Source organism: Sandaracinaceae bacterium (assembly GCA_016706685.1).
Classification (GTDB): Bacteria; Myxococcota_A; Polyangia; order Polyangiales; family Houyiibacteriaceae; genus JADJJE01.
Genome location: JADJJE010000022.1, coordinates 57,672 through 115,342, shown reverse-complemented (window position 1 = coordinate 115,342; position 57,671 = coordinate 57,672). Strand labels below are relative to the sequence as shown.

Annotated in this window: 43 protein-coding genes, 2 tRNA genes and 3 rRNA genes; 26 read left to right on the top strand and 22 right to left on the bottom strand. The window is 69.7% G+C overall.

The genetic code is table 11. The features are described 5' to 3' along the window. Window positions 1–223: 223 nt before the first annotated feature. The 3 genes from IPI43_24365 to IPI43_24355 all read right to left on the bottom strand — a co-directional run bounded on the left by IPI43_24365 (window position 224) and on the right by IPI43_24355 (window position 5,794). The gene (locus tag IPI43_24365) at window positions 224–712 is read right to left on the bottom strand and encodes an SRPBCC family protein (protein ID MBK7777220.1); all 489 of its coding nucleotides are present in this window, start codon (window positions 710–712) and stop codon (window positions 224–226) included. A gap of 248 nt (window positions 713–960) precedes the next feature. Then, window positions 961–4,131 (bottom strand): cyclic nucleotide-binding domain-containing protein, encoded by a 3,171-nt coding sequence (locus tag IPI43_24360; GenBank protein ID MBK7777219.1) that lies wholly within the window; start codon window positions 4,129–4,131, stop codon window positions 961–963. Window position 4,132: 1 nt separating this feature from the next. After that, the gene (locus IPI43_24355) at window positions 4,133–5,794 is read right to left on the bottom strand and encodes a hypothetical protein (GenBank protein ID MBK7777218.1); all 1,662 of its coding nucleotides are present in this window, start codon (window positions 5,792–5,794) and stop codon (window positions 4,133–4,135) included. 108 nt (window positions 5,795–5,902) lie between these two features. On the opposite strand from IPI43_24355, the gene IPI43_24350 reads away from it, so the two are divergent. Further along, entirely contained in the window at window positions 5,903–6,961 is a 1,059-nt protein-coding gene (locus tag IPI43_24350; GenBank protein MBK7777217.1) for a 3-deoxy-7-phosphoheptulonate synthase, read from the top strand. A gap of 142 nt (window positions 6,962–7,103) precedes the next feature. Here IPI43_24350 and IPI43_24345 read toward each other — a convergent pair whose 3' ends face one another. Further along, complete coding sequence (locus tag IPI43_24345) at window positions 7,104–8,201, bottom strand: hypothetical protein (GenBank protein ID MBK7777216.1); 1,098 nt, start codon at window positions 8,199–8,201, stop codon at window positions 7,104–7,106. 308 nt (window positions 8,202–8,509) lie between these two features. Between IPI43_24345 and IPI43_24340 the strand changes: the two genes are divergently transcribed. The 4 genes from IPI43_24340 to IPI43_24325 all read left to right on the top strand — a co-directional run bounded on the left by IPI43_24340 (window position 8,510) and on the right by IPI43_24325 (window position 13,250). After that, window positions 8,510–9,505 (top strand): hypothetical protein, encoded by a 996-nt coding sequence (locus IPI43_24340; GenBank protein MBK7777215.1) that lies wholly within the window; start codon window positions 8,510–8,512, stop codon window positions 9,503–9,505. A 79-nt stretch (window positions 9,506–9,584) separates the two neighbouring features. Continuing rightward, window positions 9,585–10,589 (top strand): LLM class flavin-dependent oxidoreductase, encoded by a 1,005-nt coding sequence (locus IPI43_24335; protein MBK7777214.1) that lies wholly within the window; start codon window positions 9,585–9,587, stop codon window positions 10,587–10,589. A 16-nt stretch (window positions 10,590–10,605) separates the two neighbouring features. Further along, on the top strand, window positions 10,606–11,580 hold the full coding sequence (locus IPI43_24330) for an alpha/beta hydrolase (protein ID MBK7777213.1): 975 nt from the start codon (window positions 10,606–10,608) through the stop codon (window positions 11,578–11,580). Further along, on the top strand, window positions 11,577–13,250 hold the full coding sequence (locus IPI43_24325) for an alkaline phosphatase family protein (protein MBK7777212.1): 1,674 nt from the start codon (window positions 11,577–11,579) through the stop codon (window positions 13,248–13,250). Before IPI43_24330 ends, IPI43_24325 begins: the two co-directional genes overlap by 4 nt. Before the next feature lie 612 nt (window positions 13,251–13,862). Here the strand turns inward: IPI43_24325 and IPI43_24320 are convergent. Further along, window positions 13,863–15,224, bottom strand: a complete 1,362-nt coding sequence (locus tag IPI43_24320) for a sigma-54-dependent Fis family transcriptional regulator (protein ID MBK7777211.1) — start codon at window positions 15,222–15,224, stop codon at window positions 13,863–13,865. Between the two features lie 28 nt (window positions 15,225–15,252). Between IPI43_24320 and IPI43_24315 the strand changes: the two genes are divergently transcribed. Continuing rightward, window positions 15,253–16,041, top strand: coding sequence for a hypothetical protein (locus IPI43_24315; protein MBK7777210.1), 789 nt, complete (start codon window positions 15,253–15,255; stop codon window positions 16,039–16,041). 299 nt (window positions 16,042–16,340) lie between these two features. On the opposite strand, the gene IPI43_24310 is transcribed toward IPI43_24315, so the two are convergent. Next, window positions 16,341–17,465, bottom strand: a complete 1,125-nt coding sequence (locus tag IPI43_24310; protein MBK7777209.1) for an IS4 family transposase — start codon at window positions 17,463–17,465, stop codon at window positions 16,341–16,343. A 28-nt stretch (window positions 17,466–17,493) separates the two neighbouring features. Continuing rightward, window positions 17,494–17,658 carry a hypothetical protein gene (locus IPI43_24305; protein MBK7777208.1) on the bottom strand — a complete coding sequence of 55 codons (165 nt, stop codon included), beginning with the start codon at window positions 17,656–17,658 and terminating at the stop codon, window positions 17,494–17,496. Window positions 17,659–17,866: 208 nt separating this feature from the next. Here IPI43_24305 and IPI43_24300 point away from each other — a divergent pair, with 208 nt between their 5' ends. Beyond that, window positions 17,867–18,349, top strand: coding sequence for a hypothetical protein (locus IPI43_24300; protein ID MBK7777207.1), 483 nt, complete (start codon window positions 17,867–17,869; stop codon window positions 18,347–18,349). 1 nt (window position 18,350) lies between these two features. Next, window positions 18,351–19,187 (top strand): methyltransferase domain-containing protein, encoded by an 837-nt coding sequence (locus tag IPI43_24295; GenBank protein MBK7777206.1) that lies wholly within the window; start codon window positions 18,351–18,353, stop codon window positions 19,185–19,187. Window positions 19,188–19,189: 2 nt separating this feature from the next. On the opposite strand, the gene IPI43_24290 is transcribed toward IPI43_24295, so the two are convergent. Next, the gene (locus tag IPI43_24290; protein MBK7777205.1) at window positions 19,190–19,948 is read right to left on the bottom strand and encodes a hypothetical protein; all 759 of its coding nucleotides are present in this window, start codon (window positions 19,946–19,948) and stop codon (window positions 19,190–19,192) included. 74 nt (window positions 19,949–20,022) lie between these two features. Between IPI43_24290 and IPI43_24285 the strand changes: the two genes are divergently transcribed. Both IPI43_24285 and trpS read left to right on the top strand, forming a co-directional pair. Next, complete coding sequence (locus tag IPI43_24285) at window positions 20,023–20,571, top strand: hypothetical protein (protein ID MBK7777204.1); 549 nt, start codon at window positions 20,023–20,025, stop codon at window positions 20,569–20,571. A 49-nt stretch (window positions 20,572–20,620) separates the two neighbouring features. Then, entirely contained in the window at window positions 20,621–21,595 is a 975-nt protein-coding gene (trpS, locus tag IPI43_24280; protein ID MBK7777203.1) for a tryptophan--tRNA ligase, read from the top strand. Window positions 21,596–21,903: 308 nt separating this feature from the next. Here trpS and IPI43_24275 read toward each other — a convergent pair whose 3' ends face one another. The 3 genes from IPI43_24275 to IPI43_24265 all read right to left on the bottom strand — a co-directional run bounded on the left by IPI43_24275 (window position 21,904) and on the right by IPI43_24265 (window position 27,050). Next, window positions 21,904–24,729, bottom strand: a complete 2,826-nt coding sequence (locus IPI43_24275; protein ID MBK7777202.1) for a protein kinase — start codon at window positions 24,727–24,729, stop codon at window positions 21,904–21,906. Window positions 24,730–24,804: 75 nt separating this feature from the next. Further along, window positions 24,805–26,331, bottom strand: a complete 1,527-nt coding sequence (locus IPI43_24270; GenBank protein MBK7777201.1) for a hypothetical protein — start codon at window positions 26,329–26,331, stop codon at window positions 24,805–24,807. Beyond that, entirely contained in the window at window positions 26,328–27,050 is a 723-nt protein-coding gene (locus IPI43_24265; GenBank protein ID MBK7777200.1) for a hypothetical protein, read from the bottom strand. The genes IPI43_24270 and IPI43_24265 overlap by 4 nt, the downstream gene beginning before the upstream one ends. 90 nt (window positions 27,051–27,140) lie before the next feature. Here IPI43_24265 and IPI43_24260 point away from each other — a divergent pair, with 90 nt between their 5' ends. From IPI43_24260 to IPI43_24250, 3 genes are all read left to right on the top strand, one after another. Further along, window positions 27,141–28,004, top strand: coding sequence for a purine-nucleoside phosphorylase (locus IPI43_24260; protein ID MBK7777199.1), 864 nt, complete (start codon window positions 27,141–27,143; stop codon window positions 28,002–28,004). Between the two features lie 8 nt (window positions 28,005–28,012). Continuing rightward, window positions 28,013–28,405: a cytidine deaminase gene (gene cdd / locus IPI43_24255; protein ID MBK7777198.1), complete on the top strand. Its 393-nt coding sequence runs from the start codon at window positions 28,013–28,015 to the stop codon at window positions 28,403–28,405. Window positions 28,406–28,515: 110 nt separating this feature from the next. Continuing rightward, the gene (locus tag IPI43_24250) at window positions 28,516–29,736 is read left to right on the top strand and encodes an amidohydrolase family protein (GenBank protein ID MBK7777197.1); all 1,221 of its coding nucleotides are present in this window, start codon (window positions 28,516–28,518) and stop codon (window positions 29,734–29,736) included. Window positions 29,737–29,760: 24 nt separating this feature from the next. Here IPI43_24250 and IPI43_24245 read toward each other — a convergent pair whose 3' ends face one another. Further along, entirely contained in the window at window positions 29,761–33,966 is a 4,206-nt protein-coding gene (locus tag IPI43_24245; protein MBK7777196.1) for a zinc-ribbon domain-containing protein, read from the bottom strand. A gap of 112 nt (window positions 33,967–34,078) precedes the next feature. Between IPI43_24245 and IPI43_24240 the strand changes: the two genes are divergently transcribed. From IPI43_24240 to uvrC, 3 genes are read left to right on the top strand one after another with little or no spacing between them, the layout of a single operon-like run. Beyond that, window positions 34,079–34,462 carry a cell division protein ZapA gene (locus IPI43_24240; protein ID MBK7777195.1) on the top strand — a complete coding sequence of 128 codons (384 nt, stop codon included), beginning with the start codon at window positions 34,079–34,081 and terminating at the stop codon, window positions 34,460–34,462. After that, entirely contained in the window at window positions 34,452–35,108 is a 657-nt protein-coding gene (locus IPI43_24235) for a 5-formyltetrahydrofolate cyclo-ligase (protein ID MBK7777194.1), read from the top strand. The genes IPI43_24240 and IPI43_24235 overlap by 11 nt, the downstream gene beginning before the upstream one ends. A gap of 46 nt (window positions 35,109–35,154) precedes the next feature. Next, a complete protein-coding gene (gene uvrC, locus IPI43_24230; protein ID MBK7777193.1) occupies window positions 35,155–37,113 on the top strand; it encodes an excinuclease ABC subunit UvrC in 1,959 nt (652 codons plus the stop codon). Here uvrC and IPI43_24225 read toward each other — a convergent pair. After that, the gene (locus tag IPI43_24225) at window positions 37,090–37,803 is read right to left on the bottom strand and encodes a single-stranded DNA-binding protein (GenBank protein ID MBK7777192.1); all 714 of its coding nucleotides are present in this window, start codon (window positions 37,801–37,803) and stop codon (window positions 37,090–37,092) included. The genes uvrC and IPI43_24225 overlap by 24 nt on opposite strands. A 52-nt stretch (window positions 37,804–37,855) precedes the next feature. On the opposite strand from IPI43_24225, the gene IPI43_24220 reads away from it, so the two are divergent. Continuing rightward, window positions 37,856–38,479 (top strand): glutathione S-transferase family protein, encoded by a 624-nt coding sequence (locus IPI43_24220; GenBank protein MBK7777191.1) that lies wholly within the window; start codon window positions 37,856–37,858, stop codon window positions 38,477–38,479. Further along, complete coding sequence (locus tag IPI43_24215; protein ID MBK7777190.1) at window positions 38,476–39,150, top strand: TetR/AcrR family transcriptional regulator; 675 nt, start codon at window positions 38,476–38,478, stop codon at window positions 39,148–39,150. The genes IPI43_24220 and IPI43_24215 overlap by 4 nt, the downstream gene beginning before the upstream one ends. An 18-nt stretch (window positions 39,151–39,168) precedes the next feature. Here the strand turns inward: IPI43_24215 and IPI43_24210 are convergent, their stop codons facing one another. Beyond that, complete coding sequence (locus tag IPI43_24210; GenBank protein MBK7777189.1) at window positions 39,169–39,726, bottom strand: hypothetical protein; 558 nt, start codon at window positions 39,724–39,726, stop codon at window positions 39,169–39,171. After that, window positions 39,723–40,343 (bottom strand): hypothetical protein, encoded by a 621-nt coding sequence (locus IPI43_24205; GenBank protein ID MBK7777188.1) that lies wholly within the window; start codon window positions 40,341–40,343, stop codon window positions 39,723–39,725. Before IPI43_24205 ends, IPI43_24210 begins: the two co-directional genes overlap by 4 nt. A 41-nt stretch (window positions 40,344–40,384) precedes the next feature. On the opposite strand from IPI43_24205, the gene IPI43_24200 reads away from it, so the two are divergent. Continuing rightward, window positions 40,385–40,807 carry an HIT family protein gene (locus IPI43_24200; GenBank protein ID MBK7777187.1) on the top strand — a complete coding sequence of 141 codons (423 nt, stop codon included), beginning with the start codon at window positions 40,385–40,387 and terminating at the stop codon, window positions 40,805–40,807. Between the two features lie 28 nt (window positions 40,808–40,835). Here IPI43_24200 and IPI43_24195 read toward each other — a convergent pair whose 3' ends face one another. Together IPI43_24195 and IPI43_24190 are read right to left on the bottom strand one after the other, a co-directional pair. Then, entirely contained in the window at window positions 40,836–41,798 is a 963-nt protein-coding gene (locus IPI43_24195; GenBank protein MBK7777186.1) for an NAD-dependent epimerase/dehydratase family protein, read from the bottom strand. A gap of 1 nt (window position 41,799) precedes the next feature. Continuing rightward, window positions 41,800–42,390 carry a hypothetical protein gene (locus IPI43_24190; GenBank protein MBK7777185.1) on the bottom strand — a complete coding sequence of 197 codons (591 nt, stop codon included), beginning with the start codon at window positions 42,388–42,390 and terminating at the stop codon, window positions 41,800–41,802. A 105-nt stretch (window positions 42,391–42,495) separates the two neighbouring features. Here IPI43_24190 and IPI43_24185 point away from each other — a divergent pair, with 105 nt between their 5' ends. The 7 genes from IPI43_24185 (at window position 42,496) to IPI43_24155 (ending at window position 51,905) form a co-directional block, all read left to right on the top strand. Continuing rightward, the gene (locus tag IPI43_24185; protein MBK7777184.1) at window positions 42,496–43,239 is read left to right on the top strand and encodes an HAD family hydrolase; all 744 of its coding nucleotides are present in this window, start codon (window positions 42,496–42,498) and stop codon (window positions 43,237–43,239) included. 73 nt (window positions 43,240–43,312) lie between these two features. Next, window positions 43,313–43,768, top strand: a complete 456-nt coding sequence (locus IPI43_24180; protein MBK7777183.1) for a response regulator — start codon at window positions 43,313–43,315, stop codon at window positions 43,766–43,768. Window positions 43,769–43,967: 199 nt separating this feature from the next. Further along, entirely contained in the window at window positions 43,968–45,821 is a 1,854-nt protein-coding gene (locus IPI43_24175; protein ID MBK7777182.1) for a hypothetical protein, read from the top strand. Next, entirely contained in the window at window positions 45,818–47,857 is a 2,040-nt protein-coding gene (locus tag IPI43_24170) for a hypothetical protein (GenBank protein MBK7777181.1), read from the top strand. Before IPI43_24175 ends, IPI43_24170 begins: the two co-directional genes overlap by 4 nt. A 223-nt stretch (window positions 47,858–48,080) precedes the next feature. Further along, the gene (locus tag IPI43_24165) at window positions 48,081–48,941 is read left to right on the top strand and encodes a hypothetical protein (GenBank protein ID MBK7777180.1); all 861 of its coding nucleotides are present in this window, start codon (window positions 48,081–48,083) and stop codon (window positions 48,939–48,941) included. Window positions 48,942–49,157: 216 nt separating this feature from the next. Then, the gene (locus IPI43_24160; GenBank protein MBK7777179.1) at window positions 49,158–49,976 is read left to right on the top strand and encodes a hypothetical protein; all 819 of its coding nucleotides are present in this window, start codon (window positions 49,158–49,160) and stop codon (window positions 49,974–49,976) included. A 102-nt stretch (window positions 49,977–50,078) separates the two neighbouring features. Continuing rightward, complete coding sequence (locus tag IPI43_24155) at window positions 50,079–51,905, top strand: serine/threonine protein kinase (GenBank protein ID MBK7777178.1); 1,827 nt, start codon at window positions 50,079–50,081, stop codon at window positions 51,903–51,905. 79 nt (window positions 51,906–51,984) lie between these two features. Here the strand turns inward: IPI43_24155 and rrf are convergent. From rrf to IPI43_24130, 5 genes are all read right to left on the bottom strand, one after another. Further along, window positions 51,985–52,101 (bottom strand): 5S ribosomal RNA (gene rrf / locus IPI43_24150). 127 nt (window positions 52,102–52,228) lie between these two features. Then, a 23S ribosomal RNA gene (locus IPI43_24145) occupies window positions 52,229–55,234 on the bottom strand. Window positions 55,235–55,515: 281 nt separating this feature from the next. Beyond that, window positions 55,516–55,590, bottom strand: a tRNA-Ala gene (locus tag IPI43_24140). Window positions 55,591–55,643: 53 nt separating this feature from the next. Next, a tRNA-Ile gene (locus IPI43_24135) sits at window positions 55,644–55,717 on the bottom strand. 178 nt (window positions 55,718–55,895) lie between these two features. After that, window positions 55,896–57,416, bottom strand: a 16S ribosomal RNA gene (locus tag IPI43_24130). Together the 16S, 23S and 5S rRNA genes with 2 tRNA genes alongside form the textbook arrangement of a ribosomal RNA operon. Window positions 57,417–57,671: the final 255 nt, after the last annotated feature.

Here is a 57,671-nt window from a genome sequence, read left to right as displayed (position 1 = left end):
CCGCGCCGGCGACGACCCACGGCAGTTCCGAGCCTGACTCAACGGCGACTCGAGCGCCGAAAACCAGAATGGGCTGGCCTGAATCCGGGTGCGACGAGAGCCTCGAAGATCGTCGAACCGGCGTGCGTCGCCGTCGCCGTCGCCGTCAAGGCCCACGCTCACGACGACGACAACGCTCACGTCAACGTCAACGTCGACGGACGTCTGGACCGCTTTGGGGCCCTCACCCCGTCTGGCGCTGACGGTCGATGTACCACTTCATGGTGAGCGGCACCTTCAGGATCCACTCCTGCAGCGTGGGCCGCAGCCCCGCGCTCACCACGCCGCTGTCGATGCCCACCATGGCGCCGAAGCTCACCAGCGTGTGGTCGCGCCCGCGGCGCGCCAGGCGGATGAAGCCCCACCCGGTGCGGATGTCGTGCGGCCGCGTCTCGTCGAGGTTGAAGAGCACGGTGTGTGTCCCTGCCTCGAACAAGAAGTTCATGACGTAGCTGACGTCTACCGGCCCGCGCTGGTGGCGTAGGGCCACGGCGCGCGCGGTGCCCACGTTGCCCACCAGCCGCGCGCTGCGCACCTGAGGCAGCATCTCGGCGTACCGGCGCGGGTCCGAAATCGCGCGCCAGACCTGGTTGAGCGGCGCGGCGATCACCTGATAGCTGGTGCCGCCGAACGTGACCTGGCCACCCACGCGCCGGAGCGCGGGGCGCGTCACCAGCTCACCGCGCTGGAGCTGATCGCGTTCCGCTGCAGACAGATCGTGCTGGGCGACCGCTGTCACTGGAACGCCGAAGCCCACCGCCATTGCCACGATCAGCGCAGCCACCGACAAGGGCGTGCGGGGCAGGGAAAGTGGGTTCGTGAGAGGGGACACAGACATCCAGCCCTCGAAGTGTGCCGACTCTCACCTGATGCGCAAGTAGCCGGCAGTCCTCGTTTTAGGACAGATGTCGCCGCAGGGGGTCAGCCCTGCACGCGCCGGCCGGTCTCACGCAGGCGCTTCACCAGCACGCGAACGATCTCCCGCGTGGCCGCTGGGCGGTGCGTCATGAGCTCGTCCAGGTCGGCGCCGCGCAGGCGAATCACCCGGGTGGTGGCCAGGCAGCGCGCGTCGGCGCTGCGCGGCTGGGAGTCCAGCAGGGCCAGCTCGCCGAAGAACTCGCGCTCGCCCATGCGCGCCAGCTCGAGCTCCCCCTGCAGCATGGCCACGCAGCCCTCGAGCACCACGTAGAGCGCGTCGCCCGGGTCGCCGTTCTCGAACACCACGTGGCCGGGCGGGAATTCCAGCGTGTCCACCATCTCGGCCAGGCGCCGCAGGTCCTCGCCCGCGAGCTCTTGGAAGAGCGGGACGCTGCGCAGGAAGCGCATCTTCTCGAACAGGGGCACCATGCTGTCGTCGACCGCGTCGCCGAAGCGCGTGAGGAAGCGCTCTCCATAACAGAGCCGCGCGACGCCGGAGAGCAGATCATCCCCCAGGGCGACGATGGCGTAAAGCGGGTCATCGAGGGCAGCCTGGTCCAGCACCTCGAGCTGGCGCGCCGCGGCCACGCGCTCGCGCAGCGAGAGGCGCTCGAAGAGGGGCACCACCCACGGCGCCAGCAACGGGTCGAGGTCCATGTCCAGCAGCTCGGCCACCTGGGCGTCACGCGCGGCCGACGGACGACGCCGCGCCACCTGCACGGCCGACACCAGGCGGCGCTTGCCGCGCAACAGGAGCAGCGCCAGCACATCCTGGCGCGCCCGCTCGATGCCCAGCTCCAGCTCGTGCACCAGCGGCATGAAGGCCTCGTCCACCTCCCAGTCCACCTTGCCGTCGTCGCGCGCGAGCCCCGCCAAGATGCTGAAGCGTTGGAACGCGGGCGTGGCGTCACGCTGCACCAGCGGCAGCACGCCGCTCACGTCCAGCGGCGGGTGGCGCCCGTCGCGCACGCTCTGACCCAGCGCCTGCGTGGCGCTCCGCCGGATGTCCACGTCCGAGTGCTGGAGCAAGCGCAGCACCAGCGCCTCGGCGGGCGGGGCCACGCTCTCGCGGGCCATGCGGCTGGCGATGCGGCTCAGGCTGGCGGCCAGCGTGTCGGGCCCCGAGGCGCTCGCGGGCGTGCCGTCGGCCAGGGTGAGGTCCACCAGGGCGCGGGCCACCGGGGGCGCAGTGCGGGGGTCTTTCAGCAGGCGCACCACGTCGGGCAGCAGGCTCAGCGCGCCCGCGCGAATCACGGCGAAGGCCGCGGTGATGCGCGCCTCGGGGTCGCCGCGCTCCAAGATGAAGGAGAGCGTGCTCTGCATACCGCGCGCCTCGATGGAGTCCGCGTCCAGCACGAACAGGGCCTCGCGCAGCCGGGCAGGCGACTCGCTCGGGCTCAAGAAGGGCAGCAGCGCGTTGCCCAGCTCCTCCCCCTCGAGCGTCCAGACCAGCACGCCCACCTGCGCGGCGGCGGCCACCTCGGGGTCCGGGTCGCTCGAGAGCTGCTCGAGCGTGGTGAGCGCCGAACGCTCGGGGTTGGCGCAAGCCCGCAGCGCGCGGACACACGCCAGGCGCACCACCGGCTCGGGCTCGTGACAGGCGTGCTCGGCCAGCGCCTCGCCCACGAACTGGGTGTTGCGCGAGAGCCCGCGGGCCACGGTCAGGCGCACGTCCGGGCTCGAGTGCCGCAGGCCCGCGCTCAGCACCTCGGCGCTCTTCTGCCCGTCGGTGGCGGCCAGGATCTCGGCGGCCAGCGACGCACGCTCGGGGTCGTCACCCAGCAGCTCCACGCGGAAGGCGCTGTAGGTCTCGGCGTCCAGCGTGTCGGTCTTGCGCCCGCGCGGGCTGCCAATCTCCCAGCGCCGCTCGTCCACCGCTTGGTGCAGCGCATGGGTGTACGTGCGGCGCGCGTAGACCGCGATGAGCCAGGCCATGAGCCCGGCCGTGACCAGCGCCAGCGTGGCGGCGATGCGCGGGTCGGCTGTGTCGGGCAGCGCCGTCAGCATGAGCGCGGTGAGCGCGTAGCCCCCGGGCGCCAGCACACCGCGGATGGCGCTGCGCGCTTGGCCGCGCCGCACGCCGGAGAGAGGCGTGTGCAGCTGCTCGGTGGAGTTGGACCAGATGCTCTGCTTGAGCACACGCGCGCAGCCGCGCAGCAGCACCGCGGTGGTGAGCCCCGGCACCACGATGGCCATGAGCGCCAGGCCCACGATCAAGCACGGGAACAGCAGCAGCGAGCGCGTGGCGCCCAGCGACGCCAGCATGCGGCCTGCGGGGCCCGCGAGAAGCACCAGGCTGATCAAGCTGGTGATGGCGAAGTAGTTTCCGAAGAACGACGAGATGGCGTCGGCGTCGCGGTAGGTCACGCGCGCCAGGCTCATCAGGTGGAAGTCCATGAACTGCTCGATGATGAGCGAGAGCAGCGCCAGCGCCGTGAGCAGGCGCATGAGCGGCTGGGACCCCACGAAGTGGAACCCGTCGCGGAAGCTGTCCAGCAGCGACCCCTGGTGGCGCGCCCGGGGCCGAGCCTCCGAGAGGTCGTGCTGCCGCATGGCGCGGATCAGCGCCAAGCACAGCCACAGCAAGAGCGGCGCGAGCAACAGCAGGGCCTCGCTGCCCAGCCAGTGGCTGAGCGGGGTGACCAAGAACCCGAACACCGACCACGCCAGCCCCGCGCCGATGCCCGCGATGGGCATGAGCTTGCGCGCGCTGCGGGCGTCCGTGGCGGCCGAGGCCACCGACCACACCTGGATGACCAGCACGCCGCTGGCCGCCTCGATCACCACGTAGAGAACGAAGCGCACCGCGGCCACGTCGGTCCACAACAGCGCATACAGCGCCAGCAACGCGGCGGCGCTGCCGCTCACGGTGAGCCGCGCCAGGCGGTCGGTGGTCATGCGCGGCGTCCACACCAGCAAGAGGCAGCTGGTGAGCGCCAGCATCACGGCGCTGGCCGCGAACGCCCACGGGATGGCCGAGCGCGGATAGGCAGCCAGGAAGATGCCCGACTGCGCCGCCTTCATGAGCACCAGCGCGCCGCTCATGGAGAAGATGAGCGTGAGCATGCGCAGCGCGCGCGCGCCGCTGCCCTCGGGGATGGCGAGCGCGCTGGCGAAGAGCCCGGCGACGCGGTCGAGGGCCGGTGCCCGAGCTGCTGCCGCGCCGGCCGTCATGTCAGCGACCTGAAGGCGGTGCCGCGGGAGACGGTGTGGCTGGGGCGGGCGCGGCTGGCGCGGGCTCGCGCGGGCGCTCCCACTCGGGCGGCGGCTGGGTGGACCAGGCCGGGCGCGGCTCCGTGGGTGCACGCAGCTCGCACCCGTGGTTCACGGGGATGGGCCCGTCGGGCACCAGGAAGCCGTCGTCGATGCCGGGCATGCCGGTCACCTCGGTGGGGCCGGGGCAGCCTTGCTCTATCCACGCGCGCAGCAGCGCCAGCTCCGCGTCCGGGATGCTGGGCAAGCCCATGGGCATGCCCAGGTGCTCGCTGCCGTGGTCGGGCGGCAGCGCGTAGTCGGCGAACGCCTCCACACGGTCACGCCGCTCCTCCACGCGCCGCAGCAGCATGACCTCCAGCAACAGCGGGATGCTGCCGCCGGGCTCACGCGGCAGGAACACGGACACGCGCTCGCTGTCGGCGGCCGCCCCGCGCACGCGCTGCCCGCTCACCAGCGTCTCGTAGGTGCGCATGCGCAGCCCCACGCCCGGCCAGCCGTAGCCGCCCTGGTTGCCCGGGCCGTTGTCGCGCTCGTGATCGTTCATGTGGCAGTGCACACAGATACGCCCGAGCGTGCTCTCTTTCACCTCCGCCCAGCTCACGGGGCGCGTGACCGCCGGCGGCAGCACCAGCTCCGGCACGGGCGGCGTGGGCCCCAGGCGCGGGTCCACCGCGAACAAGAAGTCGCGCACCTGCTCGGCCTCGGCTGGCGTCAGGTTGGTGACGGGCATGGTGGTGTCCGGGTGGAAGCGCTGCGGATCCAGGATCCACGCGGCCGCCAGCTCTGGGCGCATGCGCTCGCGGGTGAAGCGCAGGTTGGGCGCCAGCCGCGCGATGGTGCCCATGCGCAAGAGGTCTTCGCGGGTCTTGCCCGTGTCCACGTTGCCCACGGTGTGACACAGGTTGCAGCCGCGCCGCATGAACAGCCCGCGCCCCGCCTCGATGCGCTCGGCGCTTGGCTGCACGGTGGCCACCGCCGGGGCCCGCGCGGTGTGCTGGCCGGCGGGGTCGTGCGTCTCGGCCACGGCCGCGAAGTAGCGTGCGATCAGGCGCGCGTCCCCGGCGCTCACCTGGCTGCGCACCATGGTCTCTTCCGTGAGCGGGCGCAGGTCGTGCGGGTTCTGGATGTACGTCTCGATCCACGCCGGCTCGAGGCGCGCCGCGATGCGCGTGAGGTTGGGCGCGTCCAGGTAGTGCACGATGTTGCGCTGGTAGCGCTCCATCACGTGGGCGCCGTAGCGGCCCGCCAGCTTGGTGTACGTAGCGTCGGTGGGCTCGAGCCCGTTCAGCCACTGGTGGCAGCTCACGCAGTGCGTGGGGCGCGACGACGCCTCGATGTCGTCGATGGTGTGGCAGCGGTTGCACTGCAGCCGCTCGATGGCCGCGCGCCCGTCGCGCATGACCTGGGTGCGTGCCTCGGCTGGCCAGGCGGCGTGGTTCTGGGCGAGCGCCTGGTCCACGAACGAGGCGCGCGCCGCGGTGAGCTCTTCGGCCGAGGGCGGCGGGGTGGGCTCGGGCTCCGGATCACGCCCCGAGCAGGCCAGCGCCGCGAGCAGCACGCCGCTGAGGGAGGCCATCAGGGCAACGCGGAGCGCGCGAGAGCGGAGAGAGGCGGAGGACATCCGCGGAGAGCATACAAGACCGGCGAAGCGCTGTGCCATCGCAGCAAGTCGCGGTGCAGACACCGCCAAAACGTGACGTTCGGCGTCTTCCGCCTTATATGTCCGCGCATGTTCTCCAGGACCGACGACGTGCGCATCGAAAACCTGCGGCCGCTGATCCCCCCGGCCATCCTCATGGAGGAGCTGGCGGTCAGCGAGACCGGCCAAGAGCGCGTGGCCCAGGCGCGCCGCGCGGCCTCGGACATCCTCCACCGGCGTGACGACCGGCTCATCGTGGTGGTGGGGCCCTGCTCCATCCACGACCCCGCCGCGGGCCTCGAGTACGCCGGCCGGCTCAAGCCGCTGGCCGATCGCCTGGCGGGCGACCTGCTGGTCATCATGCGCACCTACTTCGAGAAGCCGCGCACCACGGTGGGCTGGAAGGGCCTCATCAACGACCCGGATCTCGACGGCAGCTTCAACATCAACCGCGGCCTGCGCGTGGCGCGCGGCTTCCTGCGTGACGTGGTGGAGCTGGGCGTGCCCACCGGCACCGAGTTCCTGGACCCCATCTCGCCGCAGTACGTGGCCGACCTGGTGAGCTGGGGCGCCATCGGCGCGCGCACCACCGAGAGCCAGGTGCACCGCGAGCTGGCCTCCGGCCTGAGCATGCCCGTGGGCTTCAAGAACGGCACGCGCGGCACCGTGCAGATCGCTGTGGACGCCGTGGGCTCCGCCGTGCACCCGCACCATTTTCTGTCCGTCACCAAGCAGGGCATCAGCGCCATCGTGGCCACCAAGGGCAACCACGACTGCCACATCATCCTGCGCGGCGGCTCACAGGGCCCCAACTACGACGCGGCGTCGGTGGCGGCGGCGCAGGCGCTGCTCGACAAGGCCGGCATCAAGACGCGCATCATGGTGGACGTCAGCCACGCCAACAGCGACAAGAAGCACGAGAACCAGCCCGCCGTCACCGCCAACATCGCCGAGCAGCTGGCCGCCGGCAGCGACAGCATCGGCGGCGTCATGCTGGAGAGCTTCCTGGTGGCCGGCCGCCAAGACCAGGTGGCCGGCAAGCCGCTCACCTACGGGCAGAGCATCACGGATGCCTGCATGGGCTGGGACGCGAGCGAGGCCGCGCTCGAGACGCTGGCCGAGGCCGTGCGGGCCCGACGCGCGCGCTGAGCGCGGTCACGCGGTCAGCGATGCTCACGTGTGGAAACATCACAGTTCTGTCGTAGACCACGACGACCAAGGGCGCCAACGTCGGTAACTCGCGACGGTCGGCGAAGGACAACACCCGCTATCCCGCTAGGCCATCGCCACGTCAGGGCACGAACCCGGCGCAGGGGTTCGTCCCGCTCGCGCACGCGTTCGGAAGCGGTGGGTTGGTCCCGCTGCGTACCAGGGTGTCGCCATCCCGTGCGAGGGTCGCCAAGCTGCCCCGGAAGGGAATTCCGAGACTCATCGCGTCGCACTCGAGGTCTTCGTTGGGGGGCGTGGCGGGGTTGGACATCACGTCGAGGATTCCCTGGAACTGAGCCTCCACGCCAGCACGGGCCCCCGCGCACACGCCAATCGACTCACCCGCGTCGAGCAGCGCGAAGAGAGAAAAGCGCCCTGAGAGAGAGGCCTTCTCGATGGTGTTGAAGGCGTCGTTCAGCTCGGCGAGCACGAGCCCGTCCGTGAACACGATGTCGAGGCTGCCGATGCCCGCGTTGAGTGGGATGGCCTGACCAGTGGGGATCTCGTACACGATGGTGCCGTTGGAGATGTAGGCGGACGCGTCGCGCAGACGCGGAATCGGGGTGCCCCCGCCCGTGAAGCTGTCGGGTCGGATGAAGAAATTGTCGGTGACCGCGCCGCTCGGCGAGGGGGCTTCCGTGAGGCCATCGCTCGCCTGGACCAGGCGATGGTTGACGTCATCCCACTCCACGTCTTCCTGATCGGCGGAGGTCGCGTCCGCGGACACCAACATGGCCACGTCCAGCGAGGCGTCGTTCGAGGTTCCGTTCCACCCCCTCACCCACAACATGAGCGTGCCCTCGCCGGCGGCGTGGGACCTGTCCAACGCAGGCTCCAAGCAAGGGATGACGAAGTCGACGACCACCATGAGGAGCTGTTCGCCCATCGCGTTGTCGAGCCCGCCCGGCCCGTCGACGGGAGGGAGATTTCCGGCTGGCGCGGTGCACTGGCGGATGGGGTTCTCGGCCGTCGTGAGCAGCCCGTCCATGTTGCGGCCCGTGTTGAGCCAATCCACTTCGCTGTTCAGCTCCACGTCGCTGATGCGGAACACCAGCTCCATGTCGAGCTCGGGAAAGTCGTCCGTGGCCGGACGCGGAGGGCGACCATCGGGCAAGAGCGCGGTCTCGTCGGGGAGGAGCGACGGGTCGTAGACATCGCAGCCGCTTGCTACGAGGGCCACTGCTACGAAGGTGATGGCACCAAGGAGTCGAAGGGGAGTGTGTTCCATAAAGAGACTGATAAGAGTGTCACTCAGTATAGGCGCCGAGTGCAAGACTTGGTACGCTGCGGCGGCCTGGCATCCGCCAACGACCATGACCCTTGGATACCATCATGACTGAACTCCCCGCCGCTTCTACGCTTCATTACAAGGCCCATCGCGCATTTGCGCGCGTCGTACTATTCGTCGGCCTCGTCGCGGCAGCCGCGGGGTGCGGAGAGAGCAACGGATCGCCGGATCTCGGCCCTGCGGACATGGGCCCCATACCCATGCCAACCGGCACGGAGTGCGAGGACGCCACGGCCTGTGGTGCTGGCGCTTGCTTGGTGGGCTTCGAGCGGCTCGGTGAAGAGGAGTTCGATGGCTCGCTCTTCCCGGACGGCTACTGCTCGGTCACGGACTGCACGGCCGATGCAGAGTGCGGTGAAGGTGGCGGCTGCTTGGCGCGCCCCGATGACCTGGGCGGCGTGTGCCTCGAGACCTGCAGCGCACCCACAGACTGCCGCGATGGCTACACCTGCGCGGTGGCCCCGGGCAGCACGGACACGCGCACGTTCTGCGTGTACGACGAGCCCGAGCTCTGCACTCACAACGCCGCGTGGGAAGTCGCGGGCACGTGCGTCCTGCGCTACGCCATCGCAGCTGACGGCGCTCAGTTCCAGATCACGGGCACCAACTTGATGCTCGGCGACGCCACCTTCGATGTGGGCCCGGGCGAGATCGTCATTCGCACCACGGCGGACACCGGTGCGGCGGCGGACGGGGCGGCAGGCGTGCTGTGCTACGACCTGAAGCAGAATTTCCGCAACATGCAGGGCGTCATCACGTACACGCGTGGCTCGTCGGTCTCTTCCACGAGCGCGGTGCTCGCTTCGGGCACGCTGACGACAGGCGTCCTCACGTGGGACACCTGCACCTACTCGGACACCTACGGTGACTCCATCAACAGCTGGACACCGGCTGACACCGCCACGGGCCCCGGCTGTTTGGCCGGCTACCGCAGTCAGGGCGACGTGAACTGCGCCGCGCCGGAGTTCGTGTGTGGCGTGGGCAACCTCCAAGTGGGCCACAACATCCAGAACGGCATGTGGATCCAGCCGCTCAACAGCTTCGAGTTCGGCACCGAGCTGGGGACGCTGACGATGGGCGGGCTCAACCAGCCGGCCGAGGCCACCGTGGACGACAAGGTGGAGATCCCGAACAGCGCGCCGAGCCGCACCTACCTGGGCTTCACCGCGACGCTGGTGAGCACCACCTGCTACTGAACGGCGATTCATTCTGGGGGTGCTACTGAACCGCGATTCATTGTAGGCTGCGCGTTCACTCCCACCCCGAGACGGACTCATGACCGAACGCACCGGCGTCCTCGCCTTCTGGAAGAACTACGACCGCAAGCTGTACCTGAAGGCCGCCATCCTGGCCGACGAGCTGGGGTACGACTCGTTCTGGATCCCCGAGGCGTGGGGCTACGAGATCTTCTCGTTGCTCACCGAGATGGCCATCCACACCAAGCGCATCAAGCTGGGCACGGGCATCGTGAACGTGTTCAGCCGCTCGCCCAGCCTCATCGCCATGAACGCGGCCACGGTGGACGAGATCAGCGAGGGGCGCTTGATCCTGGGCATCGGCACCAGCGGCAAGCGCGTCATCGAGGGCTTCCACGGGCGCGCGTTCGACAAGCCGCTGTCGCAGTGGAAGGACGTGGTGAAGGTCACGCGCACCTTGCTCAGCGGCCGCAAGCTCACCGAGGCCGACGCCAAGCTGGTGGAGTACCGGCCGTTCGCGCTGGAGATGAAGCCCGTGCGTGCCGACGTGCCCATCTACGTGGCGGCGCTCAAGGAGAAGAGCATCGAGGCCATCGGCGAGGTGGCCGACGGCTGGATGCCCACGTTCTGGCCGTACCAGGAGCTCAAGAGCGGGCACGAGTGGATCGCGCGCGGCGCAGCCAAGGCGGGGCGCGATCCGTCCGACATCATCACGGCGCCCTTCACCACGGTGCTGCCCATGCCGGGTGACTTCGGCAAGCAGAAGGCCAAGGAGATCGTCGCGTTCTACATCGGCGGCATGGGCGACTACTACAAGGAGCTGCTCACCGACCTCGGCTTCGGCGAAGACGCCGAGCGCATCGACATCGCCTACAAGCAGAAGGAGACGCGCAAGGAGTCCTGGAAGACCGTGCCGGACGACCTGATGAACTCCCTCATGATCGCGGGCGACCCGCAGTACTGCATCGAGGAGCTGCGGCGCCGGCGCGAGTACGGCATCGGGCTGCCGATCTTGAACCTGCCCAACGACGTGCCCTGGGCGGTCATGGAGCAGTTCCTGCGCGCCATGGCGCCCACCCCGTAGCCCCCGGAGACGCGCCATGAGCACCATCCGCAAGCGCGCCGAGGGGCTGGCCATGAGCAGCCTGCTGCGTGGTCTCTCCGCGGCGGGCAAGGTGCTACCGCACGCCAACATGGAGGCGCAGGGCATCGAGGTGCTGCGCGACGTGCCCTACCTGGCGGGCGGAGGCGCTTCGCGCACGCTCGACGTCTATCGGCCGCAGGGGCGCGGGCCGTTCCCCACGGTGCTCTACATCCACGGGGGCGGCTTCCGCATCTTGTCGAAGGACACCCACTGGATCATGGGGGCCATGCTGGCGCGCGCCGGCTACCTGGTGTTCAACATCAACTATCGCCTGGCCCCGGTGCACCGCTTCCCGGCTGCGCTCGAAGACGTGTGCGACGCCTATGCCTTCATCGCGGCGCGCGGGGCCTCGTTCGGGGCCGACCTCGACCGCCTGGCCATCGCGGGGGAGTCGGCCGGGGCGAACCTGGCCACCTCGCTCACCGTGGCGCTGGTGCAGGAGCGCGAAGAAGCCTACGCGCGAAAGGCGTTCAGCACGGGGCTCATGCCGCGCGCGGTCATTCCGTATTGCGGGGTGCACCAGGTCACGGACCCGGGGCGCTTCCGGCGCCGCAAGCCGGCCATCTCGGAGCTGGTGCAGAGCCGCATCGACATCATCTCGCACGGCTATGCCCCGCACGCGCACGACCAGGAGACCCCGCGCGCGCTGCTGGACCCGGTGGTGGTGCTGGAGCAGCAACCCACGTTGGCGCGCCCGCTGCCGCCATTCTTGATCCCCATCGGCACCAAGGATCCGCTCATCGACGACAGCCGCCGGCTGCACGCCGCGCTCGAGGCGCTGGGAGGAGACTCGCGCTTGCGCTACTACGCAGGAGAGATCCACGCGTTCCATGCGTTCGTGTGGCGTGAGAAGGCCCGAGCATGCTGGGACGACAGCTACGACTTCCTGGAAGAGACCCTGAGCCCCGCCGGCGCCAGCGGCCGCGCGTGAACGGGCGCGGGTGGCTGTGTGCGTGGGCCGGGCTCGCGGGGCTGGGCCTGCTGGCAGGCGGATGCGGCGAGTCGAGCGACGGTTCGGGAACCGACCTGGTGCGGAGTGCCCCTGCGAGTGAGCCCGCGAGTGAGGGGGAGGCCGAGGCCCGCACCTGGGCGCGCAGCGAGTCCCCGCAGCTGGTCCTGTCGGTGGTCATCGAGGCGCTCGACAGCGAGACCCTCGAGCGCCTGCTGCCCGCGCTGCCCGAGCAGGGCTTCATTCGCCGGGCCATGCGCGAGGGCGCGTTCTATCCACGCGCCACCCTGCCCTTTGCCGTGACCCACAGCGCGCCGGCCTACGCCACGCTCTACACGGGGGCCACGCCGCGCCTCACCCGCGTGGTGGCCGACACGCTGCGTGACCCCGAGCCCCCCGGGCCGCCGGGCGTGCGCACCGTGGCCGACGCGCTGCGCGAGGCCACCGCCAGCACCGCCAAGGTGAGCGCCATCTCGCTCGATCCGCGCACCGCGTGGGCCGCGATGGGGCACCAGGGCCGCGGTGGCTGGGCGCATCACGTGGAGCGCGGGCGCTACGTGCCGCTCGGGCCCGCGTGGGACAGCCCGGACGCCAACCCCGGCGTGCGGGGCGCCAACGACACGCACCTCGACACCACGCGCTACCTCGGGCCCTGGTTGCCACACGACGAGGCGCACCTCTCGCAGTTCGCAGGCTCCGACCACGTGGAGGGCGAGCTCGACTGGCAGGGCCTCGGCACCGTCTTCCCGCGCGACACCACACGCGCCCCGCTGCCCGCGCTGGCGCTGCACGCCACCCCGCGCAGCACCGAGTCGCTGCTGGCGCTCGCCGCCCGCCGCATCCAGGAAGACGGGCTCGGGCAGGACGACATCCCGGACCTCCTCACGGTGGCCATCGGCGGCACGGGCGTGGCCGCCCGGCTCTACGGCGTGCACTCGTGGGAGTACCTGGACAACCTGATCGCGGCGGACCTGCTGCTGGCCGAGCTGGTGGACATGCTGCTCGAGCGCGGGCCCATCGCGGTGGTGCTCACCAGCGACTGCGGCGTGGTGGACCTGCCCGAGCGGCACCGCGACCACCACCGCGTGGACCTCGACGCGCTGCGCGAAGCCCTGGACGACGGCCTGGATGAGGCGCTCCAGAAGGACGACATCGCGTGGGTGGACACCATCATCCCACCGTATGTGTACCTCACGCGCGGCGCGCCGTTCCGCGTGGACGAGGCCGTGACGGCGGCCATCCGCTTCTTGGAGGGGCGCCCCGAGATCCTGCGCGCCTATGCCAACGGCGTGGACGCCATCCCCGCCGCGCGCGAGGGCGCCGACGACGTCGACAGCCTGGTGCGCGAGAGCCTGGTGCCCGGCCTGGGCGGTGAGATCTACATCATCCCACGCGAGGGATTCGTGCTGGACACGGTGCCGCCGCGCGGAGCCGGCACCTCATCGGGTGGCATCTCGGCGCGCGAGCGCGAGGTCCCCATCTTGCTGGTGGGCGCCGGCATCGTGGCCGGTGTCACCGAGGAGCGCGTGGACGTGCGCCGGCACGCGCCCACGCTGTCCGCGCTGCTGGGCTCGCCAAGGCCGCCGGCGTCGCGGCTGCCTGCGCTGCGGGCGGTACGGCCGAGCCCGCCGAGTGTGCTGCCGGGGCGTTGATGGGACATGGGCACCCACGGCTGAAGCCTGATGATCCTACACATCTCGCACGCGGGCCGATTTGCCTCGCTGCAAGGTCCAATGGGCACCCCCGGCTGGAAGCCGGCTGGCGCCAGGCCTGATGGGCGAAAGTCCCCTGGCGGGGACTAGGTGACTGACAGCAGGGTTTGCCCTACCAAGGGTACTCAGACACAGCGTCCCGCCACCCTCGGTCGAACACACCCCATTGTCGTTCACCCAGTCCGCCCGAAGGCGGACTAGCCGAGAACCTGGTAGACGGCCTCAACTTCCTCGCTCAGTCCGCCCGAGGGACTTTCAGATCGCCAGGCCTGGTTGCTGCCCCGGCGAGCCGTGGGTGCCAATGGAACCTTGCAGCAAGGTGAATCGGCAAGCTGACCAGATGTGTAGGATCATCAGGCTTCAGCCGTGGGTGCCCACTCACCCTGCATGGCCTGCGCTCGAATTCGCTGGAGTGTCAGCGGGTGATAGTTCTCGCGAGGCTCTGCGAACGCTGCCTGCAGGGCGGTCTTGACTCGCTCGAAAGCCTCGCCTTCCTTCGCTGCCCTGTCTTTCATGTAAGCACTGTGGGAACAATGTGGCGGCCCACAACCCTCACCGCTTGATGTCCAGCGCCTTCATCTTCTTGTAGAGGTGGCTGCGCTCCAACCCCAACCCCGCCGCCGTGTTGGTGATGTGCCCGTCGTGGTGCTCGAGCGCGCGGATCACGAGGTCGCGCTCGGCCTCCTCGATCATGTCGCGCAGCGTGGCGTCGGGGCGGAAGTAGCTGCCGGCCACGCGGCCGCCCTCGGCGATGGGCAAGAGCGCGCGCGCGTCGGACTCGCGGATGTCGTCGCTGGGCGTGAGGATCACCAGGCGCTCCACCAGGTTGCGAAGCTCGCGCACGTTGCCGGGGTAGTCGTACTGCTCGAGCAAGGCGAGCGCGCCCGCCGAGATGGACTTGCCCGGGCGGTCGTTGGCCAGCGCGCTCTGGTGCAGGAAGTGCGTGACCAGCGTGGGGATGTCCTGACGCCGCTCGCGCAGCGGGGGCACGCGCAGCGGCACCACGTTCAGGCGGTCGAAGAGGTCGGCCCGGAAGCGCCCCTCTTCGATCTCGGCGCTGAGCGTCTTGTTGGTGGCGGCCACCACGCGCACGTCGATCTTGAGCAGCTCGCTGCCGCCCACGCGCTCGAGCTCGCCCTCTTGCAGCACGCGCAGCAGCTTGGCCTGCATGGCCTCGGGCATGTCGCCCACTTCGTCCAGGAACAGCGTGCCGCGGTGCGCGCGCTCGAACTTGCCGCGGCGCTGCTTGGTGGCGCCCGTGAACGAGCCCGCCTCGTGGCCGAACAGCTCGCTCTCGATGAGCTCCTTGGGCACCGCCGCGCAGTTGAGCTTCTCGAGCGGCAGCGACGAGCGCTTGCTGCCCAGATGGATGGCGCGCGCCACCAGCTCCTTGCCCGTGCCGCGCTCCCCCGTGACCAGCACCGGGGCGTTGGCGCTGGCCGCGAGGGCGATGCGCTCACGCAGCGCGTGCATGGCCGGGCTGTCCCCCAAGAGGCCTGCGCCCGCGTCCACCTTGGCCAGCAGCGCCTTGTTCTCGGTGGCCAGGCGCTGGTAGTCGAGGCAGCGCGAGAGCGAGAGCAGCAGGCGGTCCGTGCTGATGGGCTTCTCGAGGTAGTCGTGCGCGCCCGCGCGCGTGGCCGCTACGGCGGTGTCGATGCTGCCGTGCCCGCTCATGACGATCACGGGCACGTTGTTCCCGTCGGCGCGCAGCTTGTCCAGCATGGCGATGCCGTCCATGCCGGGCATGTTCACGTCCACCAGCAGCACGTCATAGGCCTTGGTGGCCACCTTCTCGATGGCGATGGTGGCGTTGCCCGCCACGTCCACGTCGAAGTCCTCGATGCGGAGCGCCCGCGAGAGCGTCGACAGGATGTTCTTCTCGTCGTCCACGACGAGCACGCAGGCGTTAGGCATGGCGCACTGTACCAGCGTAGACTGCGGTATGGCTCTCCCGCGCCTCCAGCTCTTCGAGTTCAACGACCACGCCCGCACCCCCGAGTCGCTGCGTGACACCGTCATCGAGACGCTCAGCCAAGTGCTGGACGAGGCCGGCGTGGTGCGCGCCACCATCCCGGTGGTGGAGAGCTTCCTCGAGACGGCGGGCTACGACGCCATCCTGGACCTGTGCGCCGGCGCGGGCGGCCCCGCCGAGATCCTGTGCCGCGAGATGCAGGCCGAGGGCAAGCGCCCGCCCCACATCTTGGAGACGGACCTCTTCCCGCGCATCGAGGCGTGGAGCGCGGCGCGCGAGCGGCGGCCCGGGTCCATCGACTTCGTGGCCACACCGGTGGACGCCACCAACATCCCGCCCGAGATCTCGGCCAAGCGCGCGCGCGTCATCTGGAACGCCTTCCATCACTTCCCGCCGGCGCTGGGCACCGCCATCCTGCGCGCCGCCGTGACGGACCGCGCGCCCATCCTGATCCTCGAGGGCTTCGAGCGTGACCCGCGCGGCTTCCTGCCGTTTGCGGCATCCGGGGTGCGCGTGCTGTACCAGAACCCGCTGCGCTCGCCGAAGCAGCGCGGCCAGAAGATGTTCTGGACGTGGCTCACCCCCATCGCGCTGGCCGTGAGCACGTGGGACGGGTTGGTCAGCACGCTGCGCGTCTACAACGAGCGCGAGCTGTTCGCCATGGTGGAGCCCTTCGGAGCGGGCTACGCGTGGGACTACGGCACTTACGAGTTCCCGCACGGGGGGCGCGGCATGTACTTCCAGGGCATCCCGCGCTGAGGTGCTGAAGATTCCACCCATCTCGCGAGTGGACGGTTTCGCCTTGCTGCAAGGTTCTTTGGGCACCCCGGCTTGAAAGCCGGGGCAGCATCCCCCGCCCTGACCGGCGCGGAAGTCCAGCCCCTGGCGGGCCCGGACTGGGCAGTTCCAAGCAGGACTGCGGCTGAGCGCAAAGGCGCGGATGACGCAGAACTCGAGACCCATCCGACCTTGAACAACGCAGTCCGCGCCCGGCAGGGGGCGGACTTCCGCAATTGATCCAGGCCCGGGATGCTGCCCCGGGTTTCAACCCTGTCCACTCATCGCTTCTTCAAGAACTCTGCGGCGAGTTCGGGGTTTTCGGCGAGTGCAGTGAACATCTTGGTGTAGCGGGACAGCTCATCGAGCCCGCGCGAGATGCTTGTCGAGCCGGGTTCGTACTTGGCGTACTGCCCTGACCAGCCACCGATGTCCGCGATCCATCGCACGGCTGTTCGCATCGTGGGGATGCCATCGGGCACCTCCTCGACGGTGTTCTTGATGAGTCGCTTGGCGAAGATGAGAGCTCGGATCTCGATTTCGGTTAGCTCACAGGTCGCGGGCTCCGCGGGTTGGGTGCGAGCCAGTCGCTTGATGTGCTCAGTTCGTGCAGCCACGGCTGCGAGCAGGATGGACCATTTTCGAATCCCGTTCGCGCTCCGAAGATGAATGTTCTGAGCGTCACACCCGCCCGACTTCCAGGTCCGATGAAACTCCTCGATGCGCCAGCGGGCTCGATAGCTGTCGATGACGCGGTCGGCTTCTGCGAGCGTCGTCACAGGGCGATTCGTGAGCAGCACCCAGTGAATGGGATTGGAAACGGTTCCCACCTCACGGACTTCGACGACACCAACATCGAGCGCGATCCGTTCGTCCCGAGCTGCGTACGTTGGAAGCATCAGCCTCAGCGACGTGGCTCGAATGGTGACCTTGGCAGCTCGAGCAGCGCGTTGCGGCGTTCGCGGGATGTGCAGAACGCGTCGGCCCATGAGCTTCGCGGCGCTTGCAGCCGAGAACAGCTTCGTCGGCTTCTTACGCCATCGGGCCACGCGGTCTTGCGCGGCCCGAATCGTGAACCACGTCCCCGCCTTGCTCAGTTGCCTCAGCAAGGCGGATTCATCGGCCTCGCGGTCCATCACGAACCACGGCCGGACCTTCGGCGCGTGGGCCTTGAGCACCTTGCTAACGCTCTTCACGGCTGCGCTCCAGTGCCGCATCTCCGTGTCCCGGCTTCGCCGACGAAGGTAGCGACTCTGCTTTGACTTGCTTGCCCCACGCGCCCAGAACTTCACGTCCAGCACGCCCTCGAACTTGTCGTTCGGAGCCACTGCCACGGCATTGACGACTTTAGTCCGGCGTTGGGTCAATCGAGCCGAGCCCAGCACCAGGCCCGCGCCGCCCCGCATCGACGGGCTGTCGACGACGCGGTAGCGGCTAGCAGCGCCTCGGGGCGCACCTTCTTGGCCTCAGTCGTCGCCGCGTCCCGCCGGGCGCCTGAGCGACCCGTGCTGCCACGCGAACCAAACGTCGGGTCCGCCTAACGTCACCGAGGTCCGCTCCACCAAACTCTTCGTCTGCCCACGTCGTCGCGTCGTCCATCTCCTCTGAACACGCGACTCACCGCCGCCCCGGGCTTTCAGACGGACTGGACAGGTTTCAACCCGGGTGGCCATAGTGCCTTGCAGCAAGCCGATTCGGCCCCCTAGCAAGATGTGTAGGATCATCAGGCTTCCAGCCGGGGGTGCCCCATGACCCCGCCCCTGAGACAGCTCTCGCGTGTTCGTCGCGTGGCTGCTATGAGTCCGGGGTGACCGACGCGTCGCGCAAGCGCAGGACCTCCGCCACGACCGTGAGCCGGGCCGCCCCTGTCCGTGTCGAGGCGCCGTCGCCCGCCGCCCCCGCCAAGACCGACGACGTGGTGCTGGTGCACGGCCAGAGCGAAGACGGCGCCTTCCGCGTGCTGCGCAAGCGCGGCGAGGAGCTGCACGTGGGCGAGATGCGTCCGCTCGAAGAGGGCAAGGCGCTGACCCCCGGCGGTGAGGTGGTGGCGCTCCGGCCGCGCGCCGACAGCCCGCAGCTGTTCGATGCGCAGACGCTCTACCGCGTGCCGGGTGAGGCCCCCGCGCGCACCGAGGCGGCCGAGCCTGCGGCCCCTGCGCTGCCCTCGGGAGAGCCCAGCACGGTGGGCGGCGGCCCGGCGCAGGTGTCCACGCCGGCCTACCGCGAGGGCTGGGGGGCCATCTTCGGCGGCACGCGCCGGCGCCGCTCGGGCCAGCACACGCTCAACTGAGATGCTGAGTCCGGGTGCCACGGCTTATCGCGGGGTCACGCTGCGCTATGGGATGGACCCCGAGCGCCTGGGCCCGGCGCTTTCGTCGCGTGCGCAGTGGCTGGACGCAGACCCGGCGACGCGCGCGTGGATCGACCACGCCCTCGAGCACCCGCACGGCGGCTGGGCCATGGCGGCGCGGGGGGCCCTCAGCAAGCTGATGAGCGACTACGACGCCAACGGGCTGCTGGGCACGCACGACATGCGCGTGCTCGGCAGCGCGCAGTGGCGCACGCTGCTGGGGGACCGGCTGCACGGGCGCTTGCTGGACGTGGGCGCCGGGGATGGTCACGTCACGGCCGAGCTGACGGGCGCGATGGTGGACATGAGCAGCGTGGTCACCACCGAGCTCTCGCCCAAGATGGCCGCGCGCCTGCGCGAGCGGGGCTTCCGCTGCCACGAGCTGGACCTGGCCACGCAGGCGCTGCCCGAGCCGGGGCCGTTCGACGTCATCGCCATGCTCAACGTGCTGGACCGCAGCGCGCGGCCGCTCACCCTGCTGGAGCGCCTGCGTGAGCTGCTGGCGCCGCGTGGCCGGCTCTTGCTCGCCGTGCCGCTGCCGCTCTCCCCGCACGTGCACGTGGGCCCGCTCACGCTGGAACCCGACGAGCGCTTGCCGCTCGACGACCGCTCGTTCGAGCACGCCGCGCGCACCCTCGCCGAGCTGTGCTTCGAGCCGCTGGGCCTCGAGGTGTGCTCGCTCTCACGGGCTCCCTACTTGTGTCGTGGCTCGTCGAAGCGCCCGGTGGTGGTGCTGGACGACTCGGTGTTCGTGCTGGCGCGCCGCGGCGAGCGCTGAGCTCAACGCACTCGGACGGGCGCGCTCGGGGGCGACACGCGGCCGAAGTGGTCGATGACGTAGGCCTCCACCTGCGCGCGCACGGCCACCCGGCCACGACCCTCGACGAAGCCGGGTTCGCAGCGGCCACCGAGCGTGCCGCTGTCTTCCAGCGTGGTGCCGAAGCGCGCATCGAAGAACTGGAGGCCGACGGTGGACCCCACCGTGCGCACCACCAGGAACTCCGCCAGGTCGGGCAACGCCTGCCCCAGCTCCACGCGGGTCTGCCATTGGGTCCACCGGCCGGCGCCACGCGGGCCCTCGTAGGCCTGGTGGCGCTCTTGGTGCGTGACGCTCGTGAGCACGGGCGCAGCGGGTGGAGGTGGCAGCACGCCTCCAATGGTGACCGAAGGTGGGGTCTCACCGGGCCCAGCGAAGCCCTCGAGGGCGTACACCCCGGGAGGCGGCGGGGTCGCCCAGGCGAGCCGGATCAGGCCGCCCGGAATGGGGTGCTGCGTCACGGGCACCCGGCGCGTCCGTTGCACCAGCGCGAGCGGCGGCAGGGTGAACTCCCCCGCGCTGCCGTAGCTGGCCGGCAGCCCGCCAGCATCGAACCCGTATTGGATGCCCGCCAGCAGCGATCCGTCGGCCGCGACGGGCACATCCAGCGGCGTCACCAGGATGGCCGTGGTGCGCGTGGCCACGCACAGCGCGTCCGCGTCCCGGGCGAAGAGGGCGAGCAGCGCGGCGACCAATAGAAGGAAGTGGGGTGTGCGACGCATGGCGGTACCTGGGAGTGTACCCCTTGGGCTGCCGAAATCTTGCTTCCCTGGCGCGCGTTCCCTAGCGTCCGGGCATGCGCCGCCTCCTTCGCCCCCTCCCGCTCCTCGCGTTCGTGCTCGCCTCGGGCTGCATCTTCCAGAACGTGGGCTCCGAGGAGAAGCTGCGCGACGCCGTGGTGGGATACAACGACGAGACGCGCTGGAACCGCATGGATCTGGCGCAGCTGCGCGTCACACCCGCCCGCCGCGGCGACTTCCGGCTGCGCCACCATCGCTGGGGACGCGACATCCAGATCGCCGACATGGACATCCTGGACGTGCAGGTGAGCGGTGAGGAGCAGGAGAACGCGACCTCCGTGGTGCACATCAGCTGGTACGACCAGAGCACCATGATGATCGCCGACACCATCGTGGCGCAGGAGTGGGAGCGCGTGACGGGCGGCTACATCCTGGTCGAAGAGACCGTGCGCGAGGGCAACGGGACGCTGCTGGAGATCCCGCCGCACCTGCTGCCCACCGAGAGCACCGACGAGGCCGCTCCGAGCGACGGCGAAGCCGTGACCGACGCGCCAGAGGCGGAGGCTTCGCGCGAGACCGCTGGCGCCACGGGCCTCGGCGCCTGACCCACGCTCGCGCGCTTGTCTGCGTGCCGAGCCGGGATAGACTCCGCCGGTGAAAACCTCGCTCACCGGCATCAAGCCGACCAACACGCCGCACCTCGGGAACTACCTGGGCGCCATTCGCCCTGCCCTCGAGCTCGCGCGCGGCTACCGCTCGCTCTACTTCATCGCGGACTACCACGCGGTCACCACGGTGAGCGACCCGAAGGCGCTCCACACGTACGTGTACGACGTGGCCGCCACGTGGCTGGCGTCGGGGCTGGACCCGAACGAGACCATCCTCTTCCGGCAGTCGGCCATCCCCGAGGTGTTCGAGCTGGCGTGGATCCTCAGCTGCCAGCTGGGCACCGGGCAGCTGGAGCGCGGTCACGCCTACAAGGACGCCCTCGAGAAGGGCGGCGAGAAGCCCAACGCGGGCGTGTTCTACTACCCGGTGCTCATGGCCGCGGACATCTTGCTGTACGACACGCACGTGGTGCCCGTGGGCAAGGACCAGAAGCAGCACCTCGAGCTGTGCCGCGACGTGGCGCTGCGCATCAACCATGTCTACGGCGAGGGCACGCTGGTGGTGCCCGAAGCGGTGATCGCGGAGGGGCCGCTGGTGCCCGGCACGGACGGCGAGAAGATGAGCAAGAGCCGCGGCAACACGCTGCCGCTCTTCGCGGACGAGAAGGCGCTGCGCAAGATGGTCATGAAGATCAAGACCACCTCGGAGTCCCTCGAGGAGCCCAAGACCGCTGTGGGTTCCACGGTGTACGAGCTGCTGCTGCAGCTGTCGCCCAAGGACGCAGCGGTGCTGGCCGAGCGCTTGGCGGCCGGTGGCTTCGGCTGGGGCGACGCGAAGCAGATGCTGTTCGAGGCCATCGACGCGGAGCTCGGGCCCAAGCGTGAGCACTACAACGCGCTGCGCGCCGACGAGGCCAAGCTGGACGAGCTGCTGGCGGCCGGCGCCGAGCGCGCGCGCGTGCACGCCCGCGAGACCATGCGCCGCGTGCGAGACGCCGTGGGCATCGGGCACGCGCGCTGAGGGGGGGGGGGGGGGGGGGGCGGGGGCGGGGGCGGGGGGGGGGGGCGGGGCCGGGGCCGGGGCCGGGGCCGGGGCCGGGGCCGGGGCCGGGGCCGGGGGGGGGCCCCCCCCCCCCCCCCCGCGGGGGCGGCCGGGGGGGCGGGCGGCGGGGCGGCGGGGCGGGGCGGGGCGGGGGCGGGGGGGGGGGCGGGGGGGGGCCGCCCCGCCGCGTCCGGGCCCCCCCTCTGCCCGGCGCGGTGTGGGCGCAACGAGCTGAGGCTTGCCACTCGGACACGCGCTCGGTCTCCGATGACTCGCCTCTGGCTCGCCTACTGGCCGAGGCCGCGCAGCGCGGTCGCGTTGGTGGGATCGAAGCGCAGCGCTTGCTGGAAGGCCGAGCGCGCGCCCCCTGCGTCACCCGAGTTGCGGCGCGCCGTGCCGAGGGTGGCCCAGTAGTTGGCGTTGCGCGGAGACAGCTGCGTGGCTCGCTCGAGGGCCGCTGCGGCGCCGCGCCCGTTGCGCTGACGCATGCGCGACTGACCAAGGGCGAACCAAGCGCCCGCGTTCGAAGGCGACGAGCGCGTGAGCTGCTCGTAGAGCTGCGTGGCCTCGGCGTGGTTGCCGGCGGCCGTGGCTGCGCGCGCTCGCTCTTGAATGCCCGACGACGCGCTGGCGTTTGCGGCGGCCGGGCGGGCGGCGCTCATCATGCTGCTGGCCGCGGCGGCGCGACGCAGGGCCAGCCAGCGCGCGCGCTCGGCACGGCCACGCGGACGCGGGCCGTTCATGAATGCCACGTCGTCCATGGGACCCGCGTCGGGCGGGCCGAGATCCGGCGGGCCCAGGTCGGGCGGGCCGAGATCCGGCGGGCCCAAGTCGGGCGGACCGAGGTCCGGCGGACCCAGGTCGGGGGGACCCAAGTCGGGTGGCAACAACGCCACGGTCCCTGCGTCGAGCAGGGGCGCCGGCGTCGGCGCGGTGAGGGTGCCAGTGCCCGCGATGGTGGCCGGCGGTGACCCCGCGGTGTCGTCGTCGGTCGGAAGCGCGAGCCAGATGCCCACGATGCAGGCGCCCGTGACGCCCAGCAGGACAGCCGCGATGAGGGCCATCTTGAGCCCCGAGCGCTTGGGCTGCGCGGCGCTGACCGGTTGGGCCGCGATGGGCGCCACGTCGGCTGCCGAAGCGGCGCTGGGCGGCGCGTCCGAGGCCACGGCCGGTGCAGCCGCTGGGAAGTTGGCGGGGGGAGCGAAGACGGCGGGTGGTGGGGCAAGCGGCGCAGGGGCCACAGCCGCGGCCAGCGGAGGCGGCGCGCTGACCCGCCCCGCCAGGGGTGGCGGCGCGCTGATGCGCGCGGGAGGCGCGGTGGGCATGGCGCCCAGCGGCGCGGTCACGGGCGCGGCTGCCTGCGGGGGGGGATCGAACGCGATGATGGGCGCCGCGAGTCCCGCGGGCGCCGCGTCCTCCACCGTGTGCCCGAGGTCCGACGAGCTGAACATCGCGGTGGGCTCGTCCTCGGCTTCCTCGTCGTCCGCCACGTCGGCGTCATCCACCGGGGGCAGCGTCATCTCGGTGGTGGGCGGCTCGTGGCCGTCGAACATGCGGGTGGGCTCGTCGTCCTCGAAGCCCGTGGGCCCAGTGACCGGCGGCGTCTCGACGGGCGGCGTGACCAGGATGGACGGCGACGCCTCGAAGAGCGGCGCCGGTGCGGCGACGGGTGGCGCGCCCGCGAGGTGACCATCGAACATGGACGTCGGCTCTTCTTCGAAGCCGGTCAACTCGGGTGCGGGTGCGGGAAAGTCCGTGGCGGTGCGCTCGAACAGCGGCGGCGCGGCCGGCGGAGTGGGCGGCGGGAGGCGGCTCGGACGCACCTCCACGATCTGCTCGAAGCCAATCTGCTGCGTGGTGTCGATGCGGCTCTTGGTGGCCGTGGAGGTGCCGAGCGGAGCCGTGGGCGCGGTGCCCGGCGCCTGCCCACGCAGCTCGCGGGCCTCGACGATCTGCTCGAGCTGGATCTGCTGGGTGGCGTCATCGCGGAAGCCGGAGGTGCTCTCCACGCTGGGCGCGGGCATCCCCACCATGGTGCGCTTCGGTAGTCGGCCCGAGCTGGGACCGCTGGGCACCGGCGGCGGGATGCTGGGCTGGCGCGCGGTGGTGGGCTCGGCCGGCGCCGTGGCGGCCGGCGCGGGGGCAGCCGCAGGGGGCATGATGGCCGGCACGCCGAGCAATGTGGCCTTGGGCGAGCGCGGTGGCGGCCCAGCGGCCGGTCGCGGAGCAGCCACGGGTGCCGCCACGGCGGGCGCCGTCACCGGAGGCCGCGCTGCGCTGGGTGCACCGGCGGGACCTTCCGCCACACGCAGGGCGGGCGGCACGTAGGACACCAGCGTCTTGGCCACCTTTTGCGCGGAGAACGGCCGGCGGCGCGGCTCCTTGTCCAGCAGCTGGTCCAGCAGGCCGCGCACCTCCGCGTTGAGGTCCATGCCCAACGGCGGAGGGGGATCGCTCAGGTGCGCCTTGAAGACCGCGGCCGTGGGGCCATCGAAGGGCGGCTCGCCCGAGAGCGATGCATAGAGGATGGCGCCCAGCGCATAGAGGTCGCTGCGGAAGCTGGTGGGCTTGCCCTCCACCTCCTCGGGCGACACGAACGGCGCGGTCCCGAAGATGCGCTCGTGGTCATCGTCCACCGGCGCGGCCACCGTGGCGTCCACGATCACCGCGCGACCGTCTGGCTGCAGCAGGATGCGCTCCGGGCAGAGGTCACGGTGCAAGAGCCCCGCGCGGTGCAGGGCATGCAGCGCATCGGCCACCTGGCCGCCCACGCTGAGCGCCTGATCCATGGCCATGGGCCCCTGCGCCAGCCGCTCGGCCAGGCTGACGCCCTCGACGAACGGGCGGAAGAACCAGAGCTGACCGCCGTCCTCGCCGTGCTCGCTGGGCACGGCCAAGCCCGGGTGCGCCACGGTCATGAGCTTGTCGAGCCCGCGCGCGAGGCGCATGCGGTCGGTGGCCGAGCGAGAGAGCGAGGTGTCGAGCAAGCGCAGCACCCCCTCGGCGCCCGCCGCGGAACGCGCCCGATAGGCTGCGCCCATCCGGCCTCGGTGCAGCAGCGACTGCGCCGTGAAGCGGGTGGCAATTCCGGGGGGCAGGGAGAGATCGGTCACGCGTGGTCCTGACTCGGCCGTGAAAGCGGTGGCCGCAAAATCAGCGGCAAATTTACGGGAAAGCGCGCGCGTGCGTCAACGTTCGCGCAATTCGGGTCCCCGGGTCGCGGAGCGCGCGAGCACCCGCTCGGCGATCCACACGCCCAGCACGAGGAGGTGCATGGCGCCGAGGGCGCCCGAATCCACCTGCCACGTTCGCGTGACGGCCCAGGCGTCGAGGGGCACGTAGGCCACGTAGACCGCTGCTGCGAAGGCCAGCCCCGCCACGCGCCCGGTGACGAGCTCGAGCGGCACCAGCAGCGCCAGGTACCAGGGGTGCAGCTGCGGGGTGAGCAGCAGGGCCGCGAGAACGATGCGCCGGAGCGCGAGCGCGGGCGGGACCGGACGCACCACTACGCTCAGCACGACCAGCAGCAGCAGCAGCACGACGCACGCGCGCGCCAGGGGCCGGGCCAGCACAGAGGGCTCCACCAGCGTGGGCGGCGGGGGCTCTTTCTTGGGCCCGAGGAGCCCCGCGCGCGGGTCCACGCCGAGGCGCGCGAGCTGTCTCAGCCAGGTGGGCTCGGGCTCGAGGTCCAGCTTTCCCCAGCGCAGCCCGTAGTGCCGCACCAGCGCCCGCTCGATGCCCCGCTCGAGCACGCCGTAGGCCCCGTCGTTCCCGCGCCAGCGCGTGGCGTACTGCCCGAGGCCACTCGGCACGTCGCGCTCGGCGTGCCCCGCGAAGGGCAGCGGCGCGAGCAACGCCACGCCCACCAGCAACAGCGCGGGTGCCACCCAGCGGAGGCGACGGTCGCGCGCCCCGGCCAGGAGCGGCACCAGCAAGAAGCCCACCAGCTTGAGCCCGATGGCCAGCGCGCCGAACAGGCCGACCCGGAACCTCGCCGCGCGGTCGGCGCGGGCGCGATGGGGGCGTGGGGTCGTCACGACGGGGCCCACGGTGGAAGTGCCACCGGGCAGCCGCGACCACGCCAGCAACGCCAGCAGCACGCACGCCGCCGCCAGCACGTCGATGTGCCCGTTCAGCGGCCCCTCGGCCAAGAGCAGCGGATTGAGCGCCACGGCGAAGCTGGCCTGCGCGCTGCGGGCCGGCGGCGTCAGCCGTGCCACGGCCAACACCAGCAGCGCGTGCCCCAGCAGCCCCAGCAGCTTGGGCCCCAGCAGCCCCAGCCCGGAGAGCGCCGCGAACGCCGCGATGGCCAACGGCGGGTAGATGGTGGGCAGCTCGGGGTGGTTCACCCGCAGCGCGTGGGCGTCGCGCAGCCCCGCCAGCGCGGGCGCGTCGGGCGCGTGCGCATAGGGGTCGTGTCCCGCCGCCAGCACGCGGCCATCCCACACGTAGCGGTACAGGTCGTCGCTGAGCACCGGCGGAACGGCCAGCAGCACCAGCCCGAGACCCAGCGTGAGCCACAGCGCCCGGCGGCACGCCCGAGCCGAACGCGCGTCGCCGACGTGGGCCACCACCAGCGCGGCGTATGGAAAGAACGACGCCGCCACCGCGAGCGCGACCGTGCTGGGTGGGCCCGCGCCGAACCCCGCGGCGACGACCACCAGCCAGCAACCGGCGTACGCGAGCGCGGCCGCCCACCACGCCGCGCGCTTCACGGAGCGCTGATCCGGAACCGAATCCCCTCGAAGCGCTCTTGCGGCCCGAGCTCCACCTGGAAGGTGCCGAGGCGCACGCCGGCCACGCTGATGGAGAGGATCACGCTGACGGCGTCCTGGGTCTCGGTGGCGCGGTCGAGGCAGTCGCCCCAGCGGTGCAGGAGCAGCTGGTACTCGCCCTCGGGGGCCTCCTCCCGCAGCCACGACACGTTCTCGATGCGCGGGTACTCGATGGCCGAGTCGCACTGACCGCGTCCCGCATAGTCGAAGAGGCCGCCACGGGCCGACGTGGAGCGCTGGTGGCTCAGCACGTCGCCGTCGGGCTCGCGCACGAAGAGGTCGATGTCCGAGCCGTTGTTCCAGGTCATGGTGATCTGCACGTCGCCAGAGCGATAGGGGCAGCCGCCCTCGTCGATGCGGCCGTCACAGTCCTCGTCGATGGCGTTGCAGAGCTCGTTGCTGCCCGCCACGCACAGCGCCTCCACGTCGGTCAGCGTGCGGACGCGGTGCAACAGCTCGGGGTCCAGCGCGAGCGCGCCCACCAGCTCGCGCGGCGCGAGGGCCACGGCCACGGCCTCGGCGCCGGCGGTCTCTTGCTCCTCGCCACCTCCGCGCCGCCGGGAGCAGCTGGGCACCAGCAGGAGGCTCAGCAGCGCGAGCATCAGCACGAAGGAGCCTCGAAGGGCCAAGAGGGGGCTGGGGCGCGCGGGGGTCTGCACGCGCCCACTCTACGACGCCCGCGCCCTTCATTCACGCGCACAGCGACGTGATGGTTGACCACGGCCCCCCGCTCTGGGTTTCCTTGACGCGTGACCCACCCATCGCAGAGCACGCCGGCCGCCGGCGGAACCGACCTCGACCGCTGCGTCGCCCATGTGCGCGAGCGGGCCCCACGCGCCACCCCCGAGGTCGCGCTGGTGCTGGGCTCGGGCCTGGGCACGCTGGCCGACGCCTTCGAAGACGCGGTCGCCATCGACTACACGGACCTGCCCGGGTTGCCCGCGTCCACCGTGGTGGGGCACCGCGGCCGTCTGGTGCTCGGCCGCCTCGAGGGTCGCTCGTGCGTGGCCATGCAGGGCCGCGTGCACCTCTACGAAGGCCATGAACCGGCCACGGTGGCGCACGGCGTGCGGCTGATGCGGCGCCTGGGCGCGCACACGCTGATGGTCACCAACGCGGCCGGCGGCGTGCGGCCCGATCTGCGCCCCGGCGACCTCATGCTGATCACGGACCAGCTCAACCTGACGGCGCGCACGCCGCTGCTGGGGCCCAACGACGACGCGCTCGGGCCACGCTTCCCGGACATGGGACAGGCCTACGACCCCGCCCTGCGCGAGGTGGCCCGCGCGGCGGCCGCCCGGCTCGCGCTGCCACTCCCCGAGGGCGTCTACGCGGGCGTGCTCGGGCCGCAATACGAGACGCCCGCCGAGGTCCGCATGCTGCGCGCGCTGGGCGGCGACGCGGTGGGCATGAGCACGGTGCTGGAGGTCATCGCGGCACGACACGCCGGCCTACGCGTGCTGGGGCTGTCGTGCATCACCAACGCGGCCGCCGGGCTGAGCGACGAGGTGCTGAACCACGCCGACGTGGAGCGCGTGGCCCGCCGCGCGCACAGCAGCTTCGAGGCCCTGGTGCGCGCCATCCTGGCCGACCTGCCAGAGGGGGCGGCGTGAGCGACGTCATCGACTGGGCCGAGCTGCGCCACGCCGCCGCGCTGGCCCGCGAGCACGCCTACGCGCCCTACTCGCACTACAAGGTGGGAGCCGCGCTGTTGGACACCAGCGGTCGCATCCACGCGGGCGCCAACGTGGAGAACGCCAGCTATGGGCTCTGCCTGTGCGCCGAGCGCAGCGCCTTCGGGCGCGCCATCTCAGATGGCGTCACCGCGTTCCGCGCGATCTTCGTGCTCACCCAGGGAGAAGCCCCCGGCACCCCCTGCGGCATGTGCCGGCAGGTCTTGGCCGAGCTCGCGCCCAGCATCCCGGTGCGCTGCGAGACGGTGGGTGGCGCGCGCCTCGACACCAGCGTGGCGGCGCTCCTGCCCTTCGCGTTCGACGCGGAGAAGCTGAAGTGAGCGAGCTCGACGTCGTCATCCGCGGCGGCACGCTGCTCACGCTGTGCTCCGTGCACGGCACCGAGGAGGTGCGCACCGATCTCCGCGTGCGCGGCTCGCGCATCCTCGCCATGGGCCGCGCGGCTCACCGTGGTCCGCCCTCGCGTGTGCTCCCGGCAGAGGGCTGCGTGGTCATCCCGGGCTTCGTGCAGGCCCACGTGCACCTGTGCCAGACGCTGTTCCGTGGCACGGCCGATGGCCTGCCGCTGCTGCCCTGGCTGCGCGAGCGCATCTGGCCCTATGAAGCTGCTCACGACGCACGCAGCCTGCGCGCCAGCGCGCGCCTCGGGGTGGCCGAGCTGCTGCGAGGGGGCACCACCACCATCCTCGACATGGGCACGGTGCGGCACCACGACCAGGTGTTCGAGGTGCTGGCGGAGTCGGGCATGCGCGCCTTCTCGGGCAAGGCCATGATGGACCGCGGGGCCGGGATGCCGCGTGGCCTGCGCGAGACCCGCCGCGAGAGCGTGGCCGAGAGTGACCGCCTGCGCGCCACCTGGCACGGCGCCGCCGAGGACCGGCTGCGCTACGCGTACGCGCCGCGCTTCGTGCTGTCCTGCTCGGACGCGCTGCTGCGGGACGTGAGCGCGCGCGTGGCGGGCAGCGACACGCTGATGCACACGCACGCCGCCGAGCACGCCGAGGAGCGCCGCGCGGTGCGTGAGCAGCTCGGCAAGGAAGACATCGCGGCGCTCGCGGAGTGCGGCATCACCGGCCCGCGCGCCGTGTTGGCCCACGGGGTGCAACTGCGCGTGGCCGAGATCAAGCGGCTGGCCCGGGCGGGCACGCGCGTGGTGCACTGTCCCAGCGCCAACATGAAGCTGGGCAGCGGCATCGCTCCGCTGCGCGCGTTCCGCGAGCACGGGCTGGTGGTAGGCCTCGGCGCCGACGGATCGGCCTGCAACAACCGCCTCGATGCGTTCACGGAGATGCGCCAGGCCGCGCTGCTGTCCTGTGCGCGGGAGCAGGATGCGCTCGCCACGTCAGCCGCTGAAGCTCTGCGCCTCGCCACGCTGGACGGCGCGCGCGTGCTCGGCCTCGACGATCAGATCGGCACGCTCGAGATCGGCAAGCGCGCGGACATCACCGTGGTGAACATCTCGCGGCTGCACCACGCCCCGGGCGGCGACGCGCTCTCACGCCTGGTCTACTGCGCACAGTCTAGCGACGTGCGCCACGTGTTGGTCCACGGGCGAGTCCTCGTCGAGGGCGGCGAGCTGCGCACCCTCGACGAAGCCGAGGTCATCGGCGACGCCACGCTCGAGCTGAAGCGCCTCCTGGCTCGTACCTGAGCGCGGCGGAGAGGCGCCGCTCCGCTAGTTCGCGGCGCCGAGGTCCAGCAGCGCCCGTTCGATCTCGCCGCGGTCCGGCGCGCCGTTGGGCATCAAGTCCAGGTAGCGGCGGTAGCTCTGGATGGCGGGCCCACGCTCGCCCAGCGCACGGTGCGCCTCGGCGCGCGTGCGGTGCGCCGCGGGCAGCCACGGCGGCAAGGGCACGGTCTCGTCGCCGATGACGGTGGCTCGCGCGAGCGAGGTGGCCCCGCCGCGGCGGTCACCGCTGTCGATCTGCAGGCGACCCAGGCGGTACCACCACTCCCCCTGTCGCGGGCGGCCGTTGACGGCGCGCTGGTACGCGATGATGGCCTGCCGCGCGTCGCCGAGCTCGTCGTACGCACGCCCCATGGACGCCCATGCCTCGAGCATCTCGGGTTGCGCCGTGACGGCGGCGATCAAGTCCACGAGCCCTTCGCGGGCCTGCCCCGTCCGAACGCGCAGCTCGCCACGCAGCCAGAGCCCGCGCGGCAACGTGGGCTCGCGCGTGAGCGCGGCTTCGGCCGACTGGTTGGCGATGGGCAGGTCGTTCTGCAGCAACGCCGCCCAGCCGCGGTAGGCATGGAAGGTGGCCACCGAGGGGTCGTTGTTGACGGCCTGGCCGAAGAGCTGCGCGGCCTCTTGAATGCGACCGCGGTCGAACTCGACGCGCCCGAGGAAGTGCAGTGTCTCCGCCGAGAGTGGCCGCTCCGCCAGCACCTCGCGCAAGATGGTCTCCGCCGCGTCCAGCTGTCCGGCGGCCGCGCGCGCGGCTCCGAGCCGCAGCTTGAGATCCAGGTCATCGGGCGCTTCTTCGAGCGCGCGTGCGTAGCTGGCCACCGCACGGTCCGGCATGTTGCGGTCCTCGAAGACGCGCCCGCGCTCGAGCGCCAAGCCCGAGTAGCTGGGATCCCGCGTGGCCACACCTTCGAACGCGGCGTCCGCGGCGGCCAGGCGACCGAGGCGACGGAGCGTGACGCCCAGCTGGAACCGGGAGTCCACGTCGTGCTCGTCGAGCGCGATGGCCGCCTCGAACTCGGTGATGGCCACCTCGAGGTTCCCGAGGCGCACCTGAGAACTACCGCGCAGGCGTCGCACCTCGGCGGTCATGGGCACGTGGTCGGCCGCCGTGGCCAGCACCGCCGCCGCGTCATCGGCCCGGTCTGCATCGAAGTAGAGCTGCGCCAGCGCCATGTAGCCGTCGTATCGCTCCGGAGCCAGACGGACCACCTCACGGAAGCGCTCGATGGCTTCGTCACGACCGGACGTGGCGAGCGCGACACGGCCCAGCCACAGGAGCACCTCGGGGTCCTCGGGGTGACTGGCGAAGAGCGTCATCAGGTGCGTGCGTGCGTCCTGCGGCCGCTCCACCGCGAGCAGCGCCTGCGCCGCGCCCAAGCGAGCTTGGTCCATGTAGGTGCGCTCGCCTTCGACGGGCGTGGGCATCTCCTCTTCGGGGATGGACGCCTCGAGCAGCGTGGTGAAGCGCGTGAGCGCGTCGCGCGCGCGGCCCTCGTGAAGCAGCGCGTTGCCGGCGCCGACCAGCGCCTCCACGTCATCGGGCGACGCCTCGATGGCACGCTCGAACATCTCGCGGGCACGTGAGCGCTGCCCACGCGCCAGGTGCAGCCGGCCGAGCAGGGTGAGCGCCTTCGCCCGGATGCGCGGCGGCGCGACGAGCCGCGTCCCGTCGATGGCCACGAGGCCTCCGGCTTCGCGCGCGAGCTGCACGGCACCTTCCCAGTCGCCCGCGCTGGCCAGGTGGCTGGCGCGCGCGATGCGGGCCTCCACGTGGCGGGGGCTCTGCGCGAGCGTCGCCACCACGGCGTCCACCGCGCCTGCGTCGTTCGCGGCCAAGAGGGCACGGGCCAGGCCCCACTGCGCCCGGGCCCCGCCGCCCTTCTCGACCGCACGGTTGAACGACGCCACGGCATCCGTCGCGGCGTCGTCGAGCAGCGCGGCTTCGCCGGCGATGATCTCGGCGTAGGGATCGGTGGGCGCCACGGCGATGGCGCGGGCCGCACCCTCGCGGGCAGCGCTGGCCACGCCGTTCCGCAGCATGTTCGCCGCCAGCGCCAGCTCGATGCCGGGGGCGTCGTTGCCGCGCTGCTCGAGGCGCGTGGCGATGGAGCTCGCGCGCGTGCTGGCGTCCGCCAGGTTGCCGTAGCGAGCCACGAAGAGGGACTCGTGCAGCAGGCTGCGCGTCATGAGCTCGCGGCTGAGGCCCGCGGTGCGGCGGTAAGCGGCCAGCGTGCGCAGCGACGCGCGCGCACCGGTGTAGGTGTCGTCGGCCGCGAGCTGCTCGGCCTCCTGGATGGTGTCGCGCACCCGCGCCGGATCGCCCGCCTCGGGCAGATAGGGCTCGATGGCGTACATGCCGAACAGGCCGTACTTGGTCTGGGAGAGCGCGGCACCGCCTCCAGCGAGCAGCAGCAGCACCACGGCCAGCGCGCCCAGCACCTTGTAGCCACGCTTCGAGGGAGGCTTCGAGGGGGCGGCGGGCTCAGCCTGCTGCGCGCGCTTTCGATCCCGGGCCGCAGCAACCATCGCGTCACGCGCCGGACCTGCTGGCTCGCCTTCGAACGTCTCATCGTCGACCGCGAGTCCGTCGAACTCGAGGCCAGCGCCGTCGTCGCCACCCAGATCCACATCGCCATAGCCCAGCCCGCCGGCCGAAGCCCCGGGCGCCGAGGCGCGACTGCGCGGCGAGGGCAAGGCCAGCTCGTCGAGGTCGTCGAGGTCGCCCATGCCCCCCGCGTCCAGACCCTGATCGAGTGCTGCGGGTCCGCCACGACGCGGGCTCTCCTCGGCCACGCCGAAGTTGGGCGCGGCGGGTGCGCGCGGCGCGGGGGCCGGCCCGAGGTCCAGGCTGCCGAGGCCATAGCCAGCGCCTGCCGCCGCTCCTGCAGCGGGCGGCGGGATGCTGTCGAAGCCAGCCGAAGCGCTGCCCAGATCCAGCTCACCGAAGTCGCCGAGAGGGTCTGCGGCGCCCGGCTTCGGACGGGCCAACTCACGCCCAGCGGGTGCGGGATCGGAATCGAACGCGTCGAACGGAGTAGAGGGCCGGGCAGCGGCCTTGGGCGCGGGAAGGTTCGAGCCGGCTGGCGCGGGCAGGTCCGCCAGCGGTGAGCGCGGCGCCGGCAGATCCGCCAGCGGTGAGCGCGGCGCCGGCAGGTCCGCCAGCGGTGAGCGCGGCGCCGGCAGGTCCGCCAGCGGTGAGCGCGGTGCCGGCAGGTCCGCCAGCGGTGAGCGCGGCGCGGGAAGGTCCAGGTCCAGCCCGCCTCCGCCCGTCTTCGCCCGTGGTGCAGGAAGGTCCAGGTCCAGCCCGCCTCCGCCCGTCTTCGCCCGTGGTGCAGGAAGGTCGAGGTCGAGTCCACCTCCGCCGCTCTTCGCCCGGGGTGCCGGCAGGTCCAGGTCCAGCCCGCCTCCGCCCGTCTTCGCCCGTGGTGCCGGCAGATCCAGGCCCAGGTCTTCACCCCCCGCTGCCCTCTTCGGCGCAGGCAGGTCCAGCCCCAGGTCCACGCCCCCCGCGGCCCTCTTCGGCGCAGGCAGATCCAGCCCCAGGTCCATGCTCCCCGCGGCCTTCTTCGGCGCAGGCAGATCCAGCCCCAGGTCGTTCGGCGCCTTCGGCGGCGCCGCCTTCTTCGCGGCCGGCAAGTCCACCCCAAGGTCCAACCCAGGCGGCGCGGCCCTCTTCGGAGCTGGCAAATCAAGCCCCAGGTCATCCGGCGCCTTCGGCGGCGCAGCCCTCTTCGGCGCTGGCAGATCCAGCCCCAGGTCATCCGGCGCCTTCGGCGGCGCAGCCCGCTTCGGCGCTGGCAGATCCAGCCCGAGATCATCCGGCGCCTTCGGCGGCGCAGCCCGCTTCGGCGCGGGCAGGTCCAGCCCGAGATCAAGTGGGCTCCCCGGCTTGGCCTTCGGCGCAGGGAGGTCCAGCCCCAGGTCATCCGCGTCGGCAGCGGGCCCGCCCGCACGCTTCGGCGCCGGCAGATCCACGCCATCGAACGACGGCGCAATCCGCGGGCGCGCGGGCGCAGGCGGCGGTGGCGCAGGCGGCTTCGGCGCTGCGGGGGCGGATGGACCCACGCCATCCTTGGTCACCCGAAAGGACTCGCCGCACTTCGGGCAGCGCATGTTCATTCCGCTTGCAGGCAAGCGGCGCTCGTCGAGCTCGTACGGAGCCGAGCAAGATGGACACTCAACGTTGATCATGGCGAGTGCGCGAGCCTATCACGTTGCGCCGGTCCGGGATATTTTGGGCACCACGCGAAGCCGCGGATCCCTCTTGTTGACCGGATCTCGGGACACCAGTAGCTTCTGCCGCGTGAAGCGTACGGTCACACTGGATATCGCGGGTGCTCGCTATCGGCTGAGCACCGACGCGGACGAGAGCCACCTCAAGGGGCTCGCCAGCATCGTCAACGACCGCATCGCTCAGCTGGGCCCCAAGGCGCAGCGCTCTGCCGCGCCCGCCCAGCTGCTGGCCGTAGTGGCGCTCGGGCTGGTGGAAGACCTGCAAGAGGCGCAGCGCCAGCGGGGCGAGCTCGAGGGCCTCGCGCGCGACACCATCGCCCGCGCCATCGAGCGCATCGACCTGCGCCTCAGCGAGGACGCGGAGCTGGCGCGGCGCGCCACCAAGGTCGCCGAGCAGCGCAACCCGGCTCCGTCCACCCCACCCCCGGGCGACGACGAGCCCGATGACCTCTGACGCGCCGCCGGACCCGGACACCGCCGCGCTGGTCGCGAACGACCCCGACTTCGACGTCTACGTCCGCCAGCAGGCCAAGCGCGCGCTGCGCGACAAGATGCGCGCGCTGCGTGCGTCCGTGCCCGCCGAGATGCGCAGCAAGCGCTCGCTGGCCATCGCCGAGCAGCTGCTCGCGCTGCCGGAGCTCGCGCGCGCCAGCACCGTGCTGACCTTCTTGCCCATCAAGGGCGAGCCCACGCTCGAGGTGCTGCACAGCGGGTTGCGGGAACGTGGCGTCACCCTGGCGCTGACCCGCGTGGACCCCGAGACCGACACGCTGGAGGTGGCGCGCTTCGATGGCGAGGACGGGCTCGTCTACGGCTCCTACGGCCTGCGCGAGCCGCCCCCCGGCGCCGCTGCCGTGGCGCTCGACGCCATCGACGTGGTGCTGGTCCCCGGGCTGGTCATGGATCTGCGTGGGCACCGCATCGGCTACGGCAAGGGGCACTTCGACCGGCTGCTGGTGCGACTCCCGACAGCCTTTCGCTGTGGTGTCTGCTACGACTTCCAGCTGGTGGGCGAGGCCCCGTGCCTTCCCCATGACGTGCCCTTGCACGCCGTGGTGACCGACCAGCAAGTCGTCCGCCCCGACCCCGTCGCCCCCTGACCTCCACCCGTCCCGCGTCCACTGCCTCACGCAGGGCAGAGCGACCATGAGCCTCAACGACCTCGTTCAGCGCAAGCTCGAGACGCTGCCCCCGCAGCCGGGCGTCTACGTCTTCTACGGCAAGCAGCGCGTGGTGCTCTACGTGGGCAAGGCGCGCTCGCTGCGAAGCCGCGTGCGGAGCTACTTCCAACCGGGCACGAGCGACGCCCGCGCGTTCGTGGCGCGCCTCGACCAAGAGCTCATCGACTTGGAGACCTTCGTCACGGGCAGCGAGAAGGAAGCCGCGCTGCTCGAGAACCAGCTCATCAAGGCGCACCAGCCGCGCTACAACGTGAAGCTGAAGGACGACAAGGACTTCTTGTCGCTGCGCATCAACCCGGCGGCGCCCTGGCCGCGCATCGACGTGGTGCGCCGTCCGCGCAAGGACGGCGCCTCGTACTACGGGCCCTACCACTCGGCCACGGCGGCGCGCCAGACGCTGCGCTTGGTGAACCGCCACTTTCAGCTGCGAACGTGCACGGACGCCGAGCTGGCGCGGCGCGTGCGCCCTTGCTTGCAGTATCAGATCAAGCGCTGCCCGGCCCCCTGCGTGCTCCCCGTGCCACGCGAGGCGTACCTCGAGCAGGTGCGCGACGTGGGCCTGTTCCTGTCGGGCCGCCACGACGAGCTGGTGAAGCACCTCGAGCGACGCATGGGCGAGGCGTCCCGCGCGCTCGACTTCGAGCAAGCCGCGGTGTTCCGCGACCAGCTGCGCGCCGTGTCGCGCGTGCAGGAAGAGCAGCGTGTCACCAGCGTGAGCGGCGTGGACCAGGACATCGTGGGGCTGCATCGCGTGGCCGACCAAGCGGAGGTGGCGCTGCTGCGCATCCGCGAGGGCAAGCTGGTGAACGTGCGCACCTTCGGGCTGCGCGACGTGTCCCTGCCGGACGACGAGCTCCTGGCCTCGTTCGTGAGCGAATTCTACTCCATGGACAGCGCGGAGTACCCCGATGAGCTGCTGCTGCCCGCGGCGGTCGAGGCCATGGACGGCCTCGCCGAGGTGCTCAGCGAGCGGCGCGGTTCGCGGGTGAAGGTGCTGCTCCCACAGCGCGGCCCGCGCGTGCGCCTGCTCGAGATGGCGCGCGAGAACGCCCAGCACGCGTTCACCGAGAAGCAGCGCGCCGACCAAGACGTGGAGCTGCGCCTCCTGGCCGTGCAGCAGAAGCTGCGGCTGCCCACGCTCCCGCGCCGCATCGAGTGCATCGACATCTCGCACAGCGGTGGCGAGGACACCGTGGCGGCCGTGGTGGCCTTGTTGGACGGGCAGCCCGACCGCGCCCGCTACCGCAGCTTTCACCTCCAGACCGTGAGCGGCGGCGACGACTACGGCGCCATCTACGAGGTGCTCTCGCGCCGCTTCAAGCGCGCGCTCACGGGCGACGAGGCCTGGGAGCTGCCCGACCTGTTGGTGGTGGACGGCGGCCGCGGGCAGCTGCGCATGGCGCTCGAGGCGCTGCGCGATCTCGGCATGGACGGGCTCCCGCTGGTGGGCCTCGCCAAGGAGAAGGAGAACGTGCGCGGCGACAAGCTGGTGGACCGCATCTATCTCCCCGAGCAGAAGAACCCCATCGCCATCCACAGCACGCCGGCGCTGCAGATGCTGGCGCTGGCGCGGGACGAGGCGCACCGCTCGAGTAACCGCATCCGCGAGCAGAAGGGCACGCAGCGCCGGCTGCAGAGCGAGCTCGACAGCATCCCGGGCGTGGGCGCCGGCACGCGCACCAAGCTGCTGCGCACGCTCGGCAGCGTGGACGCCGTGCTGCGCGCGAGCGAAGCCGAGCTGCTGGCGGCCGGCGCAAACCGTCGTCAGGTGGCATCCATCCAGGCGCATGCCGCAGCGGTGGAACGCGTGGCCCCGACCTCCGAGCTCGCGGAGCCCACGTCACCCAAGAGCGACCACGCCGGCGCGGCAGAGCCCACGCGTGTCTCGGAGCCCGGTCTCCTAGAGGATTCCCAGCTCCCGTAGCTGCGCCTCCGCCTGCGGCGCCCAGCCCCGGTTGGCCGCCGGGCTGGCCGGCGACGGATGAAGCAGCTGGCCCACGCGCACGTCGGTCCCGGCGAGCGCCCGCTCCGCCGACATGCGCGCCCACTGGCCCACACCCACCACCCACTCGGGCCGCAGCAGCGCCACCATCTGGGCGAGCGCGTCGTCGCACAGCGCTTCGAGCGGCGCCCGCTCCGCAGCCGGCAGCTTGTCGGGCGTCCGGTTGCGGCCGCTCTCCTCCATGAACAGGAGCGGGCAGTAGTTCACCACGAAGAACTCCTCGAAGAAGCGCTCCGCCGTGCCGAAGCGCTCGGCTGCCCAGCCCCAGAGGCGCGTGCCGCTGACCTCACTGCGCGTACACCCGAACCCGTCCACCATGCGCTTTGGGTGCGGGTTCGGGGGGCTGCCCACCTCGGCCGCCACGCCCAGCCAGTCGCGCGCGAAGCCCACGTCGCCAAAGGGCACGCCCGTCTGCCCCATGCCGAACGGGCCGGGATTCATGCCCACCAGCACCACCCGCTTCGGCCCACGCCCGTAAAGCCCCAGGTAGCGCTCGTGCGGTGCCCACGCATAGACCAGCGGGTTGTACACGTGCGCCACGGGCGCCCCGAACGTGAGCGTGTCCAGCTGCCCGGCGAGCTTCTTCGTGATCGACTTGAGCGTGGTCGGCATCCGTGGTCCTCTGTCGCGTTGTTACCACAGCCGAGGCCACGAGACAGACCGCATGCCCACCCTCTACTCGCACCCCATGAGCACCTACGCCCAGCGCGTCCACATCGCCCTCCTCGAGAAGGGCGTGACGTGGGACGTGAAGATCGTGGACATGGGCAAGAAGGAGCACCGCAGCCCGGAGTACCTGGCCATCAACCCCTATGGCCGTGTGCCCGCCCTGGTCGACGGCGCCCTCACGCTGGTGGAGTCGAGCGCCATCCTGGACTTCCTCGAGGCCAAGCACCCTTCCCCGCCCCTCCAACCGGCCAGCCCCGAGGGCCGCGCCGAGCTGCACATGCACATCAAGCTGTGTGACCTCCAGCTGGCGGGACACGTGGGCACCATCATCTTCCCGAAGCGCTTCATCCCCGAGGCGCGCTGGCAGCGCGAGCTCATGGCCAACGCCAGCAAGCAGGTGGCCAGGCACTTCGCCATCCTGGACACGCACCTCACGCACCGCACCTGGCTGGTGGACGAGCACTTCTCCATGGCGGACATCGCGTACGCACCGTTCCTGCAGTTCATCGGCATGCTGGACGTGGACGTCCCGGCGCACGTGGCCGCCTACGCCGAGCGGCTGAACGCACGTCCCTCGGTGCAGGCCACCCGCCCGGCCGACGCGCCCGCTTCGCCATGAGCACACCCCGCCACATCAAGGACGTCCTCCCGGACAGCGAGCGCAGCCAGCGCCTGTGGGCGAAAGACCGCCGGCAACAGCTCATCGACGTCACGGCCGCCATCATCGCTCGCGAGGGCGTGGACCGGGTGCGCATCCCGGAGGTGGCCACCGCGGCCGGCGTGACGCGGCCGGTGGTCTACAAGTTCTTCCCCAACCGGCAGGCGCTGCTCTCGGCGGTGCTGGAAGACTTCACGGACGCCCTGCGCGATGGGCTGCGCGAGCGCTTGGTAGCCACGCCGCCTGCGGGCCCCGACCGCAACGCCGACGACTTCCGCGCCACGGTGCGCACCTTCGTCGAGGTGGTGTTCGACCTCATCGACGAGAAGGGGGCCGGTGGCTGGTACCTCTTCGGCACCGTCGCGCCCTTCCCCGAGCTCGAGCAGACCATCGCCGAGGTGCGCGAGCGCATGGTCCGCCCTTGGCACCGCACCATCGCCGAGGTCACGGGCTGCCCGCCGGCCACCGCGGCGGTGCTCGCGCAGATGCTGGTGGCCATCTCGCGCGCCACGGTGCAGCACTGGATCGACGGCGCCATCGACCGCGCCGGCGCGCTGGACGCCCTCATGCGCGGCACCACGGCCATCATCGCCGAGTTCACGGTGCACGGCCCCGGCACCCGGAAGCCCTGACGACCTCTCAACGCAGGGTCAGGGCGAGAACCCCTCGGTCTGCCACATGCTGGCCACGCTGCCTGCGAAACGCGCCACTGCGGGCGTGATCTCCGTGTGGCGCACCGACAGGCGCTGCGCTTCGGCGCTCGGGAGCGCGCCCGTCCCCGCGAACACCACGAGGTCGAGGCGCTGTAGCGCGGGTTGGCAGTCCAGCATCACCAGCGCGTCGAGGCCTGCGGCGGACCGCCCGCTGAGCGCACCCGAGAAGCGCTCCCGTGGCCATCCCACGAAGCCGTCGAGCGAGCTCGCCCCGAGGCGCGTGAGCAGCACGTCGCGCGGGATCGACATCAGGTGGACTTCGCCGCCGAAGGCGCGGTTCAGCGCGCCCCGCACGGCGCCAGCACAGGCCGTGGCCGCCGCGTCGCTCCCGTCGTCGAGGCGCACGAAGAGCACCTCGAGGTCGCGCGCGCCTGCTCGCGCGGGCATGGGCACGAGCAGCGCCGTGGGCAGGACCAGCGCCCCGAGCAGCGCGACCAGCGCCGACAACCGGAGCACCAGGATGCGCGCGCGTGATGCGAGGTGACCGCAGCTCATGGCTGGCTCCCCTCGCCCAAGAGTGCAGCCAGCGCCGCGTGCGCGTCCGCAGGCAGGTCGCCCTGCGCCCACAGGCGCTCGCGCGCCGGCTCGCCGGCGATCACGCCGAAGGCCGTGACCCCCTGAGCGCGGCGGTCCACCGGCGCCGAGATCCGCAGGACCAACAACGCGCGCGCACTCCCACGTGCGGGTCCCAGCGCGAGCTGTGCGCGCCGTGCCGGGTCGGTCTCCGTCAGCCAGCCCTCGAGCATCGCAGCGCGGTCTCCCACGGGCGTGCGCTCGAGCGTGATGGACGCCCGTCGGAGCGCGCTGAGCAGCTGCTCCACGTACCGCTCCTCCGAGCGCAGCAGCTCGTGCGTGTGCAGCAGCACCAGCTGGGCCGGGCCAGTGGCTGGCACGACCTGCTCGGGAAGCGGAGCGGGGACGGGCGTCGGCATCGGTGTCGGGTCCTCGAACGGGAGCGTGACCGCGGTCGTCGGCTCCTCACCGCCATAGGGGTCTTCGACGGGTTCACCGCTGTTGGGCGCCTCCTCGCTCCCGTCCCCGCCGCACGCCAGCGTGCCCACCAGCAGCGACAGCACGGCCACGGAGACACAGCGAGGGGCTCGATGGTTCATCGCCGCCCAGTATACCCATGGGCCGGTGGTATGGTGCGCCCATGTCCGACACCATCTTCAGCAAGATCCTGCGGGGCGAGATCCCCTGCCACCGAGTCTACGAGGACGACCTCGTGCTCGCGTTCCTGGACATCGGCCCGCTCTCGAAGGGGCACACACTCGTCATCCCGAAGGAGCCGGCCGTGACCCTCGACGCGCTCTCGGACGAGTCTTCGGCCGCCATCGGTCGGGTGCTGCCGCGCCTGTGCCGTGCGCTCATCGCGGTCACGGGGGTGCGCGAGTACAACGTGCTGCAGAACAATGGCGCCGGCGCGCACCAGGCGGTGTTCCACGTGCACTTCCACATCATCCCGAAGCCGGATGGTGCGCAGGGGCTCGGCGTGAAGTGGCCCGCCGGCAGCTTGGGAGGCCCGGAGGGTGCTGCCCTCGCTTCGCTGGTGCGCACCGCGCTCGCGTCCGCATAGCCGCGGGGTGGGCCGCCCCGTCGCGCCGCTAGCGGATCCAGCCGTCGCGTCGGTACGCCTCGGCCGTCAGGCGTGCGCCCTCCTCGAAGCGCACGCGTGGCGTCCAGCCCAGCTCGGCTCGTGCGCGCGACGCATCGCACGTCTGGTGCGGCACGCGGATGTCCGCCACCTTGTCGCGGCTCAGCACCACGCTCTCGCGGCGCAGCCGCCCCCATGCCTCGTTCAGCGCGCCTGCGGCCACGACCGCAGCCGTGGGGATGGGGACCACGCGCACGCGGCGCCCCACCGCCGCGCCAATCAGCGAGGCGAACTCGCGGCGCCCATACGGCTCGCCGTCGGCCACGTAGTAGACACTCCCGCTCGGCACCGTGGCGGTCAGCGCGCGCACCAGCGCGTCGGCGCAGTCCGCGCCGTAGACCAGTGACAGGCTGCCGCTGGGCAGCACCATGGGCACCACGCCACGCGTGGCTGCAGCGAAGAGCGCCACCATGCGGGTGTCGCCCGGCCCATACACCGCTGGCGGCCGCACGATGACCGCGTGCAGGTGCTCCTGCTCGGCCAGCACGCGTCGCTCCGCTTCGAGCTTGCTGCGCCCGTAGTGCGACGCGGGTCGCGGCGGGTCGCTCTCCACGCGCGGGCGCTCACCGCCACCGCCCGCAGCCAGCGAAGAGACCAACACGAAGCGCGCGACGCCTGCGCGCTTCGCCGCCGCCACCAGCACGGCGGTGGTCTCCGTGTTGTCGCGGTAGACATCGGCGATGTGCAGCACTTTGCCGCCACCCGCAGCGTGCAGGACGGCATCGCACCCGCGCATGGCATCTGTGAGCGCTGCTTCGTCCAGCAGCGAGCCACGCCGCACCTCCACGTCGCCCAGCGCCCCCACGTCCGAAGACGCCCGCGCCCAGACCCGCACGTCGTGCCCCGCGCTGCGCAGGGCCGGCAGCAGGTGAGCGCCGAGGAACCCCGTGGCGCCTGTCAGGAAGACGCGCAGCTTACTGCTGGATGCCGCTCACCAGGCCGCCCACGAAGTAGACCTGGAAGCGGCTGTGGGAGTTGCGCCAGTACGACCACTGGTCGGCCTCGAGCGAAGGCGTCTGGTGCTCGGGCGGGTAGCCGATGGCCAGGATGACGCCTTGCTTGCTCATGCCCTGGAACACCTGGCCCTGCTGGATGCCCACGCGGTCTGCCTCGCTGAGCGCCGTCAGGTCCGGGCAGTTCGGCCCGAAGTAGCGGCTCATGTGCATGTCGATGGCGTCGCGCAGGTGGCGCGTGAACATGTAGCGGTACTGGCGTCCGGTCCCAGACACCGTGAAGCGCAGCTCCTGCTGGTTCACGCTGTCGATGTTGACCTGCGTGCAGACGGGGATCAGGCCGTCCTGTTGATAGTTCAGCGAGTACGCGAGACCGCGCCGCTCGTCGGGGTGCAGATTGGTCAGCGTGTAGACCATGGTGTCGCCCTCGATGACGTACGCCGTGGGGCTGCTGCAGCCGGAGAGCGCCCCGCCCAGCGCGCCGAGCGAGAGCAGCGCGAGCAGCGCGGACCAGGAGGAGAACACCGACCGAAGGGACGTGCGTGACGACATGGCCAGCGAGAATACCAGCCCGGCTCGCACGGCGCCACGGCGGGACTTCGTGGAGAATTGCCGTTCCGTTGCGTCCTTTACGGCTCCTTTGATACCCTCGCCGCCGTGCTGCCACCTCCCCTGCCCCATCAAATTCAACTGCTCCAACAGGTCCTCGACCGGGTGAACGTGCGGGCAGCCGACGGCGGCCTGCCTCCCATCGTGGTCTTCGGGCTGGACGGAACCCTGTTCGAGACGCGCCCGCGCACGCTGCAGATCCTGTTCGAGTTCGCCGACAGCGTAGAGAACGAAGCACCTGCCGTGGCGGCCTCCCTACGTCGCCTCGAACACGGCATGATCCGCCGGCTGCTGCGCGACACGCTGCGCGAAGTGGGTGTGGTGCAGCCCCTCACCGTCCGGGACATCACCAACTTCTGGTACACACGCTTCCACGACTCGGCCTACTTGGTGCACGACACCCCCGAGCCAGGCGCCGCCGAGTTCGCCTCGCAGGTGCACCGCGCCGGTGGTGGCGTGGTCTACCTGAGCGCACGCGACATCCCCAGCATGCTGATCGGCAGCGTGGTGGCGCTGCGCGACCATGGCTTCCCCATCGCCGAGCCCGGTGTGCAGCTTGCCTTCAAGCCGGACGCCACCCTGTCGGACGAGGCGCACAAGCGCGAGATGCTGCCCGAGCTGGCACGTGGCGGCGAGGTCGTGGCGGTGTTCGACTCGGACCCCGCCGTGTGCGCGATGGCTTACGGATACTTCCCGGATGCGCTGGTCGGGCTGATGGACACGTGGGAGCTCGAGCCCCCTCCCCCGGAGTCCGGCCTGTCGCACGTGCGCGACTTTCGCCTCGGCAGCTGAAGTCTCTGGAATCCATGGGGAATGGGGCCGTCGTTGCATCCCTCTGAGGGGCACCCTATGATGGTCGACGCTCATGCTGAAGCCCGCGCCACAGGAACGCATCACGCTCGTCGAGGCGGCTCGGCGAGTGGCGCAGACCCGGCGTGCCTGCGGCATCCTGGTGGTGGAGAGCGACCCGGACCAACAGGCCCGTGCGGCGCGCATGCTGACCCTCGAGGGGCACCGCGTGGTGGGCAGCGGCTCCGGCGAAGGCGCGCTCGCGCTGCTCTCGCAGTGGCAGGTGGACCTGGTGCTGGTGAGCGAGCGCTTGCCCGGCATGGACGGCATCGAGCTGGCGCAGGAGATCGCGGAGCTCATGCCCGAGGTGCCCGTCGTGCTGGTGGTGGAAGCGGGCGCCAAGGAGCACCCTGCCGCTTCGCTGGTGGGCGCCGTCGCGTGTCTCACCAAGCCGTTTCGCTTGGAGGCCGTGCGCGAGCTCTTGCGCAGCCTGGACCTGCAGCCCAGCGTGGCGGTCGCGCCAGCCGAGTGAGCCCCACCCCGGTCCAACCCAAACCGAGCGATCAGGTGGAAGTTCACACCCTCGCTGCGCGTTGCTGGACAACCGTGCCCGCGCCCAACGCGTCCGTCACCACCCTGGAGCCCACGAGATGACGCCGAGACCCACTGGTCGGCCGAGCACACCGCGCCCGCGCGCCCACGCGACCCACGGGGAAGCCCGCCGGCGTCCCGTGTTCCTCGCCGCGCTGGCCACGGCCCTGGCCGCCGTCGCCGCCACCGTCGGCGTGGCACAGTCGGGTCCGCGCACCATCGGCGTGGACGAAATCCGCCCCGGCATGCGTGGCTACGGCCTCAGCGTGCTGACCGGCACCGAGCCCGAGCGCTTCGACGTGGAGGTCATCGACGTCCTGCACAACTTCCGGCCCGACCAGGACCTGATCCTGGTGCGCACCCCGCACCCCTTGCTCAACCGCGCGCGCGCCGTGGGTGGCATGAGCGGCAGCCCGGTGTACCTCGACGGTCGCCTGGCGGGTGCCTACGCCTACGGGTGGCCGCACGGCACCGACCCGGTCATCGGCGTCACGCCCATCGCCAACATGCTCGCCGAGCTGCACCGCCCCATTCGGCCCAGCAGCTTCCCTGGCGCAGAGCTGTTCCCCACCTCGCCAGGCGCGCCTCGCGGAGCCAGCCGGCCGGCGGCTGCAGCACAGCGCCGCACCGCCGCGCTGCCGCCCACGGACGTGGACGCGTTCGCGGGCGTGCGGGCCGACGTGGCCCGCCTCGCGCAGGCGCGCTCCACGGGCCCGGTCGGCCTAGTGCCGGCGCAGACCCCGCTCATGCTGGGCGGCTTCACCGACGACGTGGCGCAGATGCTCTCGCGTGAGCTCTCGGGCCTGGGCCTCGACCCGGTGCAGACCGGCGGCGCAGGGCGCCCTGCCCCCGACGCCAACGCGCGCTACGTGGACGGAGGCTCCATCGGCGTGCAGCTGGTGCGCGGCGACATGGCCACCACGGGCATCGGGACCGTCACCCACGTGGGCGGCGAGCGCGTCATCGCCTTCGGCCACCCCATGATGAACGGCGGCGAGACCGGGCTGCCCACCACCACGGCGCGCGTGCTGCACGTGCTCATCAGCGACCAGCGCTCGTTCAAGATCGCCGAGGCGCTCGCGCCGCTGGGCGCGCTCATCCACGACCGCCAGAGCGCCATCGTCATCGACACGCGCATCCGCGCCGCCACCATCCCCATGCGCGTGCGCCTGCACGGCGTGGAGGGCGCCCCGCGCACCGAGTGGAACCTCGAGGTGGCCCACCACCGCGCGATGTCCCCCATGCTGGCGTACGCGAGCCTGATCAACGCGCTCCACGCTTCGGCGGCCGACGCGACCGACGTGGTGTTCCGCGCCCGCACGCAGGTGCGCCTCGAGGGCCATCAGCCCATCGTGTTCGAGGAGCGCGGCTACATGGACGCGGGCCCGGCCGAGGCCGGCGCCCTCGCGCAGATGCGCATGTTCGCCGTCATGATGGCGGCCTTCGACAACCCCTTCGGCCCCGCGCGCGTCACCGGCATCGAGGTGGACCTCGAGATCGAGTACCGCCGCGACGTGCTGCAGATGATCGCCGCCACCACCACCGAGGACGAGGTCGAGCCGGGCGCGCTGGTGCCCGTCTACCTGCAGGTGCGCCGCTGGGGCGAGCCCGACACCACGCGCGTGGTGCAGGTGCGCATCCCGCGCCACGTGGCCGGGGAGACGCTGCAGATCACCATCGCCCCCGGCCCCACGCAGACCCGTGAGCACGGCCGGCCCAGCGACCTCGCCGAGTACCTGGCGGACCTCGGCGACCGTTACCCGGCCACCTCACTGGTAGCCGCCATCGCGCTTCCCACGCGCGGTCTGCGCTTCGACGGTCACGCCGTGAGCGGCCTGCCCCCGTCGGCGCTGGACGCGCTGCAGCCCGTCACCGGAGCCCTCGTCTCCGCCCCCTTCGAGACCCGCGTGCGTCAAGAGCTCCCCATGGGAGACGTCGTCTTCGGCAGCGCCCGCCTCACCCTCCGCGTCCGTCAGCCGAGAGCCACCCCATGACCACGCCTCGCCATCGCCTCGTTGCCCTTCGCTCGCCGCGCGCCCGTCGCGCGCTCTCCATCCTGCTCGGCTGCGCGCTCGGCGTGCCGGCGCTCACGCTGCTGGCCAGCACCGCCTGGACCTCACGCGCCGCCGCGGTGGGGACGCGCAGCTTCCAAGTGGACTCCGCCGCCACGTTCACGGCCGGTGAGCTGGCCGGCACCACCGTGCTCTCCCACGGCAGCCTGGCCGTGGGCCGCGAGGTGCGCCGCATCGCGGTCGAGAACACGCCCCTGGTCTACAGCATGGTGCGCGCGCCCGACGGCAGCGTGTTCCTCGGCACGGGCAACGAGGGCCGCATCTTGCGCCTGCGCGGCGATCGCATCGAAGAGGTGGCGGTCACGGGGCAGCTCCTGGTGGCCTCGCTGGCCCTCGACACGGACGGCACGCTCTACGCGGGCACGCTCCCGGAAGGGCGCGTGTTCGTCGTGCCGCCCGGCGGCGCCATCCGCGAGCTGGTGCAGCTCCCCGAGACCGAGCACGTGTGGGCGCTGGTGGTGCACGGCACGTCGCTCTTGGCGGCCACGGGCCCCAACGGTCGCGTCTACAGCATCGACCGCAGCGGCCACGCCGAGGTCTACTACCAGAGCCGCGCGGGCCACGTCATGAGCCTCGCCCGCGACGCGGACGGCAGCGTCTACGCGGGCACCAGCGACGACGCGCTGCTGCTGAAGCTGCTGGGCCCTGGGCGCGCCGAGGTGGTCTACGACTTCCCAGGCAACGAGGTCACGGCCATCGCCGCGCGCAACGGCGTGCTGGCCGTGGCGGCCAACGAGTTCCCCGCGCCGCCCCGGGTGGGCGCCGCCGTGGAGGGCATCCCCAGCCGGCCCGCCACGGGCAAGGGCCGCCTCTTCGTGGTGAACGCCGACGGCCGCACGGAGCGCGTGTTCGCGCACGACGACGGCCACTTCACCTCGGTGCAGCTCGACACCGACGGCACCATCTACGCGGGCGCGGGCAAGGAGGGGCGCGTCTTCCGCGTGGCTCCCGATCGCACGCACGCCATCCTCGTCGACGTGGAAGAGCGGCAGGTGCTCGCCATCGACATGCTGGGCAGCGAGCCCGTCATCGCCACCGGCGACAGCGGCGCCGTCTACCGCCTGACCGATCGCCCTGCTGCGGCTCCACTCTGGACCAGCGCGGTGCAGGACGCGTCGTTCAACGCGCGCTTCGGTCAGCTGGACTGGCGCGGCCAAGGCGCGGTGCGCATGCTCACCCGCACCGGCAACAGCGCCACGCCCGACGAGACCTGGAGCGCGTGGTCGGCGCCCATCACGGCGCCCGGCCCGGTGCGCAGCCCGGGAGCGCGCTACATCCAGGTGCGCGCGGAGCTCACCAGCCCCACCAGCACCGTGCACGCCATCGTGCTGCACTACCTGCAGCAGAACCAGCGCGCGGCCGTGCTGGCCGTGGGCCTCAAGGCGCGCCCCGCCGGTCGCACCGCCAGCTCGCGCTACGAGCTCGAGTGGCAGATGGACAACCCGGACGGCGACGCGCTCCGCTATCGGCTGCGCTTCCGCGCCGAGAACCAGACGGTGTGGCGTGACATGCTGCGCGACAGCGTGGTGCACACCGAGCCGAACTACGCGTGGGAGACGGCGTCGCTGCCCGACGGCTACTACATCGTCGAGGTCGAGGCGTCGGACGAGTCCGCCAACCCGCGGGCGCTGCAGCTCACGTCGCGCGCCGTGTCGGAGCCCATTCGCATCGACAACCACGCGCCCGTCATCGAGGGCCTCGCACTAGAGGGCGCTCGCGTCTCCGGTCGCGCGGTGGACACGCTGGGCCCCATCGCACGGCTCGAGCTGGCCATCGACGGGGGTGAGTTCCATGACGTCTTCCCCGTGGACCACCTGCTCGACACCGCGGTGGAGCGCTTCGAAGTGGAGCTCGAGGAGCTGGCGCCCGGCCCACACGTGGTGGCGGTGCGGGCCACCGACGCGAGCGGCAACAGCGTGACCGCCGAGGTCGAGCACAGCCCCAGTCCACGCCGCTGAGCGGTCATCGCCGCAGCGCCGAGACAATTCGGCGCGGCGGCCTCGACGTCACGCGCGCCCTTCGGCATGCTGTGAACACCTGAGGGGAGCGCGCCAACCCGGCGCCTCGACGTGCGCGCGGCGCGGTCTCCCACTCGGATGCCAGGTCGTGTGCACCCCTCGAGCGCATGGGCCGGGGCGGGTCCCCTCGTGTCGTTTCACTGCACGAACCACGGAGAGACCCATGACCCTCAACCCCTTCCTCTGTTCCCGAGCCCCCATGGCCACGCTCGCGCTGCTGTGCATCGTCAGCGGTTGCGATGGCACCGTCGAGCCTTCCCCACGCGATCAAGGAAACATCGTCATCATCGACCCACCTCCCATCTGCGTACCGACCGGGACCACCACCCGCTACCGCGTCACCACCCTCCACATCCCCACCCCCGACGAGGCGACCGCCAACGCGGTGGTCGGTCACAACGTGGACGGGGTCGGGGACACCTGCGGCGTGCCCGACTACGACGGTGGCGTGGACAACTCCCTGATCGACCTCGCGGCGGCCCTCCCTGCGCTGGCGCCCGATGATCCCATCGACCTCCAGACCGAGATCGACAACGCCCTGAGCTGCGCGGCCGACGCCGACCCCGCCGAGTGCACCCGCCTCGATCTGATCGTGAGTGTCCAGACCGGCAGCGGCTGTGTGGTGGTCAACGTCCTCGATGGTGACGATGAGGTCTTGGCAGGTCCGTTCACCGGCACGCTCGGCTCCGACGGCACCGTACGCGGTCGCGTCTCGGCGCTGGCCCTCGCGATCCCCTACCAGGGTGACGGGGGCTCGGTGAACATCAACCTCGAGGTCACCAACGTCATCCTCACCGCCAACCTCGATGCGACCAGCCTGAGCGACATCGTGCTCGGTGGGAGCCTCGAGCGCGCCGCATTCGAGGCCACCATCATGGATCTCCTCCAGCTGCTCGGTGACGGCATCGCGTTCGAGGACATCCAGGCGATCCTCGAGAACCTCTACGACGTCCAAATCGGAGGCACGTGCTCCGCCCTCTCGGTGGGGCTCACCGGCTCCGCAACCCTTGCTGCAGCGCCCTGAACGCGCTCACCACGAAGTAGTGGACGATAGCGAAATCGTCAGGCATCCTACTGTGCGACTCGGGGCCTCACACCCCTTGCTTCCGCCAAAACCACCGTGTTACCAAGTTACGCCGCCCGCACCCGCTGGCGGTGGCATATCCCTCCGCTGCCTTGGGCAAGAGGGTCCGAAGGAGAAATTAGGATGGATCTGAAGAAACTAGCTTTTAGCCTTACCTTGAGCGCGTCCATGTTTGCCGGCTGCGGCGACGACAGCGGCACCACCACCACCAGCACGACCACCACGACCCAGGTGATCACCGAGGACTTCGGCGTCTGCACCCCCACGGGCGATCCCATCCTCTACCGCCTGAACGCCCTCAACATCCCCACGCCGGAACAGGCCATGGATGGCGATGTCGTCGGTCACAACGTGGACCGCGTCGGTGACACCTGCGGCGTTCCCGACTACGACGGCGGCGTGGACAACTCGCTCATCGACCTGGCGGCGGCCCTTCCGGCCCTCGCGCCGATGGATCCCGTCGACCTCCAGGAGGAGATCGACAACGGCCTCAACTGCGCCGTCGGCGACACCACCTGCACCCGCATCGACCTGATCGTCAGCATCACCACCGGCGCCAACTGCGTCATCGTGGAAGTCGAAGACGGCGAGGGCGAGACCCTTGCTGGTCCGTTCAACGGCAGCCTCGACGGCAGCGGCAACATGCGCGGCGTGGTCTCGTCGCTCAACCTCTCGATCCCCTACGGCACCGACACGGGCACGGTCGACATCGACCTGGCCGTCACCAACGTGATCATCACCGGTAACCGCACCGACACCGCGCTCACCAACGTCGTCATCGGCGGCGCGCTCGTCCAGACCGCGTTCGAGACCACCATCATGCAGCTGCTTCCGCAGCTCGGCGGCGACGTCACCTTCGACGACATCGGACCGATCCTCGAGAACCTGTACGACGTGCAGGTCAATGGCGCGTGTGCGGCCCTCTCGGTCGGCCTCACGGCCACCGGCGTGCTCCACACCCCCGCCGCGCTCTGAGAGCAACGGCTCCCTGACATCAGCGGGATCGGCGGAAACGCCGGTCCCGTTTTTGTTTGTGTTGCGCTTGCGCCAACCGCCAACCTTCGCGACCATCGGCCCGTGACTTCCACTGGCGCTTCGCGCACTCCGCGCGCCATACCCTTCGGCAAGTACCTCCTCCTCGAGCGGTTGCACGTGGGGAGCGCCACCGAGGTGTTTCTTGCGAAGACCTTCGGCGTCGAGGGGTTCCAGAAGTTCGTCGCGCTCAAGCGCATGCGGGGACACTTGGCGCACGACGCGGCCGCCACGCAGCGCTTCATCGACGAAGCCAAGCTGCTCGGCGCCTTGGGTCACGCCCACATCACTCCCATCTACGAGCTGGGGAAGGTGGGGCCCACGCACTACACCGTGATGGAGCACGTGTGGGGCCAGAGCCTGAAGACCATCATCGAGCGGCGTGCGGGGCGGCGCGAGGCGCCCGTGGGCATGGCGGCGTTCGTGGGGGCCCGGCTGTGTGATGCGCTGCACTACGCCCACACTCGGCGCACGGACGGGGTGGCGGCGCCCGTCTACCACGGCAACCTCGAGCCCAGCAACGTCCTCGTCAGCTACGAAGGCACCATCAAGCTCATCGACTTTGCGCTTCCGGGTGCGGCTGGCGACGATGCCGACGCACTCCTCGATGGACGCTTTGCCTACCGGAGCCCAGAGCAGCTCGCGGGCTCTCCGCTCGACCCTCGCAGTGAGGTGTTCTCCGTGGGAGCGTGCGTCTATGAGCTGCTGACGGGGCGGCGGCCCGATGACGAGGGGCGCGCGCGCCCTGCCCCCGCGGGCAGCGAGGCCGAGAAGTCGCTGCTGGCGCTGCTCACGCGCTGCATGGCGCGCGACCGCCGCACGCGCCCAGAGTCCACCGCCGAGCTCCAGGCGGAGTTCTTGCGCTCCCTGAGCATCGGTGGCCAGCCGTTCACCACCTCACGCGCAGCTGAGTGGATGCGCGCCGAGTTCGACGAGACCCTCGAGCGGAGCAAGCGGCGCCTCAACCTGTATGCGGCGCTGCGCAGCCCCGAGGACATCGACTCCATTCGCCCGCCAGCGTCCATGGAGGATGACCCGTTCGCCAACGAGCCCACGGTCATCACCGAGCCCGCGTTCGAAGAAGAGGCCGCGGGCGCTTGGGACGACGCGCCCACACAGATCTACTTCTCGTCCGATGCGCTCAGCTCCTCCGAGCGCCCGTCGTTCGCCATCACGTCCACGCTCTCGAGCTCGGTGAAGCTCGCACCCAATGCGCTCACTCCCGAACCGGAGGAGCAGCGCCGTGAGCGCAAGCGTCGCCGGGACAGCGCCAAGAAGACCCAAGACGCCACCGGCCCCAACCCCATCGTCCCGCGTGACGAGGCCGCTCCCCCTGCGGCTGGTGTGTCCACCGTCTGGTACATCGCCGGCGCCTTTGCGCTCATCGTGATTGCCCTGGTGGGGTGGTTTGCCACGCAGCAGAGCGGCGAGGGCCAGATCGAGATTCGCGAACGAGAGGGCCGCCCCGCCGAGGCGTGGGTCGACGGAGTGATGCGGGGGCAGACCCCGCTGCGGCTCGAGCACGTGGGCATCGGCACCCGCCGCGTGGAGCTTCGCTCCGAGGGCCTCGAGCCGGTAGCATCGGACATCTTGGTGCGCCCCAACGTCACGGCCTTGGTGGAGCTGAGCGTGGTCCCACGCGAGCAGCCCGACCCCAATCGCCCGGGAGTGCTCATCCTCACGACGGTCCCTTGGGCGCACGTGCACCTCGATGGGCGGCCTACGGGCCGACGCACACCCATTCCAGACCTGCAGGTCTCGCCGGGCCGCCACCTGCTGCGCCTCGTAGCCGACGACGGGCGCTCCATCGAAGAGGAGATCTTCGTCCGCCCGGGCGAGTCCCTGCGCATCGTCCGCCGCTTCGAGCCGTAGCCGGCTGGAGCAGCTCACGCGCCTAGCGAGGCGCTTAAAAAGGCGAAGCCCCCCGCAGTTAAGCGAGGGGCTTCGATAAATCCGGCGGCGTCCTACTCTCCCACAGCGCTTCCGCTGCAGTACCATTGGCTCTGAAAGGCTTGACTACCGAGTTCGGGATGGGATCGGGTATGACCCTTTCGACATCGCCACCGAAACAAATGGAGAGCAACAGCTCTGGAAGGTTGATTAGACGTATCCAGGTTGGGTGGTCCCGGCTTTCGCACTGGGACTCATGTCTCCAACCCTGAACTCGAACATTGAAACGACTCGTACCTTAGAGATAGGTCAAGCCGCACGGCCGATTAGTACAGGTCAGCTCCATGTGTTGCCACACTTCCACACCCTGCCTATTACCTCGTAGTCTACAAGGGGCCTTTAGGGACCCGAAGGTCCGGGATACCTCATCTTGAGGCCGGCTTCCCGCTTAGATGCTTTCAGCGGTTATCCGTTCCGTACATAGCTACCCGGCTATGCCCTTGGCAGGACAACCGGAACACTAGAGGTACGTTCAACCAGGTCCTCTCGTACTATGGTCAAATCCTCTCAAGTATCCTGCGCCCACGGCAGATAGGGACCGAACTGTCTCACGACGTTCTGAACCCAGCTCGCGTACCGCTTTAATTGGCGAACAGCCAAACCCTTGGGACCTGCTCCAGCCCCAGGATGCGATGAGCCGACATCGAGGTGCCAAACCGCGCCGCCGATATGAACTCTCAGGCGCGATCAGCCTGTTATCCCCAGGAGTACCTTTTATCCGTTGAGCGATGACCCTTCCATTCGGAGCCACCGGATCACTAAGACCTGCTTTCGCACCTGCTCGACCTGTCGGTCTCACAGTCAAGCTCCCTTATGCCTTTGCACTCTACGGCTGGTTTCCAATCAGCCTGAGGGAACCGTCGCGCGCCTCCGTTACTTTTTGGGAGGCGACCGCCCCAGTCAAACTGCCCACCAGACAGTGTCCCCGCACCGGATAACGGTGCTGGGTTAGAAGCCCAGAACATTCAGGGTGGTATTTCAAGGTTGACTCCACCGAAGCCGGAACCCCGGTTTCAAAGTCTCCCACCTATCCTACGCAGAATGTCCCGAGCTTCACTGCCAAGTTGCAGTAAAGGTTCACGGGGTCTTTCCGTCTTGCCGCGGGTAGAGGGTATCTTCACCCCCAATACAATTTCGCTGGGTCACTGGCCGAGACAGTAGGGATGTCGTTACGCCATTCGTGCAGGTCGGAACTTACCCGACAAGGAGATTTCGCTACCTTAGGACCGTTATAGTTACGGCCGCCGTTTACTGGGGCTTCGGTTCGAAGCTTCGCCCGAAGACTAACATCTCCCCTTAACCTTCCAGCACCGGGCAGGCGTCAGACCCTATACGTCCTCTTACGAGTTCGCAGAGTCCTGTGTTTTTGGTAAACAGTCGCAACCCTCATTTCTCTGCAACCCCCTTCCGCTACGGCCGCAGGGCTTTCACGTAATGGGGGCACACCTTCTCCCGAAGTTACGGTGTCAATTTGCCGAGTTCCTTAGCCAGTGTTCTCCCACGCGCCTTGGGATATTCACCCCGCCCACCTGAGTCGGTTTGCGGTACGGTCACTACATATACTCACTGCGCAGCTTTTCTTGGAAGCATGGGATCACTGAGTTACGGAGCCGGAGCTCCTCCTCATCACGTCTCGGCGTTGCCCCCGCGTTTGTCCCTATTGGGTCCTACGGGAACCGCCTACGCGCTTGAACCAGCACAACCAAACGGCTGGCTCAGCCTACCCTTCTCCGTCCCTGCTCAGGTCAACGTATATATAGTGGTGCAGGAATATTAACCTGCTTGCCATCACCTACCCCTTTCGGGCTCAGCTTAGGGACCGACTAACCCATGGGAGGATTATCCTTCCCCAGGAAACCTTGGGCTTACGGCGACAGGACTTCTCATCCTGTTTATCGCTACTCATGCCTGCATTTGCTCTTCTCAGGTCCGACACCACTCCTTACGGTATGGCTTGTATCTACCTGACAATACTCCGCTACCGCTCTACTTGCGTAGAACCCTAAGCTTCGGTACCAGACTTTAGCCCCGTTACATTTTCGGCGCAGGCTCGCTCGACCAGTGAGCTATTACGCTTTCTTTAAAAGGGTGGCTGCTTCTAAGCCAACCTCCTGGCTGTCTGAGCGCTCCCACATCCTTCGACACTTAGACTGGATTTGGGGACCTTAGCTGTAGATCTGGGCTCTTTCCCTCTCGACTACGGACCTTATCACCCGCAGTCTGCCTCCCGGATAGTTGTCACCGGCATTCGGAGTTTGATTGGGTTTGGTAGTCTGGTAAGACCCCTAGCCCATTCAGTGCTCTACCTCCGGTGCAATTCGTCCGAGGCTATACCTCAATATATTTCGCGGAGAACCAGCTATTTCCGAGCTTGATTAGCCTTTCACTCCGATCCACAGGTCATCCCCGCAGTTTTCAACCTACGTGGGTTCGGCCCTTCACGAGGTCTTACCCTCGCTTCAGCCTGCCCATGGATAGATCGCTCGGGTTCGGGTCTACGCCATGCCACTCAATCGCCCTATTTGGACTCGGTTTCCCTTCGGCTACACCTCACGGCTTAACCTTGCGACATAGCGTAACTCGCAGGCCCATGATGCAAAAGGTACGCTGTCGCACTGTACGAATACATAGTGCTTCAACTGCTTGTAGACACACGGTTTCAGGTACTATTTCACTCCCCTCCCGGGGTGCTTTTCACCTTTCCCTCACGGTACTTGTTCACTATCGGTCGTCGAGGAGTATTTAGCCTTGGAAGATGGTCCTCCCAGATTCACGCCGGGTTCCACGTGCCCTGCGCTACTCGGGTGCCAATGCAGAGATGTATCGTTTTCGTTTACGGGGCTGTCACCCTCTTTGGCCAGCCGTTCCAAGCTGTTCTACTAACCATACATTTGTTAACTCTGTCAGAGCGCTGGTGCACTCCATCATCAGACCCACAACACCCATTCAGCAACGCCACCAGGCTTACACTGAATCGGTTTAGGCTGGTCCCCGTTCGCTCGCCGCTACTTGGGGAGTCTCGTTTGATTTCCTTTCCTCCAGGTACTTAGATGTTTCAGTTCCCTGGGTTGGCCGCGCAGAGCCTATGTATTCAGCCCTGCGCTAATGCGTATGACCGCATTCGGTTGCCCGATTCGGAGATCTCCGGTTCAACGCTTGTTCGCGGCTACCCGGAGCTTTTCGCAGCTATCCACGTCCTTCTTCGCCTCTCTACGCCTAGGCATCCACCGTGTGCCCTTTCTAGCTTGACCGTATCCCTAAGGCACGTTTCGTATCTTGCGTTCGAGTCCAGGGTTCGAGTCACGAGCCTTTGACGCCCATGTCCTTTACCCAGAACTTTCACTTCTCAGGCGAGTACTTTGACTCGCCGTCTAGAAATTCTAATCCTGAGCTCTCTTCCCACTTGCGTGGGTCCAGTTCTCTCCATCGTATTCTGTTGTCGAAGATGACACGCGAAAGAGCGGACTCTTTCGATTCGCGCACCTACCCAGGGGTACGTGCGCAGAAGCAAAAATCCTGAAATCGAAACTACTGGTGGAGCTGATCGGGTTCGAACCGATGACCCCCGCTTGCAAAGCCGGTGCTCTCCCAACTGAGCTACAACCCCAAGGGCTCTATCTGACTTACTTCTCTCCGCCTCTCTCGAGGGGGTCGAAATAGTGGGGCACGCTAGACTCGAACTAGCGACCTCACCCTTATCAGGGGTGCGCTCTAACCACCTGAGCTAGTGCCCCGGGGAAACCGGTGAGGCGGCTACGCCTCGAGGTGGTTTCAAGGATTCTTTCGCGTGTTGTCAACAAGCGACGCGCTCCTGTGACGGAACCTGTCGGTCGCTGAAAACTGAAACGGAAACTACTCTTTGCGCCTGGGTTTGACCGAGCTGTGACATCCGAAGATGTCGATGCTCCTTAGAAAGGAGGTGATCCAGCCGCAGGTTCCCCTACGGCTACCTTGTTACGACTTCACCCCAGTTACCAAACACTCCTTGGGGACCTGCCTCCCTGGCGGGTTGGCGTAGCCACTTCTGGAGCACTCGACTCCCATGGTGTGACGGGCGGTGTGTACAAGGCCCGGGAACGTATTCACCGCTGCCTGCTGATCAGCGATTACTAGCGATTCCGCCTTCATGCAGTCGAGTTGCAGACTGCAATCCGTACTGAGGCCGGCTTTTTGCGATTCGCTCCCCCTCGCGGGCTCGCTGCGCTTTGTACCGACCATTGTAGCACGTGTGTAGCCCCAGACATAAGGGCCATGAGGACTTGACGTCATCCCCACCTTCCTCCGGGTTAACCCCGGCAGTCTCATTAGAGTGCTCGGCCGAACCGTTAGCAACTAATGACAAGGGTTGCGCTCGTTGCGGGACTTAACCCAACATCTCACGACACGAGCTGACGACAGCCATGCAGCACCTGGATTAGATTCCCCTGAAAGGCACATCCGTATTTCTACAGACTTCTCTACCTTTTCTAGCCTGGGTAAGGTTCTGCGCGTTGCGTCAGAATTCAAACCACATGCTCCACCGCTTGTGCGGGCCCCGTCAGATTCTTTGAGTTTTAGCCTTGCGGCCGTACTCCCCAGGCGGTGTGCTTAACGCGTTAGCTACGGCACCGCAGAAGTCAAATCCCGCGACACCTAGCACACATCGTTTACAGCGTGGACTACCAGGGTATCTAATCCTGTTTGCTCCCCACGCTTTCGCGTCTCAGCGTCAGTAAGTGTCCAGAAAGCCGCCTTCGCCACTGGTATTCCTCCCGATATCTACGAATTTCACCTCTACACCGCGCAGTTTCGAACGCAGTTCCTGGGTTGAGCCAGGATTTCACGTCCGACTTGCGAACCCGCCTACGCGCGCTTTACGCCCAGTAAATCCGAGCAACGCTTGCCCCCTCTGTATTACCGCGGCTGCTGGCACAGAGTTACTCGGTGCTTGCTAAAGAGGTACCGTCAAGCTTGGAGCCTAGTGGAAACCAGGGTTTTCCCCTCTCCACAGAGCTTTACGACCCGAAGGCCTTCATCACTCACGCGGCGTGGCTGGGTCAGGCTTTCGCCCATTGCCCAATATTCCTCACTGCTGCCTCCCGTAGGAGTCTGGCCCGTGTTCCAGTGCCAGTGTGGCTGATCATTCTCTCAAACCAGCTACCCGTCTTCGCCTTGGTAAGCCATTACCTTACCAACTAGCTGATGGGACGCAGGCTCATCCTCCGGTGGTAGCTTTCAAGAAGAGGCCACCTTTTCCCACTCGAGCCGGAGCCCGTGTGGTCTTATGCGGTATTAGCGTCCCTTTCGGAACGTTATCCCCGCCAAAGGGTAGATTACCTACGTGTTACTCACCCGTGCGCCACTCAATCAGTCCGAAGACCTTTCGCGTTCGACTTGCATGTGTTAGGCCCGCCGCTAACGTTCGCTCTGAGCCAGGATCAAACTCTCCAGTTAAAACTGTTGAGCATCCTGCTTCGGGACACCTCAAAGATGTGTCCCTAGATGCCTGCTTTGCAGACATCCTTCTCGGATACGGTTCTTATTACCTTGTCAGCTTTCGCTGACTTGGGACCCGCGCAAATTTGCGAGTAGTTCCGATTCAGTTTTCAACGACCGACCCGTGGTGGCTGGCTCTGGGAGCCAACCGGGGGACGAAGGTTTTAGTCCTCGTCGCTCAGAAGGTCAAGAACTTTCTGAGCCGAGCCGCGT

What these genes read in the sequence shown, in the direction of transcription:
- IPI43_24360 (MBK7777219.1), bottom strand. Translation starts at nt 4,131, where the DNA reads ATGACGGCCGGCGCGGCAGCAGCTCGGGCACCGGCCCTCGACCGCGTC.
- IPI43_24355 (MBK7777218.1), bottom strand. Translation starts at nt 5,794, where the DNA reads ATGTCCTCCGCCTCTCTCCGCTCTCGCGCGCTCCGCGTTGCCCTGATG.
- IPI43_24350 (MBK7777217.1), top strand. Translation starts at nt 5,903, where the DNA reads ATGTTCTCCAGGACCGACGACGTGCGCATCGAAAACCTGCGGCCGCTG.
- IPI43_24340 (MBK7777215.1), top strand. Translation starts at nt 8,510, where the DNA reads ATGCCAACCGGCACGGAGTGCGAGGACGCCACGGCCTGTGGTGCTGGC.
- IPI43_24335 (MBK7777214.1), top strand. Translation starts at nt 9,585, where the DNA reads ATGACCGAACGCACCGGCGTCCTCGCCTTCTGGAAGAACTACGACCGC.
- IPI43_24330 (MBK7777213.1), top strand. Translation starts at nt 10,606, where the DNA reads ATGAGCACCATCCGCAAGCGCGCCGAGGGGCTGGCCATGAGCAGCCTG.
- IPI43_24320 (MBK7777211.1), bottom strand. Translation starts at nt 15,224, where the DNA reads ATGCCTAACGCCTGCGTGCTCGTCGTGGACGACGAGAAGAACATCCTG.
- IPI43_24315 (MBK7777210.1), top strand. Translation starts at nt 15,253, where the DNA reads ATGGCTCTCCCGCGCCTCCAGCTCTTCGAGTTCAACGACCACGCCCGC.
- IPI43_24310 (MBK7777209.1), bottom strand. Translation starts at nt 17,465, where the DNA reads ATGCGGGGCGGCGCGGGCCTGGTGCTGGGCTCGGCTCGATTGACCCAA.
- IPI43_24305 (MBK7777208.1), bottom strand. Translation starts at nt 17,658, where the DNA reads ATGGACGACGCGACGACGTGGGCAGACGAAGAGTTTGGTGGAGCGGAC.
- IPI43_24295 (MBK7777206.1), top strand. Translation starts at nt 18,351, where the DNA reads ATGCTGAGTCCGGGTGCCACGGCTTATCGCGGGGTCACGCTGCGCTAT.
- IPI43_24290 (MBK7777205.1), bottom strand. Translation starts at nt 19,948, where the DNA reads ATGCGTCGCACACCCCACTTCCTTCTATTGGTCGCCGCGCTGCTCGCC.
- IPI43_24285 (MBK7777204.1), top strand. Translation starts at nt 20,023, where the DNA reads ATGCGCCGCCTCCTTCGCCCCCTCCCGCTCCTCGCGTTCGTGCTCGCC.
- IPI43_24250 (MBK7777197.1), top strand. Translation starts at nt 28,516, where the DNA reads ATGGGCCGCGCGGCTCACCGTGGTCCGCCCTCGCGTGTGCTCCCGGCA.
- IPI43_24245 (MBK7777196.1), bottom strand. Translation starts at nt 33,966, where the DNA reads ATGATCAACGTTGAGTGTCCATCTTGCTCGGCTCCGTACGAGCTCGAC.
- IPI43_24235 (MBK7777194.1), top strand. Translation starts at nt 34,452, where the DNA reads ATGACCTCTGACGCGCCGCCGGACCCGGACACCGCCGCGCTGGTCGCG.
- uvrC (MBK7777193.1), top strand. Translation starts at nt 35,155, where the DNA reads ATGAGCCTCAACGACCTCGTTCAGCGCAAGCTCGAGACGCTGCCCCCG.
- IPI43_24225 (MBK7777192.1), bottom strand. Translation starts at nt 37,803, where the DNA reads ATGCCGACCACGCTCAAGTCGATCACGAAGAAGCTCGCCGGGCAGCTG.
- IPI43_24220 (MBK7777191.1), top strand. Translation starts at nt 37,856, where the DNA reads ATGCCCACCCTCTACTCGCACCCCATGAGCACCTACGCCCAGCGCGTC.
- IPI43_24215 (MBK7777190.1), top strand. Translation starts at nt 38,476, where the DNA reads ATGAGCACACCCCGCCACATCAAGGACGTCCTCCCGGACAGCGAGCGC.
- IPI43_24210 (MBK7777189.1), bottom strand. Translation starts at nt 39,726, where the DNA reads ATGAGCTGCGGTCACCTCGCATCACGCGCGCGCATCCTGGTGCTCCGG.
- IPI43_24205 (MBK7777188.1), bottom strand. Translation starts at nt 40,343, where the DNA reads ATGAACCATCGAGCCCCTCGCTGTGTCTCCGTGGCCGTGCTGTCGCTG.
- IPI43_24200 (MBK7777187.1), top strand. Translation starts at nt 40,385, where the DNA reads ATGTCCGACACCATCTTCAGCAAGATCCTGCGGGGCGAGATCCCCTGC.
- IPI43_24190 (MBK7777185.1), bottom strand. Translation starts at nt 42,390, where the DNA reads ATGTCGTCACGCACGTCCCTTCGGTCGGTGTTCTCCTCCTGGTCCGCG.
- IPI43_24180 (MBK7777183.1), top strand. Translation starts at nt 43,313, where the DNA reads ATGCTGAAGCCCGCGCCACAGGAACGCATCACGCTCGTCGAGGCGGCT.
- IPI43_24170 (MBK7777181.1), top strand. Translation starts at nt 45,818, where the DNA reads ATGACCACGCCTCGCCATCGCCTCGTTGCCCTTCGCTCGCCGCGCGCC.
- IPI43_24165 (MBK7777180.1), top strand. Translation starts at nt 48,081, where the DNA reads ATGACCCTCAACCCCTTCCTCTGTTCCCGAGCCCCCATGGCCACGCTC.